This window comes from Treponema sp. Marseille-Q4130 (assembly GCF_014334325.1).
Taxonomy (GTDB): domain Bacteria; phylum Spirochaetota; class Spirochaetia; order Treponematales; family Treponemataceae; genus Treponema_D.
The window spans coordinates 1-57,671 of sequence record NZ_JACSET010000010.1; the positions used below are offsets into that span (position 1 = coordinate 1).

Annotated in this window: 43 protein-coding genes and 1 pseudogene (1 of these 44 running past the window's edge); 24 read left to right on the plus strand and 20 right to left on the minus strand. The window is 51.0% G+C overall.

The genetic code is table 11. The features are described from left to right. Positions 1-167 precede the first annotated feature (167 nt). Positions 168-605, minus strand: coding sequence for a hypothetical protein (locus H9I36_RS10430; RefSeq protein ID WP_187385298.1), 438 nt, complete (start codon positions 603-605; stop codon positions 168-170). Positions 606-1,292: 687 nt separating this feature from the next. On the opposite strand from H9I36_RS10430, the gene pyrG reads away from it, so the two are divergent. From pyrG to H9I36_RS10460, 6 genes are all read left to right on the plus strand, one after another. Beyond that, a complete protein-coding gene (gene pyrG / locus H9I36_RS10435; RefSeq protein ID WP_187385299.1) occupies positions 1,293-2,906 on the plus strand; it encodes a CTP synthase in 1,614 nt (537 codons plus the stop codon). Next, positions 2,903-3,487, plus strand: coding sequence for an LPS export ABC transporter periplasmic protein LptC (gene lptC, locus H9I36_RS10440; protein WP_187385300.1), 585 nt, complete (start codon positions 2,903-2,905; stop codon positions 3,485-3,487). The genes pyrG and lptC overlap by 4 nt, the downstream gene beginning before the upstream one ends. After that, positions 3,468-4,409 carry an LptA/OstA family protein gene (locus H9I36_RS10445; RefSeq protein WP_255422730.1) on the plus strand — a complete coding sequence of 314 codons (942 nt, stop codon included), beginning with the start codon at positions 3,468-3,470 and terminating at the stop codon, positions 4,407-4,409. The genes lptC and H9I36_RS10445 overlap by 20 nt, the downstream gene beginning before the upstream one ends. Further along, a complete protein-coding gene (gene lptB, locus H9I36_RS10450; protein ID WP_187385301.1) occupies positions 4,402-5,142 on the plus strand; it encodes an LPS export ABC transporter ATP-binding protein in 741 nt (246 codons plus the stop codon). Before H9I36_RS10445 ends, lptB begins: the two co-directional genes overlap by 8 nt. Positions 5,143-5,439: 297 nt before the next feature. Further along, positions 5,440-6,510 (plus strand): hypothetical protein, encoded by a 1,071-nt coding sequence (locus tag H9I36_RS10455; protein WP_187385302.1) that lies wholly within the window; start codon positions 5,440-5,442, stop codon positions 6,508-6,510. Continuing rightward, a complete protein-coding gene (locus tag H9I36_RS10460; protein WP_187385303.1) occupies positions 6,510-9,692 on the plus strand; it encodes a FlgD immunoglobulin-like domain containing protein in 3,183 nt (1,060 codons plus the stop codon). Before H9I36_RS10455 ends, H9I36_RS10460 begins: the two co-directional genes overlap by 1 nt. 99 nt (positions 9,693-9,791) lie before the next feature. On the opposite strand, the gene H9I36_RS10465 is transcribed toward H9I36_RS10460, so the two are convergent. Then, the gene (locus H9I36_RS10465; RefSeq protein WP_187385304.1) at positions 9,792-11,018 is read right to left on the minus strand and encodes a hypothetical protein; all 1,227 of its coding nucleotides are present in this window, start codon (positions 11,016-11,018) and stop codon (positions 9,792-9,794) included. A 150-nt stretch (positions 11,019-11,168) separates the two neighbouring features. On the opposite strand from H9I36_RS10465, the gene H9I36_RS10470 reads away from it, so the two are divergent. The 4 genes from H9I36_RS10470 to H9I36_RS10485 are packed head-to-tail and all read left to right on the plus strand — an operon-like array spanning position 11,169 to position 15,981. After that, positions 11,169-13,574, plus strand: a complete 2,406-nt coding sequence (locus H9I36_RS10470) for a chemotaxis protein CheA (protein ID WP_187385305.1) — start codon at positions 11,169-11,171, stop codon at positions 13,572-13,574. 11 nt (positions 13,575-13,585) lie between these two features. Further along, positions 13,586-15,028 carry a CheR family methyltransferase gene (locus tag H9I36_RS10475; protein WP_187385306.1) on the plus strand — a complete coding sequence of 481 codons (1,443 nt, stop codon included), beginning with the start codon at positions 13,586-13,588 and terminating at the stop codon, positions 15,026-15,028. 14 nt (positions 15,029-15,042) lie between these two features. Then, positions 15,043-15,528, plus strand: a complete 486-nt coding sequence (locus tag H9I36_RS10480) for a chemotaxis protein CheX (RefSeq protein ID WP_187385307.1) — start codon at positions 15,043-15,045, stop codon at positions 15,526-15,528. 18 nt (positions 15,529-15,546) lie between these two features. Then, complete coding sequence (locus H9I36_RS10485; RefSeq protein WP_021330844.1) at positions 15,547-15,981, plus strand: response regulator; 435 nt, start codon at positions 15,547-15,549, stop codon at positions 15,979-15,981. 65 nt (positions 15,982-16,046) lie between these two features. On the opposite strand, the gene H9I36_RS10490 is transcribed toward H9I36_RS10485, so the two are convergent. Further along, complete coding sequence (locus H9I36_RS10490) at positions 16,047-16,781, minus strand: hypothetical protein (RefSeq protein WP_187385308.1); 735 nt, start codon at positions 16,779-16,781, stop codon at positions 16,047-16,049. Between the two features lie 324 nt (positions 16,782-17,105). On the opposite strand from H9I36_RS10490, the gene H9I36_RS10495 reads away from it, so the two are divergent. Next, positions 17,106-17,801 (plus strand): DUF4912 domain-containing protein, encoded by a 696-nt coding sequence (locus tag H9I36_RS10495; protein ID WP_222864691.1) that lies wholly within the window; start codon positions 17,106-17,108, stop codon positions 17,799-17,801. Positions 17,802-17,827: 26 nt separating this feature from the next. After that, positions 17,828-19,423 carry a 1,4-alpha-glucan branching protein domain-containing protein gene (locus H9I36_RS10500; protein WP_187385310.1) on the plus strand — a complete coding sequence of 532 codons (1,596 nt, stop codon included), beginning with the start codon at positions 17,828-17,830 and terminating at the stop codon, positions 19,421-19,423. A 51-nt stretch (positions 19,424-19,474) separates the two neighbouring features. On the opposite strand, the gene H9I36_RS10505 is transcribed toward H9I36_RS10500, so the two are convergent. After that, positions 19,475-20,782 carry a UPF0164 family protein gene (locus tag H9I36_RS10505; RefSeq protein WP_187385311.1) on the minus strand — a complete coding sequence of 436 codons (1,308 nt, stop codon included), beginning with the start codon at positions 20,780-20,782 and terminating at the stop codon, positions 19,475-19,477. A 149-nt stretch (positions 20,783-20,931) separates the two neighbouring features. Between H9I36_RS10505 and H9I36_RS10510 the strand changes: the two genes are divergently transcribed. Genes H9I36_RS10510 through H9I36_RS10520 form a run of 3 tightly spaced genes read left to right on the plus strand, consistent with a single transcriptional unit; the run spans position 20,932 to position 29,024 of the window. Then, entirely contained in the window at positions 20,932-23,946 is a 3,015-nt protein-coding gene (locus tag H9I36_RS10510) for a hypothetical protein (RefSeq protein ID WP_187385312.1), read from the plus strand. Further along, a complete protein-coding gene (locus H9I36_RS10515) occupies positions 23,946-28,607 on the plus strand; it encodes a SpoIIE family protein phosphatase (protein WP_187385313.1) in 4,662 nt (1,553 codons plus the stop codon). The genes H9I36_RS10510 and H9I36_RS10515 overlap by 1 nt, the downstream gene beginning before the upstream one ends. Before the next feature lie 60 nt (positions 28,608-28,667). Next, a complete protein-coding gene (locus tag H9I36_RS10520) occupies positions 28,668-29,024 on the plus strand; it encodes a hypothetical protein (RefSeq protein WP_187385314.1) in 357 nt (118 codons plus the stop codon). A 742-nt stretch (positions 29,025-29,766) separates the two neighbouring features. Here H9I36_RS10520 and H9I36_RS10525 read toward each other — a convergent pair. Together H9I36_RS10525 and H9I36_RS10530 are read right to left on the minus strand one after the other, a co-directional pair. Then, a complete protein-coding gene (locus H9I36_RS10525; protein ID WP_187385315.1) occupies positions 29,767-31,539 on the minus strand; it encodes a flavocytochrome c in 1,773 nt (590 codons plus the stop codon). 13 nt (positions 31,540-31,552) lie between these two features. Then, positions 31,553-33,523 (minus strand): FAD-dependent oxidoreductase, encoded by a 1,971-nt coding sequence (locus H9I36_RS10530; protein WP_187385316.1) that lies wholly within the window; start codon positions 33,521-33,523, stop codon positions 31,553-31,555. A 315-nt stretch (positions 33,524-33,838) separates the two neighbouring features. On the opposite strand from H9I36_RS10530, the gene H9I36_RS10535 reads away from it, so the two are divergent. Both H9I36_RS10535 and gltX read left to right on the plus strand, forming a co-directional pair. Beyond that, positions 33,839-34,288: a low molecular weight protein-tyrosine-phosphatase gene (locus tag H9I36_RS10535; protein ID WP_187385317.1), complete on the plus strand. Its 450-nt coding sequence runs from the start codon at positions 33,839-33,841 to the stop codon at positions 34,286-34,288. A gap of 93 nt (positions 34,289-34,381) precedes the next feature. Then, positions 34,382-35,956: a glutamate--tRNA ligase gene (gene gltX, locus H9I36_RS10540; RefSeq protein WP_187385318.1), complete on the plus strand. Its 1,575-nt coding sequence runs from the start codon at positions 34,382-34,384 to the stop codon at positions 35,954-35,956. A gap of 154 nt (positions 35,957-36,110) precedes the next feature. Here gltX and H9I36_RS10545 read toward each other — a convergent pair whose 3' ends face one another. The 4 genes from H9I36_RS10545 to H9I36_RS10560 form a co-directional block, all read right to left on the minus strand. Continuing rightward, positions 36,111-36,371: a Txe/YoeB family addiction module toxin gene (locus H9I36_RS10545; RefSeq protein WP_187385319.1), complete on the minus strand. Its 261-nt coding sequence runs from the start codon at positions 36,369-36,371 to the stop codon at positions 36,111-36,113. After that, the gene (locus H9I36_RS10550; protein WP_187385320.1) at positions 36,364-36,621 is read right to left on the minus strand and encodes a type II toxin-antitoxin system Phd/YefM family antitoxin; all 258 of its coding nucleotides are present in this window, start codon (positions 36,619-36,621) and stop codon (positions 36,364-36,366) included. The genes H9I36_RS10545 and H9I36_RS10550 overlap by 8 nt, the downstream gene beginning before the upstream one ends. Positions 36,622-36,693: 72 nt before the next feature. Then, entirely contained in the window at positions 36,694-38,160 is a 1,467-nt protein-coding gene (locus tag H9I36_RS10555) for a DUF6938 domain-containing protein (protein WP_187385321.1), read from the minus strand. A gap of 70 nt (positions 38,161-38,230) precedes the next feature. Next, on the minus strand, positions 38,231-39,097 hold the full coding sequence (locus H9I36_RS10560) for an Rpn family recombination-promoting nuclease/putative transposase (RefSeq protein ID WP_187385322.1): 867 nt from the start codon (positions 39,095-39,097) through the stop codon (positions 38,231-38,233). A gap of 335 nt (positions 39,098-39,432) precedes the next feature. On the opposite strand from H9I36_RS10560, the gene H9I36_RS10565 reads away from it, so the two are divergent. Then, complete coding sequence (locus tag H9I36_RS10565; protein WP_187385323.1) at positions 39,433-40,611, plus strand: hypothetical protein; 1,179 nt, start codon at positions 39,433-39,435, stop codon at positions 40,609-40,611. 464 nt (positions 40,612-41,075) lie between these two features. Here H9I36_RS10565 and H9I36_RS10570 read toward each other — a convergent pair whose 3' ends face one another. From H9I36_RS10570 to H9I36_RS10605, 8 genes are all read right to left on the minus strand, one after another. Continuing rightward, positions 41,076-41,345, minus strand: coding sequence for a hypothetical protein (locus H9I36_RS10570; RefSeq protein ID WP_255422731.1), 270 nt, complete (start codon positions 41,343-41,345; stop codon positions 41,076-41,078). A gap of 29 nt (positions 41,346-41,374) precedes the next feature. Further along, on the minus strand, positions 41,375-42,262 hold the full coding sequence (locus tag H9I36_RS10575; protein ID WP_187385324.1) for an Rpn family recombination-promoting nuclease/putative transposase: 888 nt from the start codon (positions 42,260-42,262) through the stop codon (positions 41,375-41,377). Positions 42,263-43,068: 806 nt separating this feature from the next. After that, positions 43,069-43,266, minus strand: a complete 198-nt coding sequence (locus H9I36_RS10580; protein WP_187385363.1) for a hypothetical protein — start codon at positions 43,264-43,266, stop codon at positions 43,069-43,071. 8 nt (positions 43,267-43,274) lie between these two features. Further along, positions 43,275-43,631: a helix-turn-helix transcriptional regulator gene (locus tag H9I36_RS10585; RefSeq protein WP_187385325.1), complete on the minus strand. Its 357-nt coding sequence runs from the start codon at positions 43,629-43,631 to the stop codon at positions 43,275-43,277. A 457-nt stretch (positions 43,632-44,088) separates the two neighbouring features. Next, complete coding sequence (recR, locus tag H9I36_RS10590; RefSeq protein WP_187385326.1) at positions 44,089-44,679, minus strand: recombination mediator RecR; 591 nt, start codon at positions 44,677-44,679, stop codon at positions 44,089-44,091. Further along, positions 44,676-44,987, minus strand: coding sequence for a YbaB/EbfC family nucleoid-associated protein (locus H9I36_RS10595; RefSeq protein WP_187385327.1), 312 nt, complete (start codon positions 44,985-44,987; stop codon positions 44,676-44,678). Before H9I36_RS10595 ends, recR begins: the two co-directional genes overlap by 4 nt. Next, on the minus strand, positions 44,988-47,186 hold the full coding sequence (gene dnaX, locus H9I36_RS10600) for a DNA polymerase III subunit gamma/tau (protein ID WP_187385328.1): 2,199 nt from the start codon (positions 47,184-47,186) through the stop codon (positions 44,988-44,990). 209 nt (positions 47,187-47,395) lie between these two features. Continuing rightward, complete coding sequence (locus H9I36_RS10605; RefSeq protein ID WP_187385329.1) at positions 47,396-47,713, minus strand: hypothetical protein; 318 nt, start codon at positions 47,711-47,713, stop codon at positions 47,396-47,398. A 214-nt stretch (positions 47,714-47,927) separates the two neighbouring features. Here H9I36_RS10605 and H9I36_RS12950 point away from each other — a divergent pair, with 214 nt between their 5' ends. Together H9I36_RS12950 and H9I36_RS10610 are read left to right on the plus strand one after the other, a co-directional pair. Continuing rightward, the gene (locus tag H9I36_RS12950; RefSeq protein ID WP_255422732.1) at positions 47,928-48,059 is read left to right on the plus strand and encodes a hypothetical protein; all 132 of its coding nucleotides are present in this window, start codon (positions 47,928-47,930) and stop codon (positions 48,057-48,059) included. A 629-nt stretch (positions 48,060-48,688) separates the two neighbouring features. Next, a complete protein-coding gene (locus H9I36_RS10610; protein WP_187385330.1) occupies positions 48,689-48,829 on the plus strand; it encodes a hypothetical protein in 141 nt (46 codons plus the stop codon). 28 nt (positions 48,830-48,857) lie between these two features. Here H9I36_RS10610 and H9I36_RS10615 read toward each other — a convergent pair whose 3' ends face one another. After that, positions 48,858-49,718 (minus strand): flagellin N-terminal helical domain-containing protein, encoded by an 861-nt coding sequence (locus H9I36_RS10615; protein ID WP_187385331.1) that lies wholly within the window; start codon positions 49,716-49,718, stop codon positions 48,858-48,860. A 338-nt stretch (positions 49,719-50,056) separates the two neighbouring features. On the opposite strand from H9I36_RS10615, the gene H9I36_RS10620 reads away from it, so the two are divergent. From H9I36_RS10620 to ppdK, 3 genes are all read left to right on the plus strand, one after another. Then, a complete protein-coding gene (locus H9I36_RS10620) occupies positions 50,057-50,560 on the plus strand; it encodes a YchJ family protein (RefSeq protein ID WP_187385332.1) in 504 nt (167 codons plus the stop codon). A 12-nt stretch (positions 50,561-50,572) separates the two neighbouring features. After that, positions 50,573-51,505 (plus strand): 23S rRNA (guanosine(2251)-2'-O)-methyltransferase RlmB, encoded by a 933-nt coding sequence (rlmB, locus tag H9I36_RS10625; protein ID WP_187385333.1) that lies wholly within the window; start codon positions 50,573-50,575, stop codon positions 51,503-51,505. 234 nt (positions 51,506-51,739) lie between these two features. Continuing rightward, positions 51,740-54,610: a pyruvate, phosphate dikinase gene (ppdK, locus tag H9I36_RS10630; protein WP_187385334.1), complete on the plus strand. Its 2,871-nt coding sequence runs from the start codon at positions 51,740-51,742 to the stop codon at positions 54,608-54,610. A gap of 210 nt (positions 54,611-54,820) precedes the next feature. On the opposite strand, the pseudogene H9I36_RS10635 reads toward ppdK, so the two are convergent. Continuing rightward, a pseudogene (locus H9I36_RS10635) lies at positions 54,821-56,365 on the minus strand (methyl-accepting chemotaxis protein); the annotation flags it as partial. 445 nt (positions 56,366-56,810) lie between these two features. Between H9I36_RS10635 and H9I36_RS10640 the strand changes: the two are divergent. Further along, positions 56,811-57,671, plus strand: the 5' portion of a protein-coding gene (locus tag H9I36_RS10640) for an MFS transporter (RefSeq protein ID WP_187385336.1). 375 nt of this gene lie beyond the right edge of the window; the window shows 861 of its 1,236 coding nt (coding positions 1-861); it begins with the start codon at positions 56,811-56,813; the stop codon falls past the right edge of the window.

The following is a 57,671-nucleotide window of genomic DNA, read 5'->3' on the forward strand; positions in this document are numbered from 1 at the left end:
ATATTAAAATTCTGTTATTTTTGTATTAAAATTATAAACTATTTTTATAGAATAGCTAAGTGATAAATCAAATTAAAAAATTCAAAAAATAAGAAAGCTCTAGCTTTAATAAATAAACTAGAGCTATAATCTTATAATTTTTTGTGATTTTTTAATTATTTACTTAATTAATGACCAGCTTTATAAGCAGCTATAGCTTTTTCAAAGTTTATTTTTTTACTAATAGGAATAATATAAACATGTAAACCAATACTAACATTATTTCTATAATAGGCATAATACTTTAAAGTATCATCTCCAGTATCTTCATTCTTAAATCCTTCACCTATAATATAATAATGAAAAGTTGCGTTGTCTAAACCATTGGCATTAAGAATGGTAGTCTTACGTTCACCTTCTTCAGTTCCAGATAAAATATGCCCTCTTGCTAAATTAATCTGGTCATTAGGAGCAACTTTGAGGCCTTCAAAAGTATTTTCATCATTCACCACTACTTCTACTCCACTATCAGCCGGCATTGAACAGCTCTGCATTCCAAGCCCAGCAGTTCCAATTAACCCTGCAGCAATAAGCGCTTTTAATTTAGGGTTCATCTCATTCATCATCGCAGCCTCGTTATATACCTGTTCAAAAAGCTCTTTGGTGGAGCTTGTGTGGGTTTTAATAGGGGTATTGTAGCATTTTTTATTAGATTTGTATATATTAGGGACACGCTGATCACGGAAATCAATTTTCAGCTTATTTCTTGCTTCTTATTCGGTCGAATGTCAAGGTTCGAAATTAGCTGATAACACTATGCTTCCGGCGAGGACGGCTACGGTACAATTGTCCGTAAGCGTGTACAATCGCGGCTCTCACAGCGGAATCGGTACGTAAAAAGTACAACAGTTCTGTAGACACCGCGAGTTTGCAACGCAAACTCGTTAGTGAGGCGAAGCCGAACGCCCTTCCGCAAGCTGAACGCACAAAGTCGCACGCGGGTCTCCCGCTGCTGCGCCGTATTGTGCACACTTCCAGCAGTTTTATTACGCAGGTGAGAACCTCGCCTTCGCACACTTTTATTCGTTTTCGAAACTCGCTATTCACTTAATCCGCGGAACGGTTGGAAGATTTCGAGTTTTAGAAAACTCGAAATTGAACCTATAACTTAAAAAGTTGAAAAGTCGTGAAAATATTCAAAAAATTACGCTTTTTCCTATATAATATGATCCTGCATATACAAACGTAAAGCACACTCAGCGCTGCCTTTCCGCGCTATTGACGAAGCACAAGGTAAATGGGAAAATCGCGCTATGAGCAAATATATACTCGTGACGAGCGGCGTATGTTCCAGTCTCGGCAAAGGTGTGGCATCCGCATCTCTCGGAAGTCTTCTCGAATGCAGCGGGCTTTCGATTTCAATGATAAAATGCGATCCGTACATCAATCTCGACGCCGGAAACATCAGTCCGTTTCAGCACGGCGAAGTATATGTTACCGAAGACGGTGCGGAAACCGATTTGGATTTGGGCAATTTCGCGCGCTTTACGAGTGTCAATGTCGCCGAACACAACTGCATTACGATCGGAAAAATCTACAACCAAGTGATCCAAAACGAACGCGCCGGCAGGTATAACGGACGCACGGTACAGGTGATCCCGCACATCACCGACGAGATAAAGCGCAATATCCTTTCCGTCGGCGAACGTTCGGGGGCGGACGTCGTCATCGTCGAAATCGGCGGTACCGTCGGAGATATCGAATCGATCCCGTATCTTGAAGCCGCACGGCAGCTCATTCACGAACTCGGCAAAAACGAAGTATGCGTCATCCACATCACGCTCGTGCCTGCGATTATCGGCGGTGAATTGAAAACGAAGCCGACGCAGCATTCGGTGAAACAGCTGCAGGAAGCGGGTATCCAGCCGGATATCCTTTTGTGCCGCACCGCAAACGAACTCGATATGCCGCTCAGAAAAAAAATTGCGCTGTTCTGCAACGTTGCCCCCGATGCGGTTTTTTCTTCGGTCGACGTACAGAAATCGGTATACGAGCTTCCGGTCATTTTTCACAAAGAAGGCTTCGATGCGCGGGTGCTCAAAAAGCTTGCGCTCACCGCCGAACGCTGCAATATCCGCCCGTGGACGGCATTCCTTGAAAAGCTCAATGCCTGCGGCCCCGCCGTGTGCATCGCCGTCGTCGGCAAAAAAGATTACCTTGACGATTGCTATAAATCGGTACGCGAATCGCTGTTTCACGCCGCGGTTACGCAGTACGGCGCCGAGCTGAAACTCCGCAAAATCGACGCGGAAACGCTCGAAAGCTGCAAAAACGAAAAGGAGATAGCGGCGGCGTTCAAAGACGTCGACGGTATCGTCGTGCCCGCGAATTACGGGCAGCGCGGATTTCTCGGTCTCCTCGTTGCGGTAAAATATGCGCGTGAAAACGATATACCCTATCTGGGTATCGATTTGGGTATGCAGCTTATGGCGATCGAAACGGGACGTTCGCTGTGCGGCTGGGCGGATGCGGACAGCACGGAGTTTATACAAAACAGCACTCACGCGATCATCAGTTTGCCGGAAGAACAGACGGGGCTTTCGGCTGCCGGTACGATGAAGCTCGGTGCGGGAACCGTCCGCCTCATCAAAGAGACGAAGCTTGCCGGCATCTACAAAAAGCTTACGATCATCGAACGGCACCGCAACAAGTACACGTTCGATAAAAAATACACCGCCGATATGACGGAGCACGGTCTCATCACGTCCGCGATTTCCGAACCGGACAACAGTACCGAAGCGTTCGAATGGAAGGATCACAGGTGGGGCATCGGCGTGCAGTATCACCCCGAATTCGTTTCCCGACCGATGAAACCGCATCCGCTTTTCGTTTCGTTTATCGGAGCGGCGCTCGGTAAAAAACAATGACGCCGAACCTTTTTACGGCCGGTGCCGTTTTGTGCTGTTGGCTGTTTTTTTCGGCCGGCTGTTCGCTGAAATATTCCGACGGAAAAAAAAACGTCGAATCGGAAGTGCCCGAATTCGTTTTTGCAAACGCAGATTTTTCTCGGTGGGAAAAAAATAAAAAGACGCTTTCGATGCGCGCGCGGACGCTCGAACAGTATAAGGGCGGCAGCACCTATGCGGATTCGGTTTCGTTTACGGCCTATGCGGACGACGGGAGTGCCGAAACCGAGGGCTCGTGCGGATTGGTCGCATTCGATTCGAAGCAAAAAATCTATTCGCTTTACGACGGGATCGAACTTACGAATGAACCGAGGGGCGTAACGATTTCGGCGGACGAACTGCGCTGGGACGGAAATACCGAACAGCTTACGAGCCGCCGCACCGATACGATCACGATGAAAAAAAACGGTACGGTCGTCCGCGGTTCGGGATTTTCCGCAAGCGGCGTAAGTAACCGTTTCGTATTTACCGGCGCCGTGTCGGGAACGGTCGAAACCGACGAAGATGCGGAGGAAGGCGGCGATGCGCAAAGCCGGCAATAAAACGCGTATAATCGTATTATTAATTTTATACGTTGTCGCTTCTATGCTCCCCGCGTGGTCGGAGCGTATTACGTTTTCCGCAAACAGCATGACGGGGACGGCCGGCAATACGTCCGATACGACAACTCTTTCGGGCAGCGCCTACGTGCTCACGTCGTCTATGGAAATCGCCGCCGATTCGATTACGATGAGCGGAAAAAATTTCCGCTACATCGAAGCCGACGGAAACATCACCGGAAAAAATATCGAAGCGAATATGGAATTCACGTGCGGGCGTCTTTCCTACGATCGCGAAACGAAGATCGCGACGCTCAAAGACAACGTACATCTTGCCGACACGGAAAACGGCGTATCGGTCGACGCGCAGCTTATCGAATACAATCAAAATACCGACATCGCGCGAATTCAAATCGGTATAACGATCAAACAAAAGGACAATGTCTGTTCGAGTGCGTATGCCGTATACCGCAAAAAAAATCAAATGCTCGAAATGAGCGGCAACTCGCAGATCACGCAGGGCGAAGATACGTTCCGCGCGCAGGAGATAACGCTGAATCTCGATACGCAGCAGATTACGCTCGATGGCCGCGTCAAAGGTTCCGTCGTCGACGATAAAAGCGCCGAGCCGGATAAAACCGAAAAAAAAGATTCGGTTGTGAGCGATGAAATCGATACGGCAGGAGACAACGCATCAGGCGAAGACGACGCACCGCCCGATGGAATGACGCCTCCCGGCAAAGTGCCCGGCGCAGTGCAGGATAAAGCTGCAAGCGGCGCGGAAAACGCAGCAAACGCTCCAATCGATGTACGCGAGCGCGGCCGCAAAAACGATACGGCATCCGACCTTTCAAAAGACGATGTTCCGCCCGATACGCTTTCACGTGCGAAGACGGGCGGCGGCAAACGGGGGATGGATGACTGACGAAATGCGGCACGTATTGCGGGTTTCAAGTTTATATAAATCATTCGGCAAAAAACGCGTCGTGCAGGGCATCGATTTTTCGATGGGCACGGGCGAAGTGCTCGGACTTCTCGGACCGAACGGTTCGGGCAAAACGACGACCTTTTACATGATCGTCGGATTTTACCGTCCGACTTCGGGCGACGTCTTTCTCGACGGAGAGAGGATCACGGTGCTCCCGATGTACAAGCGCGCGCGGCTCGGCATTTCGTATCTGCCGCAGGAACCGTCCGTGTTTAAAAAGCTGACGGTGGAAGAAAATATTTGGGCGATCCTTGAAACGCGGCGCGATCTTTCTGCCGGCGAAAAAAAGATGCGGCTCGAACAGCTTATAAGCGAATTCGATATCGGAAGGATCAGAGATCAGCAGGCGATCACGCTTTCGGGAGGAGAGCGTCGGCGTACCGAAATCGCCCGTTCGCTTGCAATAGAGCCGAAGTTTTTGCTGCTCGACGAACCCTTTGCGGGGATCGACCCGATCGCGGTTGCGGACATCAAAGGTATGATAAAGCTGCTTTCCGAGCGCGGTATCGGCATCCTCATCACCGATCACAACGTGCGCGACACGCTTGAGATCACGCACCGCGCGATCATCATCAATAACGGTCAAATCATGATGCAGGGCACGAAACAGGACATCCTCGATTCATCCGTTGCCCGCGAAATCTATCTCGGCAAAGATTTTTCGATGTAAGCGCTTGTGGATTTATTGTGAAAACAACTGTAAACTATCGCCGTTTCGTTTGTTTAATAGGTTGAACGTCGAGTTTTAAAAGTATCAGTTGTTAAATTTATTCGTGCGGAGGGTTTAATACCCCGACGCTTGCGTCGTAACAAAGGGTATTAAAGCCGACTGCAACCACCTTATGAGAACATACAGTGCGAAACGTTGAGCACTGTACCCGACGCTTGCGTCGGGGGTGTTGATTAATAAAAGTATCGGAAGTTTTTTACGGGAGTTTATGATAACAAAGAGGTATGGGAGTATACGATGAAAAGAATTATGATGACGGCAGCGGCACTGTGTTTTGCCTCTGTGATATTTGCTTACAATCCGCCGATCGGCGGAGAAAGTCTCGACAGACTTGTGAGTCCGACGCAGCTCACCTATGCGTCGTCGAGCGCGGGCGGCGGAATCTTTACCGCGGGTCCCGATGCGATCGTCTTCAACCCTGCGCTTATCGCGTATGAGCAGCGCATCACGCTCGACGCTGCGTACACGGCGCTTTTTTCTTCGGACGGCGGATCGAAAACTTTCGGCAGCGCGTTACAGGGAGGACTCCTCGTTCCGTGGAAATACTTTGTTGCGAGCGGCGTCGTTAAAGGCGTATTTTTGCCGATCGATAAAATCGACATCGGAAATACGCTCGGTACGAATGTCGGTATCGCAAAAGAGGTGAGCGAGCGTCTGTCCGTCGGAGTCGGTATGTACGGCGGCGTGTATTGGGGACACGGCAGCGATTGGTCGTTCGGCGCAAATATCGGTGCGCTCTATCGCATCCCGCGTCTCGGTTTTATGAAAGATTTCAGGCTCGGTGTGTCGGTGCTCAATCTCGGCAAAAATTACACATCGACGGATCTCATCGGCATTGACAGGAAAAACAAAGCGGGTATGTTTCCGATGCTCGGAACCGTGCACGCAGGCGTTGCGGCTCTTTTGTTTGCAAACGATCATGTAAAAGGCGGCGCTTCGTTTGAATTGATAACGCCGGGATTTCAAAATCTCATCGTTGCCACGGGCTTTCAGTTTTCCGTAAAAGACGCGCTGTTTTTGCGCATATCGGAAGAGGTCAATATCCGTGAAGCGATAAAGCTCCGCGATTACGATAAGTACGGCAATTTTATGCCGGCAGTCAGCATCGGCTATCGCTTTACGTTTAAGACGAAGCGTAACGAATATCTGAAGCGCAACGGCTGGGGCGAAAGCGATATGACAGTCAACGCGGGGTGGCAGCAGCTTTACGAAACGGTGCACGCCGTTTCGGGCAATGTCAAATTCAATCTCGGCATGAAAGATACCGATCCGCCGGAAATCGAATTGTGGACAGGGGAGGATAAATAATGAAACGGATATCTGCACTTATGGCGGCGGTACTTTTTTTGTTTTCCGCCGCTTCGGTCTCTGCTCAGCGGCAGCCGAAATATATTTCACCGAACAACGACGGCGTTCAGGATTCGCTCGATGTTCCGCTGCGCATTTCCGACAGGCGTTACGTCGTTTCGTGGAGCTTTGTCGTCGAAAACGCAGGCGGCAGCGTCGTTCGAACGATCGGAAACAAACTCGCGTTTACCGAAAAACTGACGTTCAAATCGTTTTGGAAACAGCTCTTTTCTCCGAAAAAGACGATAGACATTCCCCCCGTCGTTTCGTGGAACGGCGTTATGGATAACGGCGAAACGGCTCCCGACGGAACTTATTATTATTATTTTACGGCGGCGGACGATAACGGCAATATCGGCAAAACGGATAAGTATACGGTTGTCGTCGATACGACGCCTCCTTCTATCGCGCTTACTCAGCCGACCGATAAGATTTTCGGCGAAGGGGCGAAAGCGTCTTTTACCGTGCGGCAGTCCGGTTCAAAAGAAGATGAGTGGAAAGGTGTCTTTGCGGGTACGGACGGAACGGCGGTAAAAAATTATTCGTGGAAAGACACGACGCCGCCCGAGTTCAGCTGGAACGGAACGGGAGATTCAGGCAAACCCGTTGCGGACGGCATCTATTCGTATACGGTTACGGCGACGGACAGAGCGGGAAATACTTCCCCTGCCGCTTCCATATCGAATATCATCTTTTCTGCGGAAAAGCCTGCGACGAATATCGCGATTTCGGGTTCACGCTATTTTTCTCCGAATACCGAAAGCAAACAAAAAGCGGTTACGTTCAATGTGACCATTCCCGTTCCTGCAGCGAGCACCGGCAACAAGCTCACCGAATGGGCTGTGACCGTCGTCGATGCGAACGGCAAAGTCTACCGTACATTCGATCAGTCGACGTCCGCTTTGCCGCCGGAGACGATCGTATTCGACGGTACGGGAGCCGACGGCAAAACGCTTCCCGACGGACGCTATCAGGCGCGCGTCACGGCAAAATATCTCAACGGCTATGAAACGACTCCGATAGTGTCGCCGGTGTGCGTCATCGACACGAAGCGACCCGAGGCGCAGCTCCGCGTTTCCGACAAAGTATTCGGCGCGGGTTCGAAGAGCACGATTACGATAAATGAAACGATCGTGCCGAAAACGCTCGCGGCGGTTCCCGCATGGACGGGACGCATCTACGCTTCAAGCGATATGACGAAGGCGGTGCGAGAATATTCGCTCGGCGAATTTCCGCCCGAAACGATTTCGTGGGACGGCCTCGACGACAACGGAAAATTTGTTCCCGACGGTTCATACGTGTACGAGCTTTCCGCAATCGATTTGGCGGGCAACAGCGTTGCCGTCCGTTCGGACGCCTTCAATTTCGATACGACGAAAGCGACGCTGCTCCTTGCGATGCAGGGCACAGCATTTTCTCCGAACGGTGATAAAGTCAAAGATACGATTTCGTTTACGCCCGTCACTCACGCGGGAAGCGGCGGTATCGTAAAGTATGTGTTTAAAATCGCTGCGGCGGGTTCAAGCGTCGCACTGAAAACGGTGAGCGAAAATAAAAGCGTGCCCGCATCCTTTGTGTGGGACGGAAGGGACGATAAAGGCGCCCTTTGCTCCGACGGACAGTATATCGCCTCTCTTGAAATAACGTCCGCAAACGCTTCGACGGCATCGGCTTCGACGCAGGTTTTTGCCCTCGATACGAAAGCGCCGTACCTCGCGGCGGAGATCCCGTGGACGTCCTTTTCACCGTCCGGCGATTCGACCCAGATCGAGCTGCCGGTCGGCGTTCGCGACTGCACGACGGAAAAACTGTGGACTGCCGAAGTGCGCAATGCGCGCGGTACCCTTGTTCGGAAATACACGTGGGCGGGTACCGTACAGACGGACGGCAAAGCGGGATTCTCATGGAACGGTGCCGACGAATCGGGCAATACGGTACCCGACGGCACATATTCACTCGTCATCGCTTCGACTGATGAAGCGGGCAATGCGTTCAGCACTGCATTGAACGGCATCGCAATCGATACGCGAGATGTAAAAGCATACGTGACGACGACGTACGACGGTATTTCTCCCAACGGCGACGGCGTGCTCGATTCGCAGCGCTTCGATATCCGCACTTCGGTCAGCGATACGATTTCGTCGTGGAATTTCGACGTGTGCAGAGAAGACGGAAAGGCGGTACGCAGCCGGTCGTCGAAAGACGGCGAAAGCCTTCCCGAATCGATTGCGTGGGACGGTTTCGACGACGCGGGAAAAGCGGGCGAGGGCACCTTTACCGGAAAGCTCCGCATCGTGTATCGCAACGGACGGAGCGTTTCCGTTTCGTCTTCTCCGTTCGTGTGCTCGGCTACTCCTCCCGAACTCAGCGTTCGTACGACGCCTGCCTACTTCAGTCCCGACAACGACGGCGTCGATGACGATTTGTTTATCAAATTGAACGGTTCGACAAAGGGGAAAATCACCGAGTGGTCGTTTACGATCGACGATCCGAACGGCCGCCGCTTTTGGCAGACGGGCGGAACGTCGGCGATTACGGAACGCATCGTGTGGGACGGTTTAAGCAATACGCAAAAGACCGCGTCGGGTGCGGCCGAGCGTGTGCAGTCGGCCGTCGATTATCCGTGGACATTTACCGTCAAAGACAATCTCGGCATGACATCGACGGTCAAAGGTATCATCCCCGTGGACGTGCTCGTCATCCGCGACGGCAACGTGCTCAAAATGGCCGTTCCGTCTATCATCTTCCGCCCCGACAACGCCGACTTCAAAGTCGAAAGCGCTCCGGGAAAGCGGGACGGCGTTACGGCCGAACAGGCTGCAAACAACGAGCGCATCTTGAAGCGCATCGCGGAAATCCTGAATAAATTCAAGGAGTACAAAGTGACCGTCGTCGGGCATGCGAACCGTACAACTGAAAACGAAGCCGAAGAAACGCAGGACAATCCGCGCCTGTGGGGACCTGCGCTCATCCCGCTGTCCGAAAAACGTGCGGAATTTGTAAAATCCTATCTCGTCGATAAGGGCATAAGCGCGTCTCGTCTCGCAACCGAAGGAAAGGGCGGTACGGAACTCGTCGCCGATTGGCGCGATAAAGATCACAATTGGAAAAATAGGCGCGTCGAATTTATTTTACAAAAGTAAGCGATAAAACGCAGCACCGAAAGACGGACCTGTCGGAAGACGAGTCCGTCTTTTTTTATGCCTTGCAGAGAATGTTTTTTCAGAATGCAGTGGCTGCGCTTACAGCTGCATTTTGTAGCCGAAATTGCATTCGAATCCGGCGGCGGGAGAATTGTTTATTAAATCGGAGATGCGCACTTGCAGCATCGTGCGGAATTCTCCCCGTCCGATTTTTACCGCGGCATACGGAGAGGCGCTAATCGTCGGCACGGAAGCGAAGAGGTCGGCAAAATTTTTTATATCGAGGTAAGTTTTGTCTTTAAATGAAATCGTGTTGTGTATGCCGAATTCGAAACGCTGTGCGCCGATGTACACTGAAGGGTTGCAAAGCGTAAAATTGCAGCCGAGCGTGTCGCGAATAAAGAGCAGCTCTTCGACCGTGTCGGAAGGGAGACTGAACGCGGCGAACATCGCTTGATACGACGACAGCCGCATACGAAATTCCGCGAGGAGATAGATGCTTGCGATGTCGAACGAAAAGGTGTCCGAACCCTCTTTGATCGGCAGATCGTACACGCCCGTCTGTATAAAAAACGAGCAGGGCGTATAATTGTTTCCGAGAAGCATGGTGATGCCCGTATGCGCGTACAGAGAGTCGACGAGGAGGATAACGTCTTCCCCTGCGGCATTTTTGTTTTTCATCGGGGAATTGATGCCTGCTGCGGCGTCGAGGATAAAATACTGATAAGCGCATGCAAAGCGCGCGTCGGCGTTCAGCACGAAATTGTTGTCAGGGTTTTCACGATTCACGTACAGGTAGCCGCCGGTCGCTATGGGCGCGCTCGAAAAGCGTACGATATCGGAAACGCCGATACCGAACAGCGGACACACGATCGAGCCGGAAAGTCCGAGCCAGCTTTCGGTGATCTTCGATGAAATCGCTTCGATGCCGAACTGCCGCCGTAAAAGGAGGTCGGATCCGATCGGCTCGTAAGTACCGGCGAAAACGCTGAGAAAATTCGTGCTCTTTTCAAATTCTTTTCGGCGGATGAGCGACAGTTCGTCGATTTTGAAATCGGCGGGCGTTTTATTGAAAATCGTATTGTCGATGATGTCTCCGGTGCGCATCGAAAATTCGGCACGGGCGATGAGGTTGTTCGCCAAATTGAATTGTCCGGCAAAAAACGACTGCAGTTTGAGCTGCGTGTCAAAAGAGCCGCTTGCATCCGCAAATCCGAGGTCGGCTTTGACTCCGGTATAGCCTGAAAAAAATCCTGCGGCGGATACGCGATGAGCGAGCAGGGCAGATAATACGTATATGATACAAAGCGTTTTTTTCCGGTTCACGGCGGCACTCCTGATAAAAAAATCCGTAAAGATTGTCTCTATATTATCGGCAAAAGGCACGAATAACTGTATCGGAAAGGGATCGGAAAAAATTGTAAATTTTCGCGTTAGGCGCTTGAATTATCTTCGTTTACGTATATAATAAAGAGTATGAGCGATTATCTTGATCCCAACAATGAAGAGCTGTTGAAAGATTTTTTTGCCGAAGCCGAACAGCAGGTGGATAATCTCGAAAGCAATGTGTTGGTCATAGAAAACGATCCGACGAATCACGAAGCCATCGATGAAATCTTCCGTGCGGCGCATACGCTGAAAGGCGGATCGGCAACGGTAGAGATGAACGAAATCGCGTCGTTTACGCATTCGGTCGAAGACATGCTCGACGAAATTCGCTCCGACAGATTGAAAGTTACCGAACCGGTCATCGACGTGCTGCTCAACTCCATCGATGTTATCAAAGCGATGCTCGAAGCGCGCACAAACGGTTCGGTGTATTCGGAAAATATCGACGACCTTATCAACACGATCCATTCGTATATTTCAGGAAAAGACGGAAAGGCTCCCGCCGCAAAATCCGCCCCGAAACCGGCCGCTCCGAAAAAGGCGGCGCCGAAAGCCGAGTCTCCGAAACCCGCCGCATCGGGTGACGGGGACTTTGCGCGCCCCGCACTTTCGGAAAGCGAATACCTCGAACTGAAAGAAGCGTGTCAAGGCAATCAGTCCCTGTGGTGCGTGTCCGTAAAATTCGACGAAAGCAATCCCATGAACAGCGTCGGCGGCATTCAGGTTTTTGCCGCACTGAAATCGATCGGCAGCGTTTTAAAAACCGTTCCCGATTTCGACGCGCTGTACGAAGATACCTTTTACGAAAACGTGTATTATTATATTGCGACGTCGGAAACGCAGGAAAAGATCGAAGACACGGCTTTTCTTGCCGACGTAACGCTCATCGACGATGCGCAGCGCATCGATTCGTTTGACGGAGCGGACGGCGGCGAAGTACCGGAAGCCGCCGAAGAGGCTGCCGCATCCGAGACCGAAAGCGCCGAGCCGGAAGCTGCCGAATCGGCGGAAGCGGCGAAACCCGCCGCTCAGTCTACCCCTTCGCAAGCGGCTCCTTCCGGCGGACACGCTTCGACACCGGCGGCGTCCCATGCGGCGCAAGCCGGCTCCATACTGCGCGTGGATTCGAAGCGGATCGATTACCTGTTAAATCTCGTCAGTGAAACGGTTATCACGAAGGCGGCGTTCAATCAGCTTTCCATGCAGCTTGTCAATTCATTTGTCATGTTTCAGGGCATGGAAGCGAACTACAAAGAAAAAATGCGCCAGCTCTTTGAAATGCTCCCGCAGTATCTCGACAAAATCAGAAGCGGAACTTCGGTCAAAGACGTAAAAGACGAGATCATGAACAGCTACGGAGGTTTGTCGAATCTCTTCGATGCCTACGTTTCCGAAGTCAAAAGCGCGACGGAAAAATTCCGTTCGTCGACGCAAAACCTCGGACGCATTTCGAGCGAGCTGCAGGAAGGCGTCATGAAGATCCGTATGGTTCCGATCAGCCAGATTTTCAGCCGATTCCCGCGCGTCGTGCGCGATCTGCAGCGCGATCTCAATAAAAAAATCGATCTCAAAATCGAAGGCGAAGATACCGAACTCGATAAATCCGTCGTCGAAGACCTGCTCGATCCGATCATGCACTGTGTGCGTAACTCCGTCGATCACGGTGTTGAATCTCCGGACGATCGAAAAAAGGCGGGCAAGCGTGAAACGGGTACGGTGCTTTTGAAAGCATCGAACGAAGGCAATATGATCATCATCGAAATATCGGACGACGGTGCCGGTATCGATGTGCAGCGAGTCCGTCAAAAAGCGATCCAAAAAGGCCTCATTCATCCCGATAAAATTTTGACCGATCAGGAAGCGTTCAATCTCATCTTCGAACCGGGATTTTCCACGTCGGATAAAATCACGAACGTTTCGGGGCGCGGCGTCGGACTCGATGTCGTCAAAACGATGATCGAAAAACTGAACGGCACGGTATTCGTCTCTTCGGTAAAAGGTCGCGGCACGACGTTTACGATCAAACTCCCGCTGACGCTTGCGATCATACAGGGCTTGCTCGTCAGAGTCGGAAGCGAAGTGTATTCCATTCCGATTGCGAGCGTCATCGAAAGCCAGCGCATCAAGCTGAGCGAGATAAGCACGATCGACAACTACGAAGTGCTCAACGTGCGGAACGAAGTGATCAGTATTTTGCGTTTTTCGCGCCTGTTCAATATCCGCGAAAGCGAAGCCGACAACGACGGCTATTGCTTTATCGTCATCGTCGGCTCTCAGGAAAAGAAAATCGGTATTATGGTCGACGGTCTTATCGGTGAAGAAGATGTCGTTATCAAACCGCTGCGCGATCAGTTTACCAATTCGCCGGGCATCGCCGGCGCGTCGATACTCGGAGACGGTTCCGTATCGTTGATCATCGACGTAAGCCAGCTGCTCGAACTCGGTGTGCGCAAAGAAATCAATGCCCAGCAGGCGATCGGTGCGAATCGGTGAGTGAGGTTGCGATGGAAGAAAAGACAATACAGGATCGGCTGAAAAACGCTTTTGCCGTGGCGGAAGCCGCTGCCGTAAATACGCGCGGCTCTCTATCCGTCGTCGATTTCAGAATGGTATCGTTTTCGCTTTCGGGAAAGGATTACGGCGTCGACATCATGCACGTCAGAGAAATTGCGAAGGCGGGGCAGTTTACCTACGTGCCCAATACGCTTCCGTTCGTGCTCGGCGTATACAATCTCCGCGGCGATATCATTCCGATCATCGATTTGCGGCTGTTTTTCAATATTCCGGTTCCCGAGCGCACGGATAAAAAAGATAAACTCGAAAGCCTGCTCATCCTTTCCGTCGGCGAACAGACTTTCGGTGTCGTCGTCGACAAAATCGATAAAGTGCTCGGTGTGCAAAAAAGCAAGATCCAGCCGCCGCATCCGCTGTTCGGCGATATCAATATCAAATATATTTCGGGTATCGTCGAAGCCGAAAAGCGGCTCTACATTCTGCTCGACGTCGCACGCATTTTCAATTCCCGCGTCGGCGAAGAAGAAAAAGACCGCGCGTATGCGAAGCCGGTGTTCGATTCCCCTGCTCCCGCTGCCGTGCCGGAGGCGGGAGCTTCCGCCCGACAAACCGCTGCAGACGCGATGAACGCCCGAGCGGCGGCGGCCGCAAAGCCGTCAGCTTCGCAAAGACAGAGCGCACCCGATACGTCCGCGCAGGATTTGAAATTCATTATCGAAAGCTTAAAGACGTATCGAAAATTTACGACGACGCCTCTCAACGAGCAGTGGGTGAACGCGCGTTTCGATTCGTGGAAAGAAGAGCGCGGCAAGGGCAAATCCCAGCTGCAAAACGAAAACGATGCAGCCCTCTTTCTGTCGTCGTTTTGGTCGCCGTGTACGGGCGCGTGGTGGACGAAAGCCTATGCCGACGCCGTGTATAAAGTGCTGCCCGAAAACGCGGCAAAGCAGATCTGCGTGTGGAACCCCGGCTGCGGTAAGGGTACGGAATCTTATTCGCTTGCGTGTGTACTCCGAAAAAAATATCCCGCGGCGAAGCTTCGCATCTATGCACAGGATACGGATCTGCTCAGCGTATCGAACGCGCCGCTCATGTCCGTGCCGGATGCCGTCGCAGCCGATTGGTATGCACCCTTTTTGTCCAAAAAGGCGAATGGCGAATACACATTTACACAAGACGTAAAAGATAGTATTATGTTCGAGTATCACGATTGCCAGCATACGAACCAGCTTCCCGCAATCGATATCGTCTTTGCGCGCGACGTTTTGTCGCTTTTGCCGCAGAACGGACAGGAAGCAGTCATCGCCGATTTCGACGAAAAGCTCAAAGCGAACGGCATCGTGATTGTGGGAGAAAACGAAACGCTTCCGGCAGGATCCGGTTTTGTTGAAAAGACCATAGGTGCACTGAAAGTGTACACAAAAAATAAATAGACAAGGGGACTTGAATGAGAGTAGAGTATATTAACCCGTTCGTTGAAACTTCTTACAGCGTTTTAAAAGAAGTGCTCGGGGGCGTCGACGTAAAGCGCGGCGATCTGTATCTCAAATCGACGGCGATGCCGATGATGGGAGTCGCTGCGTTAGTCGGACTTGCCGGCGATGTCGAAGGCCGCGTCTTGTACGATATGACGATCGAGACGGCGCTCAACATCGCGTCCAAGATGAACGGCGAAACGCTTCCCGAATTCGACGATCTTGCAAAAGCGACGATCAGTGAGCTTGCGAATTTGATCACGGCTCAGGCCGTTACAAAATTGCAGGAGCTCGGATTTAAATTCGATTTGACGCCGCCTGCGCTTTTTGTCGGACAGAAGATGGAAATCGCCGCGCTCGGCGGTACGCACACCGAAAATGTCGAAGCGCTTATCGTGCCGCTCATTTCCGAGTGCGGTAAAGTCGAAGTCAATGTTGCAATACGTGAACGTACATAAACGGCAGGAGTATAGAATATGAAGACAAAACAGGATTTTCCGACGATTAACGAGCGTCCGCAGGAAGGACTGAAAGCCGACGGATCGAAGATCCGCGTATTGGTTGTGGATGATTCGATGTTTGTTGCAAAGCAGCTCGGACAGATTCTTTCAAGCGAAGGCTACGAAATCATCGCGACGGCTGCAGACGGTAAAGAAGGTGTCGACAAATATAAAGAGCTTTGCCCGAATGTCGATCTCGTAACGATGGATATCACGATGCCGCGCATGGACGGCATCACCGCGCTCGAACAGATCATGACGTTCGACAAAAATGCACGCGTCGTTATGGTCAGCGCGCTCGGCAAAGAAGAATTGGTAAAAAAATCTTTGCTGCTCGGTGCCAAAAACTACATCATCAAGCCGCTTGACCGCAAAAAGGTTTTGGAGCGCATTTCCGCGAGCATGAAATAAGCGTCTACGGGACGGGCTGTCGAAAAGGCGAATGCTTTTGAGGCAGCCCCGTTCTTCTCCGGTTTTTAGAGAGCCGCAGACATTGCTTCTTCTCTCGTGTATAACCGATATCCGTTTTTTACTTTCAAAATATACATCTCCGAGATTTCTTTCATCAGATAAGTACGCAATCGCGATATATGTGAATAGATCGTTCCCTGTTTCGTATGAACGCCTCGCTCTTGCAGGAGGATTTGCAGTTCGGGAATGCTGAGCGCCGCCGTTCTGTTATCGTACAGTATTTCAAATACGGAAAAAAGCGATGCGGGCAGTTTTTGCTTGTATTCGATAAGCGCGGATCCGCTTCGCTCGAGCGTATCCGTTTTTTCTTTTTCGTAATTCGATCCGTGGAACGTATAAGCCGCCGGGCTTATTTCGTTCGCTTCGACCGTTTGTGCGATCGTCTTTAAAACGGGAAGGTATGCGGCGGCATCGAAGGCGGGTGTGCGGCCGTAGTAGAGATTGAGTGTCATGATCCAGTGCTTGATGCGCGCATCGCAGCCGCATGGAAACGGCGTATTGTAAACGATAAGCGGAATGAGGCGGCGTACTTCGCGCATATAACGGTATATGTTGCAAATATTGCTGTCGCAGGTCAAATGGTCGAGCAGCAGCAAATCGGGGCGGGTTTTCGTATTTAAAACGGCTTTGTAAAAATCATCGCAATTCGTGCAGATGCTGCATATATGTCCCTCTCTTTCGAGCGCCTTTGCGATCTTTTCGCATGCGCTTCGGTGGGCGGTATAAAAATACAATGTCATTTTTTTTCTCTTTCTTGAAGACTTTTTTATTCGTGCGGAGGTTTTAATACCCCGACGCTTGCGTCGTAACAAAGGGTATTAAAGCCGACTGCAACCACCTTATGAGAACATACAGTGCGAAACGTTGAGCACTGTACCCGACGCTTGCGTCGGGATTGTTGATTCGTGCGGAGGTTTTAATAATCCGATCCTCTGTGTCGGCTTGCTGATTTTCTGTTGCTCCATAATTCAATCATATTGTACCATGAAAAATACGCCTTGACTAATATTTATTTTTTTAGGATTATTAAGCGCATTATAAAAATACGCATTAAAACGCGGCGCATGAACGGCGTGCCGCATTTTAAGGACAATATGAAAAAAAACGTGATGACCCGCACATATCTTGAGTCCTTGTCTTTTTCCGACTTGCTTGTTCTTGCCGATACGTACGGCATAGATGTGCCTGATAATTTGAACAGGCGATTTCTCATCGGGGAGCTGCTCGATGTAGCTCAAGAGGCGGCGGACGATCCGAACGATATGATCATCGCACGGGAAGAAGGTGAGATATCCGCAGAGGGTGCATCTCTTCCCGAATCGTACAATATGACACAGATAGGAGCGGTGCTGAGGAGTCCGGCATGGGTCTACGTCTATTGGGACATAGGCGAGCCTGATATACGCAGCTTAAAAAAGCACGGGGACTATACGATCTTTCTCCGCGTTTGCTCGTTTGCGAACCGCACCGATACGAAGCCCGACGATGCGTATGATGTACAGATCGCACCTGCGGATACGTCGGAATACCTCTTGTGTCCCGCAGGCAAAAAAATCATACGTATAGAATTGGCGGCTTCGGTGAAAACGGGAACGATCGTGCTCGCGTCTTCCGGTACGGTCGAAATCCCGCGCTCGTCGAAACTGCTCGCCCATATTCGTCCGGGCAATGATGCCGGTATAACGCCGATCGCATCTCTTTCCGGCATAAAAGAGCTTTTGCTCGATCATTACATACAGCACCGCGAATCGTTTCTGTAATCGCATTCAAAAAATCGGAGAATTCGATGGCAAGTAAAAAAATCGTTTTGCTGATTTCCAACCCGCAGGCATACATCTATCACGTCGGCGCCGAAGAAAAAAAATTCGCGGCGGAAATGAATCATCTGTACGAATCGATTTCATACATCTACATACCGCTGCTCAATATGTTTTCTTCGCTCGAAAATGACGGCGTTCCGTTTAAAATCGCCCTTGTGCTTTCGCCGGTGCTGTGTACGCTTTTAAAAGACCCCGTCGTGCAGCAGCAGTATATCGCGTGGCTCGACGGAAAGATCGCGCTCGGAAAAAGCGAACTCGAACGCTGCAGAGGCGATGCGGCTATGTGCGATGTCGTTAAATTTCATCTCGAAAAAGCGCAGGAAGATCGATTTTATTTTACGGCGGTATACGCACAGGATTTAATAAAAAGGTTTTCCGAATATCAAAAAAAAGGATATGTCGAACTCCTTGCGACCTGCGGCACGAATATTTTTTTGCCGCATTATGCGGATATGGGAGAAGTGCTCAACGCGCAGATCGAAACGGGTTTGTATGCGCACCGCTCTTTTTTCGGCGATCGTGCATCGGGTTTTTGGCTTCCCGAAATGGGCTATATGCCGGGCATCGAGCGAGTGATGCACACTTATGGCGTGGATTACACGGTACTCGACGCGCGCTCTTTTCTTTTTTCCGACGCTCGCGTAGAGCGGGGCATATTTGCACCCGTCCGCTGCGGTTCGGGCGTCGATGCGTTTGCGCGCGATAACCGCATCGATGAAGAAGTTTTCGGTGAAAAGGGTTATGCGGCTTCTTCCGCATACTGCGACGTCAACCGCGATATCGCGTTTGAATTATCGGCCGAACTGCTTGAACCGTTTTTTCGGGGAGCGACATCGCGTTACGTTTCGGGCTATCAATATTACAGTAAGAGCGGAGCGCGGGGCGGCAGGGCGTCGATCTACGATCCCGTACGCGCCGCCGAACAGTGCGAAGCCGACGCCGCCTCTTTTTTCGATAAAAAACTGAATATGCTCGTGCAAGCCGAAGATCTTTTGCCGTCTGTGCCCGTACTTTCGCATGTGTGTGTATTTTCTTCCGAACAATTTTTGCAGTGGCATGAAGGTATCGCCTGGCTTGAAAACGTATATCGTTATGCGGCGGAAAAGCCCGCTTCGTTTTCTTTTTTTGAAGACATACTTGTTTCCCGAATGCAGCTGCAAAGTTTACAGCCGTACTGCAGCGCCGCGATCGGTGCGGGGTACGGGGAGACGCTCGTCGCGAATAAAAACAATCGGATCCTGCGTCACGCGCGTAAAGCGAGCGAGCGCATGATCGATTTGGCCGAACGCTTTCCGGATGACACGGGGCTTAAAGCACGGCTGTTGAATTTGAGCGCGCGCGAACTCATGCTCGCGCAGTCGTGTACGTGGGCGAAGATGATATGGGACGGAACCTTCCCCGAATATGCCGAAGCGCGCTTTACGGAAAGTCTCGCGGCGTTTATAAATGTGTTCGAATCTTTAGGCGCGAATACGGTGAGTACCGAATGGCTTACATCTTATGAAGCGAAGCATCCTATCTTCCCGTGGATAAATTACCGGATCTTCAGCAAAAAGCGCTGACACTAAACCGCTCGTCGGCTCGGGCGACGCGCTTGTCGTATCCTGTGCGTTTCAGTTTTCGATAGATTGCGAATCGCGGATACGCTGTCGTAAAGCGAGCTGCTTTTTCGCGCTTTCGATACCTTTTTTTGCGGGGGTGAAGCGGCGGTCGACCGCGAGCGCTTCGTTCCATACGACGACGGCTCCGGCGTAGTCTGCGTCTGCGAACAGCTTAATCCCTTCGCCGTACAATCGTTCGACTTCGTTTTGCCTTTTTGCTTTGCCGCCGTCACCGAGCAGGATTTTTGCGCCTGCGCTTATGTGATTGACGGGACGGAACGACGTAAAGCGGTCGAGTGTATAGTTGACGTCCAGCCGTACGTGCTTAAAGAGCGTGACGCCCGCGCCGATACCGACTCCGGCGAACTGCACGTTTGTTCCGCTTTCGCCGCCGTCGAACTTGCAGCCCGCTTGCAGACTGAAAAAATCCGTCGCATCGATTTCGAGGGCGCAGCCCGCCGACCACGACAGGTATTCACCGATACGGGAAAGGCTGAGCGGCTGTTTGAATTCCGCGGCGGCAAGCAGCTGTTTGATAGGACGATAGGATACACCGAAAGCGGCGCTTGTCGGGAGCGGGTTGTCGAGTTCGATTTTTTCGCCGAAGCCCGTGATCGCAGCTCCTGCGTTCAAAAAGTTTAGGCCGATGCGTAAATTCGGTTCGTGCGAACCGAAAAATTTGCCGCAGTTGAAGCGCAACATGACGCCGGCATCGGAAGCGAGCGCTAAAGCGGAGCGCGAAAAGCTTGTAGCGCTTATGACCGAACCCGATGCGTCGGGCATACTGCGCCATGCGGCTTTTACGTTTGTGCCGATCGCGATTCCTTTAAAATAATAGCCTGCGAGGATATTGTACGATATATTGAAAAGCGCTGTCGTTTCGGAGTAGAGGCTGGGTGCGCTCCGTGCTCCCGAAGCGTCGTATTCGTCAAAGGGTACGTAAAAAAAGCGAAGCGCGCCGCCGAAACCCATATCGCCCTTTCTTCCCGCCGCTGCGATTGTTTCCATCGACGTGCCTGCAATCCACGTGTTGTGAAATACGCCGATTTCGTTTTGCGCGAGGACGGAGCTTGCCGCGGGATTTGCATCGAGGAGAGATACGTCGTCCGAAATGCCGGTGTATGCGCAGCCGAGCGTTTCCGCTCTGCCTCCGGTCGGCACGGTAAGCGAATAAAACGACATCGCCCGTTGTGCGTATCCCGTGGAAACGGAAAGCGCTTCAATAAATGAACGCGAACCGCTGAAATCGAGCGCTCGGGCGGGAAATGAGGAGCAGAAAATCAACAGTAACGCTATGCGGGCAAACGGTGTTTTTATCATCGATACTCTACAGTATATCATATTTTCGGCTTTTTCCCTCTATCTTATCAGCGAAATTACCGAAAATATAAACAGGCGTACCGTGTGGTAGGTTTTTTTTAAAAATCATGATAGAATATATAGGGGCGGGAGCTCACAATTCTCCGGTTATGAAAAAAGTATTTTTTATCGCACTGTATTGTATTCTCATTGCCGCACCTTTTTTTTCGACCCCGAAAGGAGCGCGTCGTTCTCTTGCGGAAATCGATCGGCTCATTCAGGAGACGGAATACGACGCGGCGCTTTCGGCTCTGTCCGATTTTATTGAAACCTATCCCGAACGTTTTGACGACGTGCAGCGGCGCTCGAATCGAATTTTCAAAACGCTCGACCGCTATACGGCGACCGCGTCTCAGCTCGTCGATACGATAGAAAACGAACCGGAAAACGGTCAAAAAATATTGGCGATCATAGCGAAGCTCGAATCGTTGAAAAAAAATCCCACGGAACAGCAGCTTGCGTTTATTCACAATGCGCGTACTGCCGCTCAGTTTACGATATATCGCAAGCAGCTGCTTGCGATTTTGCAGGAAAGCGCGGACTTGGCGCGCGGCGGTAACTATACGGGCGCAGTCGATAAAGCGCAGAGCGGATTTTTTATGTATCGCGACGATTTTTTTCGAGAGCATACGGATGCAAGCGTGACGGTTCCGGTACGGAGTGCGCTCTCTTACGTCGACGAAAAAATCGCCGCATATAAAGCGCTCGAAGATGTGTTACAGGACGCGTTCTCCTCTTTTGCCGATGCCGTCCGTTTGGACGACGTCGAAAGCACACAAGCATCATTTATCGCCGTGCAGCATGCGTTCAATGCGTTTGCGGAAGTGCGGAACAGTATCTATCGGCTCGGTTATGAGCTGTCGGATATGGGACAGGCGATACAGGCGGAAAAGTCGGCAACGGATGCGTTGTTTTTGTCCTTCGTTTCGCGTTGTATACTCGGCATCAATACAATCGCGGATTCGGGTGTCGCCGGTGCGCTGGACTACGAATGGGACGCGCTCGTAAAACGTATGGAAGACGAAATCGCGTCGATCCTTACACAGCGAGTCGAATCGTTCGTGTATGCGTTGAGTTCCGGCGGGTTTGCCGACGTCAGTGCGTTTCCGGAACAAAAAGATCTTTCGGCGATCCTGTCGTTTGCCGAAATCGGAAAATCCGTAGACGCGTTGTATGCGCTGTGTATGGAATTGGACAATACCCCCGAAGAATCGAAGTTTCCGAATTTTGCCGTATCTGTCGATTATGCGGCATCCCTTGCGTCACGCTTTTCCGCACTGCTGGAATCAGGGCAAACGATGGCGGCAGAACGGCAAAACGCTTTCACGCTGTCGGAACCGAGCGATTATGAAAAAGTTGAGGAAGGAAGTGAGTATACGGCATCGCTCCTCGCGGCATCCGAACGTGTGAAATCGACTCAATCGAAAATCTCGGAAGATGCTTTCGAACAGTCTCCCGCAGCCGTCGCCTATCTCGGCGCGCAACATACGGAAGATGCCGACGACGAAGTGATCCCGTTTGACAACCTCGTCGGCGCATATAGAAAGTACATTCAGGATGCGGCGGACTTCAGCCGCAATACGGAGATCGAACTCTGGCAGAGGATCGCTTCGTATTACGCTGCGTGCGGAGCGTCCTATGTTACCGCGCGGGAAAGCGATGTTGCTGCAATCAAAGCCTTGGACGGCGGCAAATTCGATGAAGAAGCGGGAACGACGTTTCGCTATCCGTTTGAAGTAACGGAAGCGGTTCGTGCCTTTCAAAAAAAGCTTTCCGAAAATAAAGCCGTCCTCGTTTCCGGACGCACGATGCTTGCACGCGGAGAAAACGTCGACTCATACGCGCTTCTGCTTCAATTGATTTACATTTCGATTACCAAGCTCGACTCGCTTGCACCGGATGTAGCGGCTATCGGAGCGTCCGCGCTTGAACAGGTAAAGGCGGCGCAGCGCGCGAAGAACGAAGCGGATCTCCGATACGATCAAGCGCAAAAAGCGCTTGCGGCAAACGATTTCGATGAAGCGCGAAGGCGGCTGCAGGAATCGCGTACGAAATACAATGAATCGCTTTCGTATCAGGAATCCGAACAGCTGCGTAGCGAATCCGACGGACGGCTCGCTTCGCTCGGCGAGCGCATTCAAACGCGGCAAAACGAAAGTATCGTCCGCCGTGTACGCGATATAAAGACGCGGGCACGAACGGAATACTACAACGGAAATTTCAGCAGAGCGGAATCCCTTTTGTCGCAGGCGAAGGCGCTGTGGGCATCGACGAATATCGAAGAAGACGAAGAAATCGAGTCGCTGTTCGCGCTGGTCGGTACGGCGCTTTCGCTTCGTACAGGACGCGTTCTTTCTCCGTCGGCACCGCTCTATCCCGAAATGTCGCAGCTTTTGAGCATAGCGCGGCAGTATTTTAACGAGGGACAGGATTTATTAAAAAAAGGCGATGAGGACGAGGGAAGGATGCTCCTCGCCCAAGCGTTGCAAAAGATTCAGGAACTCCAGCTCGTCTACCCCCTCAATCGTACGGCGAGCCTTTTTGCGCTGCGTATCCAGCAGGTGCTCAATCCTTCGGGCTTTGCGACTCTCTTTGCGGAGCGCATTAAAATGGCACAGGCGAATTACAAAATTCCGGAAAAGCGGCAGTCGGCCTATACCGATCTGCTCGATTTGCATGAAATCGATCCGTCGTACCCGGGACTTGCCGCTCTGATCTACGAAACGGAAATCGATTTGGGTATACGCCGCCGCCCGCAAGACCGCACGGCGATCGTAAAGGCGGCATCCCTTACGAAGCGGGCACAGGGTATCATGGAAACTGCAGGGCGCGATGAAGTAAAGCTGCGCTCGGCTCTTTCGCTCGTCGATGAAGCGATTTCCCTCGATCCGAATAACGATGCGGCGCTCCTTTTAAAAGACCGCATACAGATCGCGATCGGAGGTCAGACGCTTATCGTATTGTCGTCCGAAGACGAAGCGAAATATCAAAAGGCGGTCGCCGCGCTTCAGGACAATAACCTCGTCACTGCAAACGCGCTCGTCGAAGAGCTGCTGCAAAAATCATCAAATAAAAACTCTTCGAAAATCATCGACTTGCAAAAAAAGATTCGGGCGCTGCTGTGATGAATCGAACGATAGCGACCGTAAAACGCGCGGCTGCGTTCGCAATCTGCGCGGCAGTTTTTTTCACATCCGTTTTCCGCCTCTCCGCTCAGACGATGTATTGGGAAAATCCCGTGCGCATTACGAAAGGCGATGCGCGCTTTCCCCGTGTTGCGACGGACGGTATGAAAAACTATGTGTTTTGGCAGGAAATCGATACGCACGAAGAGATGATATGGCTTTCGTGCGAGTATACCGATGCGCGCGGCGTACGGCGTATAAACGACCGCTTTGCAGGTCCCTTTCCGTATTCGGGCAGAATACCCGACATCTATTCGGTTGCGGTTTCGAAAAAAGGTACGATCGCTGTCGCCGTCCTTTCCGGTACGAAGTCGCTTTCAATTTTGACATCGACGGACGGAGGCGCCCATTTTACCGAAGCGAATATCCCTCACTATACCGAACCCTTTGTCGCGCCGCAGATCTATGCAACCGATCGCGGTACCTTTATATTGTTCGTGTCGCTCGGGCAAAACGCTTCGTTCGCAATGTATACGGCATCCTCTTCCGACGGTTTTTCGTGGTCGGGGTTTTCTCCGTTTATGCCGTCCGTTTCTTTGATAAACCCGTTTATCCCCGTATTCACTTCGATGCCGAAAAACGATGCGGTCGTACTGCAAGCCCAGTATATTTCGGGGAACCGCATATCCTATCAGCTCTATGGGACTTTTTCTTCCGATGCGGGGATGACGTGGTCGGAGCCTCTGCTTTTGACCGATGAAGCTTCTCTCGCTTCCGACGATACGCGCAATTTTTCCGTATATCACAATCAGCGTCCGGTTCTGTTTACGCAATCCGGCATCACCTATATCGCGTGGGAGCGGACGTATTACGCTTCCGAAAATTCGTACATTTGGATCGCAGAGCTGACGAAAGACGGTATCGTTCCCGGTACGGCGAAACAGATCAGCGGTGAAGGAAATGCGAATCGTGCCGTGCTCTTTTCATTTAATAATATGCTGTCGGCCGTTTGGTTCGATACGAGAAGCGGCATCGAAACCGTGCGTATGGCGCAGAAAAAAGGTTCACTGTGGGAAGAGACGGCGATCTCTTCGGGACGTGTACCCTCTCTTTTTGCGTTTCCGGTCATCACGCGGCAAAAGTCGAAAGCGGTACGGCTGTCCTTCGTGTGGCAGGAAAATCTCGCGAAGGGGGAGCCGGGTATCTATCGTCTCGAACCCGATATATCGGTTCAAGCTCCTTCACTCACGCCCCTTTCATTTGAAGAAGGGAAGCGTTCTCACGCATCCCGCGTTCGTTTCCGCGTCACTCTTCCGTCCGATTCGTCGGGAGTCGCAGGCTATTCGTGGAGCTGGTCGCAAGATAGATCGGAGGAACCTCCTGAAACGATCATGCATACTTCGGAGGAGCGGACGGTCGAAACGAATGCGTCGGTCGAGGGTGAGTGGTATTTTAAAGTGCGGGCGACGGACTACGCGGGCAACTGGTCTGATTCCGCCGAAGCCGCGTATTATCTCGATTTGACTGCGCCCGCAAAGCCTGTGATCGAACTGCCCGAAACGGACGCATACGGTTGCGTCGATTCGAATTCCTTCAGCATACACTGGCAACCGGATGCGGCCGACGGCGATGTCGCAGGTTACACGTGGAATTTGCAATACATTGCACCTATCGACAGCCGTCTCGTCCACACGAAGCGCCGCCCGATACGCGTGAGTCCCGATGAGGCGAAGCCGATCGTTGCCGCGCTGCTGTCATCTCATGCGGATGAAGTGCTCCATGCGGAAATGCCGCCGCGCCGCATACTCGGAAGAGAGGCCTCCGTTTCGTATGCAAACCGTAAAAACGGTCTCTATGCGTTTTCCGTTGCGGCGATCGATACGGTCGGCAATATCGGAGAGGCGTCCGTGGTGCTCCTCGTGCTCAACAAATACGTGCCGTCGACGTATATCACATCGGTCGCGTCGTCGTCCGATATGTTCGGAAACGTAACGCTCGATATCGTCGGCGGAGGATTTACTTACGAGGGTACCGTCGATACGGTCTATATCGACAGGGACGGCAAAGCGCCTTACGATTTGACGCTCCAACGAAGCGACGGTCTGTTTCGCGTCGCATCGGATAACCGCATCGTCGATATTCGTATCGGTACCGCGCTCGACGAAGGCACATACCGCATCGGCATCGTGCATCCGGAACGCGGGCTTTTTATGAGCGAGCCGATATTCCGTGCGGAAAAAAACGGTACGGTCAAAATGGAACGGCGCTACGCATACGATTCACCGTGGCTGCCCGTAAAAACGATATCGCCGTATCGTATACAGGTCGGAACGATTTTGCTTTGGATAGTGCTCGTGCTTGCCGCAGCGGGTTTTGCGTTTGCGGTTTTCGGGTTGATACAGACGCTGCGGGACGTGCTTGCCGTCCGCATGGAAATACGCGCGCTCATTGCAGGAGATGGTATGCCGCAGGGAAAGAAAAAACGGTTTATGCAGCTGAGACGAAAAGGCATGAGTCTCAGGTTCAAGTTGGTGTTGTTTACGACGCTCCTCGTCATCGTCACCGTCGCGCTCGTTGCGGTGCCTTTCGGTGTCAATATGCTGCGTACACAGCGGCGTACACTTGCCCACGGGCTTTCCGAACGCGTCGATATGCTCCTCGAAAGTTTGACGTCAAGTACGCGCATCTATATGTCGACGCAGAATATCCTTGAGATGAATTACCTCCCCGATCAAATGTCGTCGCTCGAAGAAGCCCGGTACGTAACGATTACCGGCTATCCGTCGAACAACGCGAATTCGAGCCTTGCGTACGTGTGGGCGACGAACGACCCCGATATTTTGCATAAGATTGGAAATTCGACGCTTACCTACGGTGCATCGGAAATCACGGATGCAGCCGTCCAAGAGATCGCGATGAGATGTGAAAAGCTCAATGAAACTGCTGCAAAAGAGGCGGGCGGCATTGCAGCGGATATAGCGGAACTCAACGCGGAAGGCATTTCGCTCGCGCTTCGAACCGACAGGCGCTCGGTAGCCCGCCGTGAAGAGATCGCACGGATTACGGCACAGCTTTCGACAAAGCTGACCGTCGCGCTGAACGAGCTTGGCGAAAACGGAAGCGGATCCGTTCCGCCTTATGACGATATGCATTTCGACCCTGTAAACACCGATTATCTTTTTTACCGGCCCGTACTGTACCGGCACGGTACGTCACAGGAGTATGTACGGGGCATTGTCCTCGTTCAAGTGTCTACGAAAAATATCGTTGCTGAAGTCTACAATGCGCGTCGCAGCGTATTTTTGGCTGCCGTCATCATCGGAGCCTTTGCCGTTTTGATCGGTGCCGCCGGTTCCTTCGTTTTGGCGTCGATCATCGTAGCGCCCATTCGGGAGCTTGCACGCCATGTGCAGATCATCGGTGAGACGAGCGACAAGATGAAGCTTGCCGGCCGCGATATAAAAATCAAAGGACGCGATGAAATCGGACAGCTCGGAGAGAGCGTAAATGAAATGACACACGGACTTATCCGCGCGGCCAAAGACGAGCGGCTGCTTATGGACGGCAGAGTCGTGCAACAAACCTTCCTTCCGCTTGTGACAGGTGCAGACGGCGTAAAAGAAACGGTCGCAAAACTCGACGAAGCAAACCTCCAGTGTTTCGGCTATTACGAAGGCGCGACGGGAGTTTCGGGAGATTATTTCGATTACAAAAAACTCGACGAACGTTGGTATGTTTTAATAAAATGCGACGCGTCGGGACACGGCGTTCCTGCAGCCCTTCTCATGACGATCGTCGCGACGCTCTTCCGTACGTATTTCGCAAACTGGTCGTATGAAAAAAACGGTACGCAGATAGACACGGCCGTTTCTCAGATAAACGATTTTATCGAATCGCTCGGCATCAAGGGAAAATTCGCAACGATCATCATCTGTCTTTTCGATACGCATTCGGGCGACGTCTATATGTGCAATGCGGGCGACAATATCGTCCACCTGTACGACAATATGGCGCAGAAAGAAACGGAGCTGACGCTCTTCGAAACGCCTGCGGCGGGTCCGCTTTCGTCAGCGCTCGTCGCTTCGAAAGGCGGGTTTAAAGTCGAAAAAGCACACTTACAAAAGGGAGACGTGCTCTTTCTCTATACCGACGGAATCGAAGAGGCGACGCGGAAATTCCGCTCTCCGTCGTTTGCCGTTATGCACTGTGCCGAGCAGGGTCTGCATCCGGGAGATATTCACGGCAATCACAAAGTCGGAGAGGATTCCGAACAGTTGGAAACCCGCCGCGTCGGTGAAATCATCGAATCGGTGTTCGCTCGCCGCGCTTACACGCTTAAAAAATTTCACAATCCGATCCCCGATGAAGATCTCGTGTTCGATTTTTCGACGTGCAAAGGTACGATCGAAGAAGCCGTCATTGCGCTCGTATCGATCGAAAAAGTGTTCCGCATGTATAAGTCTCCCGACGTGACGGCAGCCGATATCGTGCGCGTCGATAAAAAAATCGATGCATTCCTTGAAAAGCATTTCAATCGATATAATTATTATTGCGGCGTAAAACGGGAAAGTGCGGAAGGGCAGAACTATTTCGAATACGTGTATCTCCGCGAAGACGAACAGCTCGACGATTTGACGCTGCTCGCCGTCCGCCGTCCGTAAAACCTTTTGCAAAACCGGCGATTTGTGTGTATATTATAGGGGAATGTGCAGGGAGGTTGTATGGCTATCGGTGATAAAATCAAACGGTATTTCGACAAAGGCGTCGCAGTGTCCAAGACGGCATTCGACAAAGGCATGGAAGTCTCCAAAACCGCGTTCAACAAAGCGAGCAGCGCCGTTCAGGATTTCAGCGACAAAAGCGTCGTCCGTATAGAAAAACATCAGTTCGAAACGAAAAAAGAAGAAGAGCTGCTTGCGCTCGGGAAAAAAGTTTTCGAAAAATTCTCAGGCGATGCGGCATCTGCAGTTCGCGCCGACGATGCGGATATCGCGCCGATCATTGCGGAAGTAAAGCACTGTGACGAAGAGATTGCAAAGCGCGAAGAAGCTCTTGCTCAAAAGTCGAAGCAGGACTGAACGTTTAAAAGCGCCGCTGAAATAGCGCGGCGCTTTTAACTTCGAGTTTCCTCTCGAAAACTCGCGGATATACGTGTGCGCTTCCGCGCACGAATTGCACGGCTCCTAAATCCGAAGATTTACTCGCTGTGCAATTTTAAGGAAGGTTTAAAAGTGCCGCTGAAATGGCGCGGCGCTTTTAACTTCAAGTTTGCAAGGCAAACCGTTTTCTTTCGAAAACTCGCGGATGTACGTGTGAGCTCGTGCGCACTAATGCGTCATTTTCGGAAGTTGACACTTCCTGCAATGCCGCATTTTAAGGAAGGTTTAAAAGCGCCGCTGAAATAGCGCGGCACTTTTAACTTCAAGTTTGCAAGGCAAACCGTTTTCTTCCGAAAACTCGCGGATGTACGTGTGCGCTCTCGCGCACTAATGCGTCATTTTCGGAAGTTGATACTTCCTGCAATGCCGCATTTTAAGGAACGTTTAAAAGCGCCGCTGAAATAGCGCGGCACTTTTAACTTCAAGTTTGCAAGGCAAACCGTTTTCTTCCGAAAACTCGCGGATGTACGTGTGCGCTCTCGCGCACCAATGCGGCATTTTCGAAAGTTGACACTTCCTGCAATGCCGCATTTTAAGGAACGGATTTTTACTGTACCTGCCGTTCGGAGCAAGAGCGCCGGAAGGTAAAACAAACGGCGGGCTTTATACATGCCCGCCGTTCGATCATTTAATTATTAATAATTTTTTGTCGGCATTTAATTCAGCGCGATGCCGCCGTTTTACCCGCCGTTTTTCCGAATACCATGCAGTCTGCGATCGCGTTCCCGCCGAGCCGGTTCGAACCGTGAATGCCGCCGGTAACTTCACCGCAGGCGTATAAGCCCGGAACGGGTTTTCCGTCCGCGCCGAGCACTTCCGCATTCGTGTTGATTTGAATGCCGCCCATCGTGTGATGCACGGTCGGAACTTTTTTGCACGCGTACCACGGACCCGCATCGAGCGTTTTGTCATCCGGGCTGTTTGACGTAAATCCGAGTTCGTCTTTTTCGACTTCTTTTGAAACGACGGAGTTGTACTGTGCGACCGACGCTTTCAGATCGTCTGCGTTCATCTTTGTCTTTTGCGCAAGTTCGTCGAGCGTTGCAGCTTCGATGACGGAACCCTGTGCGACCATATTTGCGATCGTCGCGCCGTTGTTGTCGACGAAATCCCGTGAGGGATAGCGCACGGAATTGACGACGATCCAGTACGTGCTGCCGTCCTGCGCGAAAATCGCTTTGCACAAAGTATCACGAGCGGCGTTTTCGTTTACGAATCGTTTACCCGAAGCGTTGACGAAGATGCGGTTTTTGCCGGACGTGCGGATGTTTTCCATGAGACCGGTTCCCGGCGTGCCGCAGGGATGGAGCTGGATATCGGGCATGCCGACGACGTTTGCGCCCGCGCTTTCGGCGAGCGTAATGCCGTCGCCCTGCGCGCACAGGTACATATTCGTCGTACCGATCGAATTGTCGAGCTTCACTTCTTTCCAAACGCCCGTGTTCACTTTTTGGCGGAGCGCGACGTTCGCACCGAATCCGCCGGTTGCGATGATGACGCCTTTGGAAGCGTTGACCGTGATTTTCCTGCCTTTGTTTTCTCCGACCGCGCCTGAAACTCTGTCGCCTTTTTTAATAAGCGACGTCGCTTTCGTGTCCGTGATGACAGTGATGTTCGGATGTTTTGCCGCGTACGCTTCGAATACTCTGATGTAGCTGTTGCCGGACGGCGTTTTCGGATAGTGGCTGCGCTGACCGAGCGAACCCGTCGCGGAGCCGACTTTGTCTTTAAACTGTACGCCGATCGATTCGAGCCATTCGACTGCGGGATAAGCGTTGCTCGTCATATAGCGCACGAGAGAAGGGGTGCCGGTGTTGTGCCCGCCCGTCAGCGTCGCATTGTAAAAGGTTTCGACGGAATCGGTGATACCCTGCGGCACTTGGCGCTTGGGATCGACCGCGTTGAGCGCACCTTCGGAAACGTTCGTGCTTCCGCCGAGCAAGCCGATTTTTTCCATGACGATGACTTTTGCGCCGTTCTGTTCTGCGGAGATGGCCGCTGCAAGACCTGCGCCTCCTCCTCCGATGACGAGCACGTCCGTGTCGTAGGTTTCATCTTTAAGCTGTTTCGCTTTTTTCGGCTGTGTCCATTTTTTAATGTCGGCTCCCGACTGCACGAGACAGTCGCGCACCGCAGCGATGAGCGAACGGCTCGAAATGCTTGCACCGGTGACGACATCGACGGCGAGCGATTGGTTGTCGATGATCCTCGCGGCGACCGTTTCGAGCGCTTTTTTTCCGACGCCGATCGTTTCAAGGTTTTTCGAATAATCGATGTCGGTGATCTTTCCGTTGCTTATCGTGACCGATACGGTCATCGGCGCGTTGTGTCCCGAAATCGTTTTCGAATAAGTTTGCGATTGCGCTTTTTTTGCAGCGGTTGCCGCACCTGCGAGCAATGCGGCCGCACACAAAAACAATGCGATTTTTTTCATGTCATACCTCTCGTTATTTTGCATCCGCAACGACGGTTTCGCCTGCGAGTTTGCCGAATACGACCGTGTCTACGACGGCGTTACCGCCGAGACGGTTCGCACCGTGGATGTCGCCGGTAACTTCGCCCGCCGCGTACAGACCGGGGATCGCTTTGCCGTTCGTGCCGAGCACGCGTGCATCGGTGTCGATGGCGACACCGCCCATCGTGTGGTGGATGCACGCCTTGCGGGGTGTTGCGATCCACGGACCGTGCTCAAGTTTTACCGAATAGAGCGTCCGTCCGAACTCGTCGTGTCCCGAAGCGACGCTTTCGTTGAACGCATCGACGGTCGCTTTGAGAACCGAGGCTTTCATGCCGAGTTTTGCAGCCAGCGCGTCAAGCGTGTCGGCCTTATACATAAAGCCGTTTTTTTCGCAATAGTCGAACGTAAAGCCGTCAGCGCTCCGCCACGACGGATCGTTGATGTCTTTGTATTTATCGCCGTCGGCGCATTCGAGGACGTAGTAGAACTGTTCGGGCTGATTGAAAACTGCGAGACAAATGTTGTCGCGGCGGCCGCCTTCGTTCGTAAAGCGTTTACCTTCTTTGTTCACGAAGATGATCTGATCGGTGCCGTTTGCCGCGCGCAGCGTGTATTTCGAAATCTGACCGTCCTGCAAGTTGCCGAGGTACAGAAGCTGGATCTGTTCCATGTCCGCGAGAGCGGCTCCCGCGGCGGTCGCCATGGTTATGCCGTCGCCCTGTGAAGCGGAAAAGCGGTTCGTCGTTCCGACTTTGCTCAAATCGCTCCATTTGCCGGAGGTGTTGTACTTCTGCACCATTTTGCTGTTTGCACCGAAACCGCCGGTTGCAAGGATAACGCCGTCTTTTGCGGAAATCGTAAATTTATTTCCGTATCTGTCCGCACAGACGACGCCGGTAATTCTGCCGTTTTCTTTGACGAGCGCTTTCGCCGTCGTTTCGACCATGAGCGAAACGTTGTTCATCTTTTCGATATTGTCGATATAGGTCGAAAGAAAACCCGTACCGAGTTTCATAACGCTCGTATGGGTGCGCTGCCACAGAGACCCTGCGCCCTGTGCGATCTTGTCGGAAAAGCGCATGCCGAGTCCTTCGATCCACTTTAATCCGCTGTATGCGTTGTATGTCAGCGTTTTGACGAGGTCGAGGTTTGCGGCTTTATCTCCGCCGTTCCACGTTTGCAGCGCGTACCATTCTTTCGAGTCGAAGAGATCCGTACGTCCGCTTGCTTTGTATGCATCCCACTGGGCGCGCACCGCCGCCTGAAGAGCCGCGTGTTCGTCGCTTGTCGGATTTTCCGCGAGAGCTTTTTCGATCGTCGGTTTTACCGAATCGGACATCGTAACTTTTTTTTGCAGCGCTTCATCGGCAGCGTTGTAGATGGCGCCGCACACGAGCGTGTCGCCGCCCACTTCGCCGGTCTTTTCCACGATGATGACCGATTTGCCTTTTTGGCCGGCTGCGATTGCAGCTGCCAATCCCGCGCCGCCGCCGCCTACAACGACGACATCCGCGCTCGCGTTTGAAGGAGCTGCCGCCGGTTTTTGCTTTTTGCTCCAGTCGGCAAGATTGGCGCCGGCTTGCTGTAAGCACTTGGTTACCGCGGCCGTGATTGCACGGGAAGTGATCGTAGCGCCGGTTACGACATCGACGTTGACGCTTTGATTTTCGACGATCCGCTGAGGAATGACATCCACCGGCGAAAGTCCGCCGGCCGTTACAACCTTACCGTTGATGTCTTTTAAGCGCGTACCGATTCCGGGCGTTTCCGCTTCTTTCGTCACTTCGACTTGCGTGATCTTTTTGCCCTTGATCGTAACGCTTACTTCGACGTCGCCGTTCATACCGCCGACCGCAGCTTTGTATGTGCCGTTTTTAACGGATTTTCCGCCGGCACCGAACAGGAATGTAGTTGCAAAAAGCGCATACGCCGCCGTTTGCAAAAGCCGAATCTTTTTCATATATCCTCCATAAAAATGATATAAAATGATTCCGATATGAAAGCTATGCCGAGAAATTTCCAACCGCTTTACGGTTCAAGTGAATGACGAGATTTTGAAAAGCGTTCATTGCAGTCGAATATAACAAAATATTTAAAACTATTCAATGTAAAATGCCGTTTTGAAGGACTTTTGTGTGTAACCTTTTTTGTATGATCGCTGTTTGAGAAGCGAATGCAAGAGCAAACGTAATCTGATTTGCTTTCTCCTCTCCTTTCTGGAGTCCTGCCGTCGGCAGGGCTCCTTTTTTTATTTCATTTACTATATACTGACGGTATGCATCGTATTTTATTTATCTGCCACGGAAACATTTGCCGCTCTCCGATGGCGGAATTCGTTATGAAAGATTTGGTAAGACAGGCCGGACGGGAACGCGATTTCGTTATCGAATCGGCGGCGACGAGCAACGAAGAAATCGGGAACGACATCCACCCGGGTACGCGAAAAAAGCTCGACGATATGGGAGTGGCGCATGAGACGCGCGCGGCGCGGAGGATCGTGCGTGCCGATTACGACGCATACGATTTTTTGATCGGCATGGACGACGAAAACCTGTACTATATGCGGAAAACGTTCGGAGAAGACCGCGAGCATAAAATGAGCAAACTGCTCGAGTGGTGCGGCGTGTATCGCGATGTTGCCGACCCGTGGTATACGGGAAACTTCGATGCGACGTGGGACGACGTGCTTGCAGGCTGCCGCGCGATTTCGGCAAAGCTTTCGTAAGCGTTCCGCTGTTCCGCTCGGCCGTCGCGCATACATACATCGGGAATGCGCGTAATTGCGTGAGCGTTATTATTCTGCTATAATCGATTCGTTATGGAAAACGAAGTACGTGTTCGCTACGCTCCCTCTCCGACGGGGATGCAGCATATCGGCGGTGTGCGCACCGCGCTGTTCAATTATCTTTTTGCGCGTTCGCAGGGCGGCAAATTTGTTTTGCGCCTCGAAGACACCGACCGCACGCGCTACGATGAAAAATTTGTTAAGAATTTGTACGACACGATGGCATGGCTCGGCATCGATTGGGACGAGGGCGGCGATAAAGGCGGTCCTTACGGCCCTTACGTGCAGAGCGAACGTTTCGATCTCTATAAAAAATATGCCGAAGAACTCGTTGCAAAGGGCGAAGCGTATTACTGTTTTTGCGACGAAGAGCGCCTCGCGCGCATCCGAAAAATCCAAACGGAAAATAAAATGGCACCGGGTTACGACCGCCATTGCCGTATGCTGACCTCTGAAGAAGTGCGGGAAAATATCGCTGCGGGAAAACCGCACGTCATCCGCCTCAAAGTGCCCCTCGAAGGCGAAACGGAATTTCACGATTATCTGCTCGGAAAGATCACGTGGAAAAACGAAGATATCAGCCCGGATCCCGTTTTGCTCAAAAGCGACGGTTTTCCGACCTACCACTTGGCGAATATCGTCGACGATCACTTTATGCATATTTCTCACGTGATGCGCGCACAGGAGTGGATACCGTCGACGCCGCTGCACGTACAGATGTACCGCGCTTTCGGCTGGAAGCATCCCGAATTCTGTCACTTGCCCATGGTCAACGGTAAAGACGGTCAAAAGCTTTCGAAGCGGCACGGCGCGACGAGCGTCGATGAATTCCGTGCGCGCGGTTATCTTCCCGAAGCGATTATCAATTACGTTGCGATGCTCGGCTGTTCGTACGAAGACGGCAGGGATCTGTATTCGCTTGACGAACTGTGCCGCTTATTTAAAATCGAACATCTCAATAAATCGCCTGCGGTATTCGATTATAAAAAACTCGAATGGTATAACGGTCAGTATATCCGCATGCTTTCGGACGAAGCGCTTTACCGCATGACGCTCCCGTTTATCACGGGGACGGGCGATGCCGCGCTTCCGATTCATTCCGACGGTGAATTGCCGCCTCCGCGCGTGGGTTCGGAATATTCGGGCATCGCGCTCGGAAGCGACGGCGAACCGGTTTGCGTTGACGCTTCCATGCAGATGACAAGCGCCGATGTAAAAGCCGCCCTTATGCGCCTCATGCCGCTTATTAAAGAGCGGCTCCACTATTTGACCGACGCCGCGGAGATGGTGCGCTTTTTGTTTACCGAACCGGTCGTGCCTCCCGTCGAAGAGATCGTTCCGAAAAAACTCGACGCGGCGAAAACGAAAGAGATATTGCTTCGCGCGAAAAATTTCGTCGATGCGGCTTTCGCTATGAGCCATGAAGAAGCGGAAAATCTTGCGAGGACGGAAGCGGAAGTGCTCGGCGTAAAACTCGGAGATTTTATGATGCCCGTGCGCATGGCGGTAACCGGCAGCAGAATAAGTCCTCCGCTTATCGGCTCGATTCTCATCCTCGGAAAAGAGCGGTGTCTTTCGCGGATCGAAAAGACGCTGGAGAAGTTTTAAGGGGGGGGGTATGCACATCGCGAAAGCGGTGTCCTGCTAACCGGCGGCGGATAGGCTTCAAGAAGTGAGAAAGCCATAAGGCTCTTAAGATTTGTCCTCCGCTTAACCTGCATTGCCAAAAGCACTGTCAGGTTGAAGCGGGTGTCATATTAAATTATTTTTCATAGTGATACCTAAAAGAGATAAACACTAACTGTTGCTTTTCTACTTGATATACGATTCTATGTTCATGATTTATTCTCCGTGACCAATATCCGGATAAAGAATATTTTAACGCCTCCGGTTTTCCCGTACCTGTAAAAGGCGATCTTTCAATCTCTTTTATTAAATCATTTATTTTCGTAAAAATTTTTTTATCTGTATTAAACCAATAGATATAATCCGCCCACGCTTCATCTGTAAAGAGTTTATTCATCTTGCAACAACTCGTGTTTTTGTAATTTTCCTGCTTTATGCTGTTCAATTGATTTTATTAAATGCGCTGCATTTGATTCATTCTTAAGCAAATAATCGGTTTCAATAAGACTATTATACTCATGTACCGATAAAAGAACCACATTTTCCGAATTTTTTCTTGATATTATCAATGGCTCATAGTCATTGTAAACTTTATCCATATATGCTTTCAAATTGCTGCGTAAATCTGAATATGTAATTGTATCCATATCTGACCTCTAACAAGTACAATATATTGTACTTGTTAGAAAAGGTCAAGTTGTAATTACATTACGTTTTATTTATCCCTCGCATGCAAATCGAAGCGCGTTGTAAGCGCCGTCATATACGCCCGCTTTTGCGTTTTGCCGTATGTGTTTGATGTACATTTCGAGCAGGTCGTCCGTTTCTATGAGCGTCGCGAGCGTGCGGTGCAAGTCGGATGTGTTTTCCGTTTCGATCGTGCCGTCGCCCATTTCGCTGCCGCGGATTGCACCCCACGCTTCGTGTTTTCCGACGCGCTGGATAAACAATTTCGGTATCGGATAAAACGACAGTTCGCTCGGCTTTGTGATCATGATATCGCTTGCGTGCATCAGCAAATTTGTTAAGTAGACGGCCGCGTAGAATTCGTCGTGTAAAAATACGTGAACGCCGTATACGTCGTCCGTTTCGGCTTCTTTGACGAAGCGCTTTGTCGCATTCCAATCGGTGTGCATCGTATATGAAACGCCGCTCTTATCGAGATCCGCTTTGAGTTCTTTCCATCGTCCGGCGTGATCTCCCATATTTACGAAAAACGCGGCTTTGGCGCTTTCGATAAATGTTTTGCACGTTTCGATGATATCCGCAAAACGCCGTGCCTGCGCTCCGGCTCCTCCCATCGTGAGCAAAAAGCGGCGGGGCTTTCCTTCTTTCATGTGTTCTATCCGCCGTTTGCAGTCTCCTTCGATCGCCGATACTATTTCGTAATCGACGTAGTGACCGGTTTCGAGCAGCGTGTCCGGTTCGAGACAGCGCGTGATTTTGCACTTGCCGTCCATCGAAAGGAGCGTACGGTAACCCATGTATGCCGAGGGCGACTGCACAGTGTGACGGCTTCCTTCGACGAGCCAAAATCCCATCGGGTAATTGTCGGGGATGATGCTGACGACGTTTTTGACGCCGCCCATGATCGCCGCGTGTCCGACCCACGGGTGCATCGAAAGGAGGGGTACTTCTTCGGGAATCAATTCCAAAATCGGTTTGAAAAGCTGCGATAGGATGCGTTCGTTTACCGACGCCGAAAGCGGTCTGTTTTCGACGGATGTCGCTTTTTCCCACACGTGTTTGTTAAACCATTTCCAGCGCTGCGAAACGCGGGAGAGCACGTCGTACCAATACTGCAAAAAGCGTATCGATTTTTGCGCCGTGCTTTCGTCGAACGCCGTTAAATCCAAAAGATAGGGCGTATAGCCGAAGTGCTTCGCCGCGGATGCCATTGCGATTGCGATACGCCAGTGTCCGAATCCCATGCGGATCGTACCGATGATGATCGCGTGTTTCGATTGTATATCCCGCACTTTTCCTTTCGTTTTGTTTTTGTCGACGATCGTGAGCATGCCGAAATCATTGTACGCTTCCCCTGCGGCGACGGCACCCGGTTCGACGGGCGTATCGTCCCGAGAAAAAAGAAAACGGCATACGCGGTATTTGAAAAAAGCAAAGCGCACTTCGGACGGCGCAATCGGATTGCCGAACGCCTGAGTGTAAGAGCCGTGCGGGTTCATAGTGCTATTGTAATGCAAGGGACGGCGCGGAGCAAGGCGCGGCTTGGCTGTCGATTGCGGTGAGCGGGATTTACAGCTTTTCGACTTCCTCTTTTGTGAGGCCGGTGGCTTCCGCAATGTTTTCAATTGACAACTTGAGAGTGAGCAAATTCTTTGCCGTTTCCCGTGCTTTTTGATACGACCCCGCGGCAATACCGTCGCGGCGGCCTTGTAGGAGTCCGTCTCTCCTGCCTTTGCGTATCCCCGCAGCAACGCCCCGTTCAAAGCCGATCTTTTCACCTGCCATGCGTAAATCATCTTCCCGTATATTTAACGACATATACCAGCTCCTGAACTTTTCGTTCCGTTTCGCTTTTTCGACAAGCTCATCGATGTGCTGTGTAAAACCGCTCGTCGCCCGCCTCTCGCAAAGATACTTCAACAAGGCGCTCAATTCAGGCTCATCTTCTTTACCGTAGGCACCCACATTATAAAACACCTTAACGCTTTTGTCATCAAGAAAAAGCGTACCGTCAGCGGTACAGATATTGCGGAATTCGTAGACAGGCAAACCTCTATCGAAGGGATCCTGCGTACAGATAAAAATGACATAGCTCTCTTTCAGTTCGGCGTAGCTTTGTCCTCTCAAGAGATTATCGACATCCATAAGGCTTTGGTAATAGCGCGTGCGCTTGGGAAGAGAGGGCGGAATCGACGTTTGTATTTCTATGTCGAAGATGCGCTCGGGGTCTGAGACATAGACGTCGAGGCGTATACCCTTGCTTTCGTAAAAGGGTGCTATTGTTTTTTGCAGGGAGGGATATTCTATTTTACCGACTTTGATATGCAAAAGGCGCTCCAATACACCCTTACATATAACTTTGTTTTTCATGACCGTGCCGAACATAAAGTCATCGGTAAAGGTGAGTTCTTCGACGGGTTTATGGGTATATTCCATAGCTGCACCTTCGGTTATTGAGATAGTGCGGCAAGGAAGCCGCTGCAATATATATCGTTTACAAAATGATAAATTACGCGGTTTTTTGTGGAAATAAACGGGAACATCGTTTCCTGTGCGGGGAACTTCGCACTTCGCATTCCATAACGTATTTTTAAAAATTACCCGTGAAACGAAGGGGAAATAGGGTTGTTTTAGAAACTAAAAAAAGAGTTGACATCGACGCCCGTATGTGCTATATTCGAATAGAATAGCAGTGGTATTAACTGTTAAATACGGCTGTCATAAAAAGGATCGTCGATCCGGCAGCCGATGCAAAAATGGAGGTTTTTTGTATGAAAAAGATTTTAGGTGTTGTGCTTGCATCCGCACTCGTCGCGGGCGCATTTGCACAAGTTAAAACGGGGGTCGAATTCGACACAAATCTTACCGTCGCAGACTGGGCAACCGTTAAAGACGGAGATAACACGTCATCGTATTTGGAGCAGAAACACAATGATGATACCAAAATCGGTGTGACGGCTTCTGATGACAATGCAGGTGTTACGGCGGAAATCAAGTTCAACTTGAATAATGTGGGTGTTGCTGGCAAGGATCCTGTCGGTGTGGGTACCGTTTACGGATGGTTCACTGTCAAGGGTTTTAAAGTCTCCGCCGGTAAATTCAACAGCCGCTGGTCACCCCGTTTAAAGAACGCTGCAGACGACGCGATCAACTTATCGATTCTTGAACCGTACAAATACGGCTCAGCAATAAAGGAATTCCAGGATGCGAGTACGCCGCCTAATAAGTATAAAAATCCGGGTTTTGATATCGACAATATGACGAACGGTGCAAAACTTGCTATGATCGGCGACTATACGTTTGCGATCGGCGAATCGAAGCTCCTCGTAAAGGGTTCTATCTTTGATTCCGATCCTAAATTCTCGCACCTTAAGAGCGGCTACGCTTTCGAAGCCGGATTCCAGACCAAACTCTTCTGGATCGATGCTGTCGTAAAAGTACCGTATAAAGACACGGTAGCGGCGGGCGCGTTCTTTTACATGAAGCCTCTGGATATGCTGACTTTCGTCGTGGGCGGTACATTTGCATTTGATAATCGTATTGCAAACACAGATATTAGTATCATCGCTTTCGATGCACGTGCACGTGTGAAGCCGCTCGATGCGCTTGCGATTACGGTTATGGGTAACTACTCTCTTGCGACTGCAAAACCCTCGTCTGGTGATAAAAGCTATGTTGACGGTAAATACGCGGCAGTCAATGCCGAATATATGCTGAACGATATGTTTACGATTTTCGGCGAAGTCGGATACTTTGATACTGAAGCAGCAGTAACGGCTGGTGATTCTTATGCCAACATGAAAGTGCAGGCCGGTACGATCATCAAACCGGTTGAAAAGGTATCAGTTGCTGCAGCGTTGCAGCTCAGACTCAATGTTGAAGACAAGGTTGGCACGGGTGCTGAACAGGTCGGATTCGGAATTCCTGTTGCATTGCAGATCGCGTTCTAAGCTGAACTTCATTTGATGTAACCCGTGCTTTTGTACGGGTAAGGTAAAAGGGGCTGTCCAAAAACTTCAGTTTTTGAACAGCTTCCTTGATTTTATATGCGATGTTTAAAATTAAGTCCTTGCAATATAAAGACTTAATTTTAAACTCGACGGGCTGTCGAAAAAGTAACCAACTTTTGAGACAGCCCCTTTTTTATGGTGCCTACGCGTGCGGGGCGAGCGAGGTATACGTGTTGCACGGAATCAACAACCCCGACGGAAGCGTCGGGGTATTAAACCCTCCGCACGAATAGGTGTGCGCTCGTTTAGAAGCGATAGGCGGGGCGAGCGGGCAAACGTGTATGCGGCAATTGCCGGAATGCGGGGGCGATGTGGGGCGTGCGCTTGAGAAAAAGCGGGGCAGGGGTGAACTGCGGACTTGAGCAAGCGAGGTGTGCGTCCCGCGTTTTGCGGAAAGCGCTGCCTTACAGCTTTTCGATTTCCGCTTCGGAGAGGCCGCAGATTTTACAAATATCTTCCAGCGGATAGTGCATAGCGAGCATGGTTTTTGCCGTTTCAAGCGCCTTTTGATATGAGCCATCGGAAAAGCCTTCCAGTTTTCCCTGTGCGATACCCAGCGAAAAACCTTTCGCTTCGCCTTGTGCGATACCTTCCTGCAGTGCGATTTCTCTTTCTTCTTCTCGTTGTACTGCGATATCGACGTCGTAATCGTATTCGGCTATAAGCATATTCATCACCTCTATAAGACTTTTTGCAGAAAGTTTCAGCTCTTGATTTCCGCTTCGGAGAGGCCGGTAGCTTGCGCAATGTTTTTAATCGATAACCCCATGCCGAGTAAGTTTTTTGCCGTTTCAAGCTTAGCTTGGTATGAGCCATCGGAAAAGCCTTCCAGTTTTCCCTGTGCGATACCCTCCTGCAGTGCGATTTCCCGTTCTTCTTCCCGCTGTACGGCTATGTCCACATCGTAATCGTATTCGGCTGTAAGCATATTCATCACCTCCCGCGATTTTCGCTGTAAGTATTCCCGTAAGATGTCGTTTTGTATGCACTCTTTGATCGCGTTTTGAAAGCCGTTTTCAGGATCGAGCTTCGTGTGTCTTCGTACGGCGTCTATGAACAGAGTGTACTCTTTTAACGGTTTACACGTATGCAAGATTTTACTTCCCTTAGTATAATTGATATTCATCACGCTGACAACAAGTTCGAGAGCAGGTCTTTCGGGTATCGTCATAAAGGCGTCGGAGAGGCGTAACGTTACGTTTTCCAGATAGTCATCTTCGCCGTTATAGAACACGTAGAACTCAGGCGTAGGGATTTTTTTCAGCCTACGGAGATAACGATCGCGTGGGTTTTCGATGCGTTCGTAAAGCCGCGCCGCATATTGCAAAAAGCGCAGCGGCATGTTTTCGTTTACCGTAGACTGGTGCTCGATCAATAGGATGATTTTACCGTCGATGAGGCAGGCCACGTCGTTGCGAAAGGCCATGTACATCACCTGTTCGAGCCGAAGCGGTTCGAGATTGGTCGATGCATCGAGTTCTGTCCCATGCAATGCGTTGTAGAGGGCGAGGAAGTTCGCTTTTGCGTTTTTGTCTTCGCCGAAAAAATCGACGAAAACCGAATCTTTATACCGACGATTATGTTTTGCCATAAGACCTCTCAAAAAACTTTTGCAGGAAGTTGTAACTTCCGAAAAAGTTTTTTCTGTGCGCGCGAGCGCACATGTTCAATAGTTGAGTTTGTAACGCAACATCGAGATAAGAACGCTGCGATTTCGAGCAATGCGCAGAAATCGCGAGTGTCTCCTACAAAAGAAAAACGCTCGGCGTTTTTCGTCTCCGGACTTTAGCGGAGGCGCTATTTCAGCCGATGCTTTTTATCGACCTCCGGGATAACCGCACCGGAAATGGGTACTTAGAAAAGAAGCGCATACTTACATAAAAAAGGCGGAACGCGAGGCAGCGGAACTGCCGCCGAGCCGCTTAGACCGATGGCAAGCAATCTCTTTGTAAAAAGAGATTGCGCAGTCCGATTCCGATTACGGTCTGCCGCGGCACTTGCAACGAGCGTGGAGCGCGAAGTTCCCCGCGCAAACGGCAGGGCTGCTGCCGGGAGTGCAGCCGATTTTTTATGTTATACGCTATTTTTTAGGAATACAATTTTCGGTGCGGTTATTCTGATAATACTTCACTAGATATATATCGCGGAAATGTTGCGATTTCGGAGTTTTTTTGAAGCAATTTTTGGAAAATATCTGCGGAACCGCCGTTCGTGATAGTTCTGTTTATTTTTACAAATGAAAACTCGCGGATATATCCGTTTTATGAAAGCAAGGTATACGCCGCGGGATTTCTTTATGGCGGAAATGTTGAGTTCTGCCAGTTATTTAAACATTGGAAGATTTTGAGTTTTCGCAGACTCGAAATTACGCTATCGTATTCAAAATTAAAAATGCGACTAAAAAGTGTCCGGTGTGTTTCGGAACGTTACGGCTTTTTTCATTGGCTTCCGGTATTTAAAATACCCTCGTGCAAAATCTTCTTCGGTGAGTTCGGGAATATCGTCAAAATTGATTCCTTCCGCTCTGATTGCAGCCACCTTTTCAACCGTAAAATCAGTTACCTTATTCTTTATACTTTTTTTTGTTTTTCCCATTCTTCCGTTTATAAAAAATTTTGATACTTTGTGCCGAATATTTCGCCGAGTTTCCGAGCCATACGGGGACTTATCGTTCTATGCCCTGTTTCCATTCCGGAAACGTGTTGTGCGGGAATCCCTAATTTTTTTGCCAAAGCCGCTTGCGTCAGATTATCGCGATAGCGAAACAGCTTCAACGTCTTTTGCGGTGTCCGTTCCTTTACAATATTTTTATACCAGTCGGTTTCCATTATCTCCACGTATGCTTCATCATCATCTTCTTCAACCGTAGCATGAGGATAGCGTTTTTTTACAAACGCAAGTAAGTCTTGCGGTATATCACCTTCAATTTTTATAGGGGGCGTTTTCACGACTACCTGCATAATATATCTCCAGTTCGATTCCTTTTGTCGTTTCCTTCCAACAGGCAACCCAATGGTATGATAAATGACAGTGGTATTCATCTTTTCCGAGCGTGCTGAAATTCGGCCAGCTTTTTTGTATGGGACGGGTTTCCTGCAGATCTTCCAATAAGTATGAAAACAATTTTTATTCCCTCTCAGGCATTTTCAAAACCGCTTTCAGTATTTTCTTTTTTTGTATTACTCTGTACATCTATCTGCTTATACATTATAACCATATATTGGTTTGTTCGCCAAGTTTTTTATCCGTTTTATGAAAGCAGGGGTATACGCTGCAGGATTTTTTTTATGGCGGAAGATGACCGGTGTGGGGCGAGCGTGTGTGTTACGGCTTTACGGGGATTACGAAATGCCTGAGGTGGTTGCATTACGGATCTGAGGCGGATGAAGGGAGTAAATCTCCCTGCCCGATCTTTTATTACAGCGCGATCCTGCCGCGGAAGCTCCGCATCAAAGTCAGCTTATCGGTGTATTCCAAATCGCCGCCGACGGGAATACCCGATGCGAGACGCGTCACTTTTACGCCGCCGATTTTTGCAAGGAGCTGCTGCACGTACAATGCCGTCGTATCGCCTTCGACCGTCGGATTCGTCGCAATGATTATCTCTTCGATGCGTTCGTCTTTGACGCGGGAAAGGAGAGAGGCGATGCGCAACTGATCGGGACCGATGCCGTCGATCGGAGAAATCACACCGCCGAGCACGTGATACAAACCGCTGTATTCATGCGCGCTTTCGATGGTCTGCACGTCCTGCGGCTGTTCGACAACGCAGATGAGGGTTTTGTCGCGGAGCGGGTTCGAGCAGATAGGACAGGGATCGTCTTCCGTCCACGAACCGCAGATCGAACACTGTTTGATTCTGTCCTGCAACACCGAAAGCTGTTCTGAAAAACGGTTCACATAGGCGCGATCGGATTTTAATAAATAATGCACGATGCGCGACGCGCTTTTTTTTCCGATGCCGGGAAGATGTGCAAACGAATCGACGAGTTCTTCGAGCGCGTTCATATATTCAATCCGGGAATATTGAGTCCCTGCAAAAGTGAACCGGTTTTCGCTTTGATTTGTTCCCGTATATTGACGATCGCATCGTGGTGAGCGGCGACGATCAAATCTTCGAGCATCGCGACATCGCGCTTATCGACGCAAATGGGATCGATGTGAATCGCAGTCATCTCCATTTTTCCGTTTACGGTAACGGTAACCATTTTGCCGCCGGACGAACCCTCGGCGGATAAAGCGGCGAGCTCGTCCTGCATCTTTTGCGCTTCTTCTTTGAGCTTTGCCGTATTTTGCAATAATTCAAACGGATTCATCTATATTTTTCCCCCTACTATGCTTCCCTTAAAAAGGCTGCACAGGATTTTTACCTGCTGCGGTACTTCCGCCGGCCCCGCCGCACTTTCGGCTTCTTTTAAACCGACCGAAAAATCCATGCGCCGTTCGCATACTTTTTCAAGCGTCCGCAAAATCGCGTCGCGCTGCCGTTCAAGCTGCGCCTTTTGATACGCCGTTGCCGCTTGCGTCGAAATCGCATCGCCTGAAATTTGCCACGGAGTTGTCGTCATAAGCGCTGCAGCCGTCGGCGCATCGTGTATGCCGAGTTCCGCGATAACGCTCCCGCGAAGCTGGGCAATGGTAATCGTGCGGCCGCCGCCCGTTACATAGGCTTCGGCTTCATCCGCCGCTTCGCCGGTATGTTCAACGCGCAGCGGGGGAATATATGCCCTTACTTCGGAAGAGTTACTTGCATCCTCATCGCCTCTGTCATCCCCGTCTTCATCGGATAAGGCTTCATCGCTGTCATCGAAATCGTCGGAGGAAAAGTCATCTCCCCATGAAGGAGCGCTTTGAAACGGAGGCTGCATTTCCGACGGCATCGCCGCACGCTCGTCGCCTTTCGCCGCCGCTTGTTCAGGCGGCACGGCCCCGCCGTTATAAAAAGGGCTTTCGTTCTCCGGCGGCTTTTCCGCGAGGGCTGAAAAACGCGGCATTGCTTTAGGCAGTTCTGCACTTACACGGCTTTGCGCCGAAGGGGTAAAAGCGTTTCGAGTCGCGCTTTGCGGTTGCTCCACCGTTGGATCGGTTTGTGCCGAAGGGGCAAAAGCGTTTTGAGCCGTACTTTGCGAACTTCCTCCGTTTTCGCCGGCAATACCGTCAGGCACCAAGGGAGAGGCAGTTTGCGTATACGCCGCATTGCCCCCGATCGATTGACGCGCAGCCCGTCCTGCCGCCGCATCGGTTCCGGACGATTGCCCGGCAGATTGTGCATTCGCCGCATTGCTTTCGATCGATTGATGCGCAACCCGCCCTGCCGCCGCATCGTTTTGTGCAGCGTGTCCCGCGTCTTGCACCGAATGCGCAGGATGCCCCGCCGTCAACAATGCACGGGCGGAATCGATCGCGGATTTGACTTCGGCGGGCGACACGTACTCGGAAAGCCAACACAAACGCGAAAACGCAAGTTCGAGCTCATAGCGCGGCGAAAGCGAATAGCGGATGTCGCGGTAGAGCTGCAAAAAGATCGAAAGCGCGCGCTCGACTTGTACCGTATTCCACGCTTCGATGACGGCGGAACTGTAACGTTCGGCCGAACTGCCGAGCAGCGATTCTTTTGTAATGCCGTTTTTAATCAATAAAAGACTTCGGATATAATTCGTACTGTTTGCGATCAGCTGTTCGATCGAAATGCCCGATTCGAGATACGCGTCGAGCACGCCGATCGCGTCGTCGGCTTTGCCCGCCGCACACTTTTCAAATAATTCGTTGAGCCTGTCCACGCCGACGAGACCGAGCTTGTCGCGGATCTTATCGTACGTGATGACGCCGTCGCTGAACGCCGCAACCTGATCGAAAAGCGTATACGCGTCGCGGATCGAACCGGTCGCCTCTCGTGCAATCCAATAGAGCGCTTCGTCGTCGGCTTGGATCGACAATTCACGTACCGCATCGGCAAGCAAATCCTTTATCTTTTCTGCGGAAACGAGACGAAAATTGAATTGCTGACAGCGGCTTTTGATCGTAGCCGGAACTTTTTGCAGCTCCGTCGTCGCAAAGATAAATACGACGTAAGGCGGCGGCTCTTCGATCGTTTTTAAAAGCGCGTTGAATGCACTCGTCGAAAGCATGTGCACTTCGTCGATGATATAGATTTTATAGCGAGACGAATTCGGCGGGAACATCACTTCGTCTTTGATTTGGCGCACGTCGTTCACGCTCGTATTCGACGCACCGTCTATTTCGATAACGTCGAGACTCGCGCCTTTCGTGATTTCCGTACAATGCGCGCAAGTGCCGCACGGAGCAGGCGTCGGCCCGTTTTCGCAGTTGAGCGCTTTTGCGAGGATGCGCGCCGTAGACGTTTTGCCGCAGCCGCGCGGACCGGAAAACAAATACGCATGAGCGATCTGATGCGACGTGATCGAATTTTTCAAAGTTTCCGCAACAAATTCCTGTCCGACCAAATCGGAAAATTGCTGCGGTCGCCGCCGCGTCGCCGTAACTTCGTAAGCCATAAAATGAGTGTAATATAAAACGCCGAAATCGGCAACGGGAAAGGCGAAGCGCGTCAATCTAAACGCTACGAATGTCGTCAATCGTTCAGCCGTACGGATCGGTTTACCAGCCGATGCGGGACTGCGGCAAAGACCGTCATTTTCCCAAGCGCGGAAGCAGGTTTTTAATGTGTAATGGGTAATGTGTAATTACCACTACCCATTATCAATTAAATCTCTTCCTCAGTCCCGTTTGAATAATACTTATACATCTTCCAGTTCTTGTCGGTTTTCGCGGTTTCAAAGGCGTTTTTCAGTGCATCAGGTACGGTAAAGTCTGTGTGATTGCCTTCGGGAACGCCGGGGTGTTCGAAGTAAAGATAACATACTGCATTATCGCCGGCATCCCGCGTCGGTAAATCGTCAAATATCTTTTTAAATGCAGCTGCAGCAAGCTGATTGCAGACGCAATCCAGACATTCCAAAGCGGTCAAGCCCTGCACGTTTAGAGTTGCAAGCTGATTTTCGCAGCAATCCAGAGATTCCAAAGCGGAACATCCCCGCACATTGAGCGCGATAAGCTTATTTTCGCAGCAGGTCAATTCGGTAATCTTGCCTTTTAGAATCACGGTTGTACCGGCTGCGCGCAGTTCGGTTTCGGTGCCGCTTGTAAGCGTCGCTTTGTCGCAGCCTTCTACCGTAACGGCGGAACTATCGGATGTTGTTACTTTAACTTTGATGTTGGGTTTATCGGAGCTTAAGATGAGCGAAGCACCGCCTTCGACAAAGGGTGCTTGCGGCGCTCCCGAACCGCTGTCGTTCGAGCAGCTTGTAAAGACGAGCGCTGCGGCAAATAATAAAGCGCCCGCCGCTGTAATCGGTATCTTTTTTTAAAGGGTTTTACCGAGCCCCCCCCCTATACAAACATGTAGGCGTGATTTTGTTTTGTTCATGCGAACCTCCTCTAAAAACTTTTGCAGGATGCTAGAGCCTCCGGCTCGTTCTGCAAAGAACTGATTCTACGTGTCCGCTTTCGCGGACTTCGAATCAATTTTCGAAAAAGTTTTTAGCCGTGCGCGTGCGCGCACACGTCGAATTTGCAAAATACAGTGTATCGTACTCATTCGATTTTTATCGAAACGATACGTATACACATCTTTCGCAAACATCCGCGCAAACTCGAGATCCGAAGCGACGGCGCCATTTCAGACGGCGCTTTGGATCATCCCTCCTATAAAAACTTTTGCAAGATGCTTCGGCATCTTATCAATATTATAACATATTTTTCACAGTTTTCAACGCAGTTGCGCAGCAAAGCGGGGCATCGAGCGAAGTTCCCCGCGCAACCTTGCAACGAGCGCGAAGCGCGACATCCGACTTTTCCTTCCTTGAGATGCGGCATTGTAGCGTCTCGCTTAAACGTTCCGGCCTATGCCCGCGTGGAGCGCCGCGAAGCGTTCCCGCCGTATTAAAGAAAGTATTGAGGCGGCGGGAATGAGGGTTACCGAAGCGCGGAAGGCGGGATGGCAAAACGGTGTCATCCGAATGACGACTTTATGTTCGGCAAAGATTCATCCGTGTACGAGTTTCGCAATATCCGTACCTTTAAAAAACAAAAAAGCCGCTCCGCCGCGTTCGATTTCGGACGCATGGAGCAGCTTTAGGTATCAACTTCTGCCGTTTACGACGATTTCACCGAAGTAAGCTCAGCACATTTTGGCTTGATTGATTCGCTTGTGCGATCATAGCCGTGCCTGCCTGTGAGAGAACGCTGTCTCTCGTGAAGTTAACCGTTTCTTTTGCCATGTCGGCGTCGCGGATGCGGCTCTCGGATGCCTGGAGGTTTTCCGCACCGATATCGAGACCGACCACCGTCTTTTCAAGACGGTTCTGATATGCACCGAGGTCGGCGCGCTGCTTGTTGATTTTTTTGATCGCTTCGTCGAGCGTACCGATCGCACGGTTCGCTTCATCCGGCGTTTCGAGAGTCATGATCGATTCGTCGCCGACGTTGCGGAGACCGAGTGCCATAGCGGACATCGTGCCGATGTAAACTTGCGTGCGCTGATCCATGTTCGCCCCGATGTGGAACCACATCGAACCGGTGACCGTGTTTTCTCCCGTCGGACGGGCAAAGCGGCCGGTGAGCATATTCATGCCGTTGAACTGCGCTGCGCTTGCAACGCGGTCGACTTCCGCAATGAGCGAAGAAACTTCGACTTGGATCATCATGCGGTCTTCAGCGCTGTAAATACCGTTGGATGCCTGAACGGCCAGTTCACGGATGCGCTGGATAATGTCGGTCGTTTCCTGCAGATAACCTTCCGTCGTCTGAATGAACGAAATGCCGTTTTGCGCGTTCGTCGATGCCTGATTCAAGCCGCGAATCTGGCTGCGCATTTTTTCCGAAACGGCGAGGCCGGAAGCATCGTCTCCTGCACGGTTTATTCTCATACCAGAGGACAGCTTTTCCATGTCTTTCTGTTGGGAAACCTCCGTGAGTCCCTCAGCGCGAGTTGCAAACATAGCGCTCATATTGTGATTGATAACCATAGTAATCTCCTTCAGCTTTGGTATCAGACAAACCGTACTCGGCTTGTTTTGGTTTTATCACCTTACATACTAATCATCGGAATTCGGCAAAAAGACATTAGCATTTTTTTTATTTTTTTTAGGAAGCGCGCAAACAACTGTGCATGAAATCCTTGAATTTTAAGGAAGGTTTAAATTGAACGTCTGACATTGCGCCGTTCAATTTAACTTCGAGTTTCGGACGAAGCCGAAACATCGCTTATTAACTGTGCGCTTCCGCGCACGAATTCAACATTCTCCAAAATTGATATTTTGTTCGACTGTTGAATTCTAAAGAATGTTGGTGCTATACTCCTGTTATGGTTAACGAAAACATTGATATGTGCCCGTGCGGTTCCGGCAAAAAATATGCGGACTGCTGCGGACCCGTCATCACCGGTAAAACAAAGGCCGCTACGGCCGAAGCCCTCATGCGCGCGCGGTACACGGCCTACGTCGTACATGAAATCGACTTTATCGTAAACACGTGCAAAGAGGGTGAAGGTCGAGGCGATATAGACCGCAAAGCGACGGAGGATTGGAGCAAGCAGTCCGTGTGGCACGGCTTGAAAATTCTGCGTACCGAAAAAGGCACGGCAGGCGATACGGAAGGCATCGTCGAATTCGAAGCCGATTATACGCGTCACGGGCTTCGCGACAAGCATCACGAAACCGCAGCGTTCGAAAAATCCGACGGCGAATGGCTGTATACGACGGGCAATCTCAAAACAACGACGATCCGGCGGGAAGGCAAAAAAATCGGGCGAAACGATCCCTGTCCCTGCGGCAGCGGGAAAAAATACAAACAATGCTGCGGACGGTAGTCGCGGTGCGATATGGCTGAACGGATCGTCACGGGCTTTCACGCAATCGAAGAGCGCATACGAAGCGCTTCGCTCGGCGAAAAGCGTATGCGCATTCTCTGGAGTAAAGCGGGGCCTCGCGCAAAAAAAATCATCGCGCTTGCAAAGCGGGAAGACATCCCGTGCGAACAGACCGACGACGATGCCCTCGTTTCGCTTGTTGCACCGCTTTCCGAAACGGCGCGCGACCACCGCGGCATCGTGCTCTGCGTTTCGGGTGAATCGGAGGGCACGCACAATATCGTCGATTTTGACGAATGGATCGCTTCTCTTCCGCCTCATCCCGAAGTTTCATCGACGCAAGCCGCATCATTGCAAAACGGCGCAGTGAAAAACGCTGTCGCCCAAGCCGGTACGCAAAACGCTTTCGTAGAAAATGCCGCGCCGCAGTCGGCAGTAGATATCGGCTCATTACAAAATGCTTCCGTGCGAAACGACGCGCCGTATATGACGGTGCTCGTACTCGATTCCGTGACCGATCCGCATAACGTCGGAGCGATCATCCGAAGCTGCGATCAGTTCGGCGTCTCCCTCGTCATCCTGCCGCAGGCTAGGAGCGCAAACGACATTGCCCACAGCGAAGTGATCGCCCGTTCCAGCGCGGGAGCTGCAGCGTGGGTTCCCGTGAGCATCGTACCGAATGCGGTGCGAGCCGTGCAGCGATTGAAAGACGCGGGTTTTTGGGTGTACGGCGCAGATGCGGGAGGAGAGGCGCTCGGCTCCGTCGACTTTGCACGGAAAACGGTCATCGTCATGGGAAGTGAAGGAAAGGGGATTTCACCGCTCCTTGCAAAGCAGTGCGATGCGATCGTATCTGTTCCGACGTGCGGAAAGATCGACAGTTTGAACGTGTCTGTCGCTGCCGGCATTTTGCTGTATGAACGTTACCGGCGTTTCGGAACATAAAAATATCATGTAAAAAAAACGCGTACTTCCTTGTCGTGGACGTCCGTTCGGTTCCTTTGTTTTGATTTGTCCGCGCCGTTGTACATGACACGGCGCCTCGTCGCATATTGCGTCATTGTTATTATCGATTTTTATTTTGTTAATAATTATCGCACGGTAACCGCATTGACATCGCCGTCAATTCTTTGTATTATTTTATTATCTTATCTCTCAATCCTTGTATGGAGTTATTACATGGCAAAGACAAAACTCGTTTATTTTTTCGGTAACAAAAAAGCCGAGGGCAACGCCGATATGCGCGCGGAACTCGGAGGCAAAGGTGCGAACCTTGCCGAAATGACGAACATTGGTGTTCCGGTTCCGCCGGGATTCACCATTTCAACCGATGTGTGCAAGATGTACTACGATAATGACAGAAAGTATCCGAAAGAACTGTATTCCGACGTCGCGACGAATCTTGCAAAGCTCGAACGTGCGTTCGGCAAAAAACTCGGCGCAGAGGACGATCCGCTGCTCGTTTCCGTCCGCTCGGGCGCTGCGAGTTCCATGCCCGGTATGATGGACACGATCCTTAACCTCGGCCTCAACGACAAATCGGTGCTCGGTCTTGCGAAAAAGACGAACAACCCGCGCTTTGCGTGGGATGCATACCGCCGCTTTATTCAGATGTTCGGCGACGTCGCGATGGGCGTTCCGCACGAGGAATTCGAAAAAATCCTTTCGGAAGCGAAAGCTCGTGCAGGCAAAAAACTCGACAACGAACTCGATACGTCCGAGCTTCAGGAAATCGTCGCAAAATACAAAGCGCTGTATCAAAAGACGACGGGAACGGAATTCCCGCAGGATCCGGAAAAGCAGATGTGGCACGCGATCAACGCGGTTTTCGGTTCGTGGATGAACGCACGCGCCATCAAGTACCGCGAACTCAACAATATTAAAGGCTTGAAAGGAACGGCCGTCACGGTTATGGCGATGGTGTTCGGCAATATGGGCAACGATTCCGGTACGGGTGTATGCTTCAGCCGCAGTCCTTCGACCGGTGAAAATAAATTCTTCGGCGAATATTTGATAAACGCGCAGGGCGAAGACGTCGTTGCCGGTATCCGCACGCCTGAGGAAATCAGTCAGCTGAAAAAAGACAATCCGAAAATATACGACGAACTTATCAAAATCCGCAACAACCTCGAAAAGCACTATCACGATATGCAGGACATGGAATTCACCGTTCAGCAGGGCAAGCTTTATATGCTTCAGTGCCGCAACGGTAAACGCACCGGTCCCGCCGCTGTCAAGATGGCAGTCGATATGGTCGGCGAAAAGCTTATTACAAAGGAAGAGGCGATTCTCCGCGTCGAAGCGGATCAGATCGACCAGCTGCTCCACCCGATGATCGACAAAGACGCGGCGAAGCAGGCCGGTGTCATCGCGAGCGGCTTGAACGCTTCTCCGGGTGCGGGCTGCGGTAAAATCGTGTTTACCGCCGACGAAGCTGAAAAGCTTGCTAAAGCGGGAGAAAAAGTGCTGCTCGTCCGCAAAGAGACGAGTCCGGACGATATCGCCGGTATGGCGGCAGCTCAGGGCATCCTCACCGCAACGGGCGGACGCACATCGCACGCGGCTGTCGTCGCGCGCCAGATGGGCAAGCCCTGCGTTTCGGGTGTTGAAGCGATTCAATTTTCCAACGGCGCCATTACCGTCAACGGCAAATCGTACAAACAGGGCGAATGGCTTACGATCGACGGTTCAACGGGCAACGTATACGCCGGACAGATCCCGACAAAAGAACCGCAGATCACCGGCGACTTCGGCACCTTTATGAAATGGTGCGATGAAATCCGCAACGGATCAGTCCGCAAAGTCGGCAAATCGACGATCAAAGGTTTCGGTGTCCGCGCAAATGCCGACCAGCCCGATCAGGCGCAGGCTGCGTTCAACTTCGGTGCGGAAGGCGTCGGACTGTGCCGCACGGAACACATGTTCTTCGATCCCGCAAAACTCGTATACTTCCAGGCGATGATAGCATCCGATACGACTGCTGCGCGCGAAAAAGCGCTTGCGAAAATTATGCCGCTGCAGAAAAAAGATTTTTCCGGCATCTTCGACGCGATGAAGGGCAAGCCCGTCATCATCCGCTTCCTTGATCCGCCGCTCCACGAATTTATTCCGAAGGACGAAGAGGGAACGCGCAAAGTGCAGCAAGTGCTGAAAGAAGAAGGCATCGACGTGTCGGTTGAAACGCTCACCGCACGCTTCAACTCGCTCAAAGAATTCAACCCCATGCTCGGTCACCGCGGTTGCCGTCTTACGATCACCTATCCCGAAATCTACAAAATGCAGACGGAAGCCGTTACGCTTGCCGCAATCGAATGCAAAAAACGCGGCATTTCCGTCCGCCCGATGATCATGATCCCGATCGTGTGCGAACCGACAGAGCTTGCGACGATCCGCAACGAATGCGAAGCAGTCATCACGAAGATCGAAAAAGAAAGCGGCATGAAAGTCGCAATCGAAATCGGTACGATGATCGAGGTTCCGCGCGCGGCGCTCCTTTCCGGAGAGATCGCAAAAGTTGCGGATTTCTACAGCTTCGGCTCGAACGATTTGACTCAGCTGACTTTCGGCTTCAGCCGCGACGATGCGGGAAAATTTCTCGATGCGTACTACCATCGCAACATCCTCGGCGACGATCCGTTCAAGACGCTCGATGAAAAGGGTGTCGGTAAGCTCATGGATATGGCGGTTACGGCTGCGCGCGAAGTGAAACCGGAAATGCACATCGGCATCTGCGGCGAACACGGAGGCGATCCTGCAACGATCGACTTCTGCTATCGCGTCGGTCTCGATTACGTTTCGTGCTCGCCCTACCGCGTACCGATCGCGCGCCTTTCGGCGGCACAAGCGGTCATCCGCGCGGCAAAAGCGAAAAAAGCCGCCGCTAAGAAAACGGCTGCAAAAAAAGCTCCGGCAAAAAAGCCTGCCGTAAAAACGGTGAAAAAAGCAGCACAGAAAAAAGTTGCGGCAAAAGCGACAAAGAAAGCTCCGGCAAAAAAAGCCGCTGCTAAAAAGCCTGCTGCAACGAAAACCGCGAAGAAAGCAAAAAAATAATGTAAGCTGCATGTGACAGCGAAAACCGTCCGACAAACGCGAGAGCGAAATGTCGGACGGTTTTTTTTATTCCTGCGGAGGGTTATCTCACATACCGCGTCGTATAAAGCCGACTGCATCGACAGTCTGCGTCGGGAGTATCGCCTGCGGTGTTTTACAATACCGCGCTGCAGGGCATGGTATCTTCACCGTGCAGAGATACGCGAATTATTAAATTTTAAATTTTCCGACTTCTTCCGTTAAGTTTTGAATACTGTATTTGTTTTTTTGCGTAATCGTGTTTACATCCTGTACAGCATTATTGATCTGTACGGCACCGGCGGCCATCTCGTTCATGCTGTCGGTTATGATGCGGGTAAGATTGCCGAGCTTTTGCATCTCCGAAGCGGCTCCTTCGCCGCCTTTCAGCATTTCTTCCGATCCCGCTTGCACTTCCGTTGTCACCGTATTGATGCTTTTTATCGCGTTTAAAACTTCTTTACTGCCGTTTTCCTGTTCCCGCATGGAATCCGTGAGCCGATCGCTCATCGCTTTTACCTGTTCGGCCAGAGTAAAAATCGTATTGAATTTTTCTTCGACCGTTTTTGAAGCTGCGGAAAGCGTTTCGATTTCACCCGACAGAGTTTTAAGCGTTGACGTTATGGTTTTGCCTTGAGCTGCAGAATCTTCTGCAAGTTTTCGTATCTCGTCCGCGACAACCGCGAATCCCTTGCCTGCTTCTCCCGCGTGCGCAGCTTCGATCGCAGCGTTCATTGCGAGCAGGTTTGTCTGGCTTGCTATGTGCTCGATAACGCTCGAAGCTTCCAAAAGACTTCCCGATTCTTCGGCAATTTTTTGCGTAACGGTATTCGACATTGCAAGCGTATCTTTCCCGTCTGCGGTAGCACTTGCAAGTGTTTTAATAACGTCATCCGTTTTTCCGAGCGTCTGTCCGATCGAATCGATATTTGCAACCATCTGTTCCACTGCGGAAGAGGATTCGGCGACGCTTGCCGCTTGCGTTTCGATACTGGCGTTGAGCTGTTTTATCGTACGTACGATTTCTTCAATAGCAGCTGCGGTTTGGGTAACGCTTGCAGCCTGCGTGAGCGCCTGCTGTTTTACGCCGTCGATATTCGCGCTGATTTGGTGTACGGCGCTTGCGGTTGCCGTCATATTGGAAACGAGTTCGTCGCCGACATCGTTCATTATATTGCCGTTGGTATGAACCGCTTGCAATGCACTGTGCATTTTATCGAGCGTCTGATTGAAGTATTTTGAAAAATCGGTGATTTCGCTGTTTCCGCTCAACGGTAAGCGGGCGGTTAAATCCCCTTCGCCTACATCGTGTAAAATACCGATCATTCCCGAAATAGGACGAACGACCGCTCGTTTTACGACGGCGGCACTCGCTGCCGTTATGATGAACAAACCGATAACCGACAGCGTAATAATCGTGATAAGGATTTTATTCAGACTCGTCCGAACGCTTTCCTTCGCTTCGGTTATCGTTATGCCGCAAAATAAAAGATACTGTATGGCACCGTTTTCTACCACCGGTCGGTATTCGGTGAGGAACAGTTCGCCCAGTATATCGGCGCTTCCCTTATACGCTTTATTTTGCATTACGGTATCGTATGCTTCGCCTCTTGCCAAATAAGTTCCTACCGCTCTCTTACCGTCTTTCAGTTTTACCGTAGAAAGGATGCTTTTAAATTCACCGTTTTCGAGTGAAAACAGAGTGACTGCCGTTCCGAGCTGGCGGGAAATATTGTCGATGACATCCTGCGTAACGACTTTTTCCGTTCCTCGAAATGTATCGCCCTGAACGCGAAGATGTCCGTATAAAGTTTCAAGATAGCTTTGCAGCGTATTCAAAGCGCTGTCTATGTGTTTGCCTGCCGTTATGTTTACGGCATTTTGCGATGTTGTCTTAATAATGCGGACGGTGATCGGAAGCATGATCCCGACGAATAACAGTGTTGCGCAAAAAAATATGCCGCCGATTTGAAAGCCCAAAGTTCTCCGACGTGCCGTCGTTTTGACGTCAGTATTTTTTTTCTGCGGGATAAAAGACGTATTGTCCATTTCAATGCTCCTATATTAAATAATTATAACATAAAAAATATATGTGTCCAACACGACCGAAACATAACAAGCTTTCATAATAAATAATAATTTTCCGCTGGCATTATCGGTAAAATCCTGCTATACTTTTTTTATGTTTTACGTGCTGCTCGCCGTCATCTATATTGCCTTTATCAGCCTCGGTTTGCCGGATGCGCTGCTCGGCTCCGCCTGGCCCGTTATGTACCGCGAATTCGGCGTAAATGTTTCTTGCGCCGGCATCATTTCTATGATCATCGCTTTCGGAACGGTTGTTTCGAGTTTGCAGAGCGATCGACTGACGAAAAGATTCGGAACCGGACGGGTGACCGCCGCGAGCGTTGCACTGACCGCGTTTGCGCTTTTCGGTTTTTCGCTCGCGCACTCGTTTTATGCGCTCGTCTTTTTAGCGCTCCCGTACGGGCTCGGTGCGGGCAGCGTAGATGCGTCGCTGAACAATTACGTCGCGCTGCATTACAAAAGCCGCCACATGAGCTGGCTGCACTGTATGTGGGGAGTGGGTGCCGCACTCGGTCCCTATGTTATGGGTTTTGCGCTCATGCACGGGCACACGTGGAATATGGGCTATCGCGCGATCGCAGTGCTGCAGATTGTCTTGACGGCGCTTCTCGTTTTCAGTTTGCCGCTTTGGAAGCGAAACGATAGAGGTGGAAGCGATAGGCGTTCAGTCGATGCGCAATCTTCCGTACCGAAGACGACGGAGCCTTTCACATTCGACTCTGAGTATACCCGTCCGCTTTCGCTTAAAGAAATTATTAATTTACCCGGCGCAAAAACGGTGATGCTTTCGTTTTTTTGTTATTCTGCAGTGGAGCAGACGAGCGGTCTTTGGGCGGCTAGTTATGCGGTTTTGCAGGGCGGCGTTTCCGCGGACGTCGCGGCGCGCTATGCGAGCCTCGTCTACCTCGGTATCACCGCCGGCCGCGCGCTCGGCGGTTTTATTTCGATGTATTTG

Bases quoted from the DNA above. Each gene is read 5' to 3' on its own strand.
- H9I36_RS10520 (WP_187385314.1), top strand. From the start codon at position 28,668: ATGGCTATCGGTGATAAAATCAAACGGTATTTCGACAAAGGCGTCGCA.
- H9I36_RS10560 (WP_187385322.1), bottom strand. From the start codon at position 39,097: ATGGAATATACCCATAAACCCGTCGAAGAACTCACCTTTACCGATGAC.
- H9I36_RS10445 (WP_255422730.1), top strand. From the start codon at position 3,468: ATGCGCAAAGCCGGCAATAAAACGCGTATAATCGTATTATTAATTTTA.
- lptC (WP_187385300.1), top strand. From the start codon at position 2,903: ATGACGCCGAACCTTTTTACGGCCGGTGCCGTTTTGTGCTGTTGGCTG.
- H9I36_RS10510 (WP_187385312.1), top strand. From the start codon at position 20,932: ATGAAAAAAGTATTTTTTATCGCACTGTATTGTATTCTCATTGCCGCA.
- H9I36_RS10470 (WP_187385305.1), top strand. From the start codon at position 11,169: ATGAGCGATTATCTTGATCCCAACAATGAAGAGCTGTTGAAAGATTTT.
- H9I36_RS10475 (WP_187385306.1), top strand. From the start codon at position 13,586: ATGGAAGAAAAGACAATACAGGATCGGCTGAAAAACGCTTTTGCCGTG.
- H9I36_RS10550 (WP_187385320.1), bottom strand. From the start codon at position 36,621: ATGGATACAATTACATATTCAGATTTACGCAGCAATTTGAAAGCATAT.
- H9I36_RS10580 (WP_187385363.1), bottom strand. From the start codon at position 43,266: ATGGGAAAAACAAAAAAAAGTATAAAGAATAAGGTAACTGATTTTACG.
- lptB (WP_187385301.1), top strand. From the start codon at position 4,402: ATGACTGACGAAATGCGGCACGTATTGCGGGTTTCAAGTTTATATAAA.
- H9I36_RS10485 (WP_021330844.1), top strand. From the start codon at position 15,547: ATGAAGACAAAACAGGATTTTCCGACGATTAACGAGCGTCCGCAGGAA.
- H9I36_RS10430 (WP_187385298.1), bottom strand. From the start codon at position 605: ATGATGAATGAGATGAACCCTAAATTAAAAGCGCTTATTGCTGCAGGG.
- H9I36_RS10530 (WP_187385316.1), bottom strand. From the start codon at position 33,523: ATGAAAAAGATTCGGCTTTTGCAAACGGCGGCGTATGCGCTTTTTGCA.
- H9I36_RS10535 (WP_187385317.1), top strand. From the start codon at position 33,839: ATGCATCGTATTTTATTTATCTGCCACGGAAACATTTGCCGCTCTCCG.
- H9I36_RS10455 (WP_187385302.1), top strand. From the start codon at position 5,440: ATGAAAAGAATTATGATGACGGCAGCGGCACTGTGTTTTGCCTCTGTG.
- H9I36_RS10545 (WP_187385319.1), bottom strand. From the start codon at position 36,371: ATGAATAAACTCTTTACAGATGAAGCGTGGGCGGATTATATCTATTGG.
- H9I36_RS10525 (WP_187385315.1), bottom strand. From the start codon at position 31,539: ATGAAAAAAATCGCATTGTTTTTGTGTGCGGCCGCATTGCTCGCAGGT.
- pyrG (WP_187385299.1), top strand. From the start codon at position 1,293: ATGAGCAAATATATACTCGTGACGAGCGGCGTATGTTCCAGTCTCGGC.
- H9I36_RS10480 (WP_187385307.1), top strand. From the start codon at position 15,043: ATGAGAGTAGAGTATATTAACCCGTTCGTTGAAACTTCTTACAGCGTT.
- H9I36_RS10575 (WP_187385324.1), bottom strand. From the start codon at position 42,262: ATGGCAAAACATAATCGTCGGTATAAAGATTCGGTTTTCGTCGATTTT.
- H9I36_RS10615 (WP_187385331.1), bottom strand. From the start codon at position 49,718: ATGGTTATCAATCACAATATGAGCGCTATGTTTGCAACTCGCGCTGAG.
- H9I36_RS10505 (WP_187385311.1), bottom strand. From the start codon at position 20,782: ATGATAAAAACACCGTTTGCCCGCATAGCGTTACTGTTGATTTTCTGC.
- H9I36_RS10490 (WP_187385308.1), bottom strand. From the start codon at position 16,781: ATGACATTGTATTTTTATACCGCCCACCGAAGCGCATGCGAAAAGATC.
- rlmB (WP_187385333.1), top strand. From the start codon at position 50,573: ATGGCTGAACGGATCGTCACGGGCTTTCACGCAATCGAAGAGCGCATA.
- recR (WP_187385326.1), bottom strand. From the start codon at position 44,679: ATGAACGCGCTCGAAGAACTCGTCGATTCGTTTGCACATCTTCCCGGC.
- H9I36_RS12950 (WP_255422732.1), top strand. From the start codon at position 47,928: ATGAGCGAAGCACCGCCTTCGACAAAGGGTGCTTGCGGCGCTCCCGAA.
- H9I36_RS10620 (WP_187385332.1), top strand. From the start codon at position 50,057: ATGGTTAACGAAAACATTGATATGTGCCCGTGCGGTTCCGGCAAAAAA.
- H9I36_RS10585 (WP_187385325.1), bottom strand. From the start codon at position 43,631: ATGCAGGTAGTCGTGAAAACGCCCCCTATAAAAATTGAAGGTGATATA.
- H9I36_RS10515 (WP_187385313.1), top strand. From the start codon at position 23,946: ATGAATCGAACGATAGCGACCGTAAAACGCGCGGCTGCGTTCGCAATC.
- H9I36_RS10500 (WP_187385310.1), top strand. From the start codon at position 17,828: ATGGCAAGTAAAAAAATCGTTTTGCTGATTTCCAACCCGCAGGCATAC.
- H9I36_RS10565 (WP_187385323.1), top strand. From the start codon at position 39,433: ATGAAAAAGATTTTAGGTGTTGTGCTTGCATCCGCACTCGTCGCGGGC.
- gltX (WP_187385318.1), top strand. From the start codon at position 34,382: ATGGAAAACGAAGTACGTGTTCGCTACGCTCCCTCTCCGACGGGGATG.
- H9I36_RS10495 (WP_222864691.1), top strand. From the start codon at position 17,106: ATGAACGGCGTGCCGCATTTTAAGGACAATATGAAAAAAAACGTGATG.
- H9I36_RS10570 (WP_255422731.1), bottom strand. From the start codon at position 41,345: ATGAATATGCTTATAGCCGAATACGATTACGACGTCGATATCGCAGTA.
- dnaX (WP_187385328.1), bottom strand. From the start codon at position 47,186: ATGGCTTACGAAGTTACGGCGACGCGGCGGCGACCGCAGCAATTTTCC.
- H9I36_RS10610 (WP_187385330.1), top strand. From the start codon at position 48,689: ATGGCAAAACGGTGTCATCCGAATGACGACTTTATGTTCGGCAAAGAT.
- H9I36_RS10595 (WP_187385327.1), bottom strand. From the start codon at position 44,987: ATGAATCCGTTTGAATTATTGCAAAATACGGCAAAGCTCAAAGAAGAA.
- H9I36_RS10555 (WP_187385321.1), bottom strand. From the start codon at position 38,160: ATGAACCCGCACGGCTCTTACACTCAGGCGTTCGGCAATCCGATTGCG.
- H9I36_RS10460 (WP_187385303.1), top strand. From the start codon at position 6,510: ATGAAACGGATATCTGCACTTATGGCGGCGGTACTTTTTTTGTTTTCC.
- ppdK (WP_187385334.1), top strand. From the start codon at position 51,740: ATGGCAAAGACAAAACTCGTTTATTTTTTCGGTAACAAAAAAGCCGAG.